The sequence below is a fragment of the Streptomyces yokosukanensis genome (genome assembly GCF_001514035.1).
GTDB lineage: Bacteria > Actinomycetota > Actinomycetes > Streptomycetales > Streptomycetaceae > Streptomyces > Streptomyces yokosukanensis.
This window is the reverse complement of record NZ_KQ948226.1, coordinates 56,301-112,623: the sequence shown is the minus strand read 5'-3', so window position 1 is coordinate 112,623 and position 56,323 is coordinate 56,301. Positions and strand designations below refer to the sequence as shown.

At 72.7% G+C, this 56,323-nt stretch carries 50 protein-coding genes (2 of these 50 only partly in view); 26 read left to right on the top strand and 24 right to left on the bottom strand.

Annotated features, from left to right (window positions below; genetic code table 11):
• The 6 genes from AQI95_RS37145 to AQI95_RS37120 form a co-directional block, all read left to right on the top strand.
• Positions 1-921, top strand: partial view of an ABC transporter permease gene (locus AQI95_RS37145; protein ID WP_067134671.1) — the 3' portion only. It extends 150 nt beyond the left edge of the window; 921 of the gene's 1,071 nt are visible here — the last part of the coding sequence; its start codon lies off the left edge, out of view; the stop codon is at positions 919-921.
• A complete protein-coding gene (locus tag AQI95_RS37140; RefSeq protein ID WP_067134670.1) occupies positions 914-1,876 on the top strand; it encodes an ABC transporter permease in 963 nt (320 codons plus the stop codon). Before AQI95_RS37145 ends, AQI95_RS37140 begins: the two co-directional genes overlap by 8 nt.
• Positions 1,877-1,959: 83 nt before the next feature.
• Positions 1,960-3,039, top strand: a complete 1,080-nt coding sequence (gene rhaS, locus AQI95_RS37135) for a rhamnose ABC transporter substrate-binding protein (RefSeq protein WP_067134667.1) — start codon at positions 1,960-1,962, stop codon at positions 3,037-3,039.
• 98 nt (positions 3,040-3,137) lie between these two features.
• The gene (locus AQI95_RS37130; RefSeq protein ID WP_067134665.1) at positions 3,138-4,163 is read left to right on the top strand and encodes a LacI family DNA-binding transcriptional regulator; all 1,026 of its coding nucleotides are present in this window, start codon (positions 3,138-3,140) and stop codon (positions 4,161-4,163) included.
• A 110-nt stretch (positions 4,164-4,273) separates the two neighbouring features.
• Positions 4,274-5,575, top strand: coding sequence for an alpha/beta fold hydrolase (locus tag AQI95_RS37125; protein WP_067134663.1), 1,302 nt, complete (start codon positions 4,274-4,276; stop codon positions 5,573-5,575).
• Positions 5,576-5,661: 86 nt separating this feature from the next.
• Positions 5,662-6,528: a pentapeptide repeat-containing protein gene (locus AQI95_RS37120; RefSeq protein ID WP_067134661.1), complete on the top strand. Its 867-nt coding sequence runs from the start codon at positions 5,662-5,664 to the stop codon at positions 6,526-6,528.
• A gap of 41 nt (positions 6,529-6,569) precedes the next feature.
• Here the strand turns inward: AQI95_RS37120 and AQI95_RS37115 are convergent, their stop codons facing one another.
• Positions 6,570-8,126 (bottom strand): cytochrome P450, encoded by a 1,557-nt coding sequence (locus AQI95_RS37115; RefSeq protein WP_067134659.1) that lies wholly within the window; start codon positions 8,124-8,126, stop codon positions 6,570-6,572.
• A 122-nt stretch (positions 8,127-8,248) separates the two neighbouring features.
• On the opposite strand from AQI95_RS37115, the gene AQI95_RS37110 reads away from it, so the two are divergent.
• Together AQI95_RS37110 and AQI95_RS37105 are read left to right on the top strand one after the other, a co-directional pair.
• A complete protein-coding gene (locus tag AQI95_RS37110) occupies positions 8,249-8,854 on the top strand; it encodes a TetR/AcrR family transcriptional regulator (RefSeq protein ID WP_067134657.1) in 606 nt (201 codons plus the stop codon).
• Positions 8,855-8,935: 81 nt separating this feature from the next.
• Positions 8,936-9,661 (top strand): DUF2470 domain-containing protein, encoded by a 726-nt coding sequence (locus tag AQI95_RS37105; RefSeq protein ID WP_067134652.1) that lies wholly within the window; start codon positions 8,936-8,938, stop codon positions 9,659-9,661.
• Here AQI95_RS37105 and AQI95_RS37100 read toward each other — a convergent pair.
• The 5 genes from AQI95_RS37100 to AQI95_RS37080 form a co-directional block, all read right to left on the bottom strand.
• Positions 9,629-10,828, bottom strand: coding sequence for a lactonase family protein (locus AQI95_RS37100; RefSeq protein ID WP_208614362.1), 1,200 nt, complete (start codon positions 10,826-10,828; stop codon positions 9,629-9,631). The genes AQI95_RS37105 and AQI95_RS37100 overlap by 33 nt on opposite strands.
• A 106-nt stretch (positions 10,829-10,934) precedes the next feature.
• A complete protein-coding gene (locus AQI95_RS37095) occupies positions 10,935-11,984 on the bottom strand; it encodes a hypothetical protein (RefSeq protein WP_067134650.1) in 1,050 nt (349 codons plus the stop codon).
• A gap of 64 nt (positions 11,985-12,048) precedes the next feature.
• Positions 12,049-13,302, bottom strand: a complete 1,254-nt coding sequence (locus tag AQI95_RS37090) for an aromatic acid exporter family protein (RefSeq protein ID WP_208614361.1) — start codon at positions 13,300-13,302, stop codon at positions 12,049-12,051.
• A 110-nt stretch (positions 13,303-13,412) separates the two neighbouring features.
• Positions 13,413-13,907 (bottom strand): FBP domain-containing protein, encoded by a 495-nt coding sequence (locus AQI95_RS37085; RefSeq protein WP_067134648.1) that lies wholly within the window; start codon positions 13,905-13,907, stop codon positions 13,413-13,415.
• A gap of 124 nt (positions 13,908-14,031) precedes the next feature.
• Positions 14,032-14,673 (bottom strand): PAS domain-containing protein, encoded by a 642-nt coding sequence (locus tag AQI95_RS37080; RefSeq protein ID WP_067134747.1) that lies wholly within the window; start codon positions 14,671-14,673, stop codon positions 14,032-14,034.
• Positions 14,674-14,918: 245 nt separating this feature from the next.
• Between AQI95_RS37080 and AQI95_RS37075 the strand changes: the two genes are divergently transcribed.
• The 3 genes from AQI95_RS37075 to AQI95_RS37065 all read left to right on the top strand — a co-directional run bounded on the left by AQI95_RS37075 (position 14,919) and on the right by AQI95_RS37065 (position 20,559).
• Complete coding sequence (locus AQI95_RS37075) at positions 14,919-18,107, top strand: cytochrome P450 (protein ID WP_067134646.1); 3,189 nt, start codon at positions 14,919-14,921, stop codon at positions 18,105-18,107.
• Positions 18,108-18,257: 150 nt separating this feature from the next.
• A complete protein-coding gene (locus AQI95_RS37070; RefSeq protein ID WP_067134644.1) occupies positions 18,258-19,547 on the top strand; it encodes an ROK family transcriptional regulator in 1,290 nt (429 codons plus the stop codon).
• A gap of 148 nt (positions 19,548-19,695) precedes the next feature.
• On the top strand, positions 19,696-20,559 hold the full coding sequence (locus AQI95_RS37065; protein WP_067134642.1) for an alpha/beta fold hydrolase: 864 nt from the start codon (positions 19,696-19,698) through the stop codon (positions 20,557-20,559).
• A gap of 249 nt (positions 20,560-20,808) precedes the next feature.
• On the opposite strand, the gene AQI95_RS37060 is transcribed toward AQI95_RS37065, so the two are convergent.
• Positions 20,809-21,855, bottom strand: a complete 1,047-nt coding sequence (locus AQI95_RS37060) for a PHP domain-containing protein (protein WP_067134641.1) — start codon at positions 21,853-21,855, stop codon at positions 20,809-20,811.
• An 82-nt stretch (positions 21,856-21,937) separates the two neighbouring features.
• Here AQI95_RS37060 and AQI95_RS37055 point away from each other — a divergent pair, with 82 nt between their 5' ends.
• Positions 21,938-22,183: a hypothetical protein gene (locus AQI95_RS37055; RefSeq protein WP_067134640.1), complete on the top strand. Its 246-nt coding sequence runs from the start codon at positions 21,938-21,940 to the stop codon at positions 22,181-22,183.
• A gap of 42 nt (positions 22,184-22,225) precedes the next feature.
• On the opposite strand, the gene AQI95_RS37050 is transcribed toward AQI95_RS37055, so the two are convergent.
• On the bottom strand, positions 22,226-23,461 hold the full coding sequence (locus AQI95_RS37050; RefSeq protein ID WP_067134639.1) for a ricin-type beta-trefoil lectin domain protein: 1,236 nt from the start codon (positions 23,459-23,461) through the stop codon (positions 22,226-22,228).
• A 161-nt stretch (positions 23,462-23,622) separates the two neighbouring features.
• Positions 23,623-24,450, bottom strand: coding sequence for a helix-turn-helix transcriptional regulator (locus AQI95_RS37045; RefSeq protein WP_067134637.1), 828 nt, complete (start codon positions 24,448-24,450; stop codon positions 23,623-23,625).
• A 74-nt stretch (positions 24,451-24,524) separates the two neighbouring features.
• On the opposite strand from AQI95_RS37045, the gene AQI95_RS37040 reads away from it, so the two are divergent.
• Together AQI95_RS37040 and AQI95_RS37035 are read left to right on the top strand one after the other, a co-directional pair.
• The gene (locus AQI95_RS37040) at positions 24,525-25,238 is read left to right on the top strand and encodes an SDR family oxidoreductase (protein ID WP_067134635.1); all 714 of its coding nucleotides are present in this window, start codon (positions 24,525-24,527) and stop codon (positions 25,236-25,238) included.
• Positions 25,239-25,297: 59 nt separating this feature from the next.
• Complete coding sequence (locus AQI95_RS37035) at positions 25,298-26,245, top strand: ribose-phosphate diphosphokinase (RefSeq protein ID WP_067134634.1); 948 nt, start codon at positions 25,298-25,300, stop codon at positions 26,243-26,245.
• Positions 26,246-26,305: 60 nt separating this feature from the next.
• On the opposite strand, the gene AQI95_RS37030 is transcribed toward AQI95_RS37035, so the two are convergent.
• Positions 26,306-26,686, bottom strand: coding sequence for an anti-sigma factor antagonist (locus AQI95_RS37030; RefSeq protein WP_067134633.1), 381 nt, complete (start codon positions 26,684-26,686; stop codon positions 26,306-26,308).
• A gap of 143 nt (positions 26,687-26,829) precedes the next feature.
• The gene (locus tag AQI95_RS37025; RefSeq protein WP_208614360.1) at positions 26,830-27,780 is read right to left on the bottom strand and encodes an NADP-dependent oxidoreductase; all 951 of its coding nucleotides are present in this window, start codon (positions 27,778-27,780) and stop codon (positions 26,830-26,832) included.
• Positions 27,781-27,851: 71 nt separating this feature from the next.
• Here AQI95_RS37025 and AQI95_RS37020 point away from each other — a divergent pair, with 71 nt between their 5' ends.
• Entirely contained in the window at positions 27,852-28,820 is a 969-nt protein-coding gene (locus AQI95_RS37020) for a GlxA family transcriptional regulator (protein WP_067134631.1), read from the top strand.
• A 42-nt stretch (positions 28,821-28,862) separates the two neighbouring features.
• Here AQI95_RS37020 and AQI95_RS37015 read toward each other — a convergent pair whose 3' ends face one another.
• On the bottom strand, positions 28,863-30,488 hold the full coding sequence (locus AQI95_RS37015) for an amidohydrolase (protein WP_067134629.1): 1,626 nt from the start codon (positions 30,486-30,488) through the stop codon (positions 28,863-28,865).
• Between the two features lie 18 nt (positions 30,489-30,506).
• Positions 30,507-32,009 (bottom strand): APC family permease, encoded by a 1,503-nt coding sequence (locus AQI95_RS37010; RefSeq protein ID WP_067134627.1) that lies wholly within the window; start codon positions 32,007-32,009, stop codon positions 30,507-30,509.
• Between the two features lie 141 nt (positions 32,010-32,150).
• On the opposite strand from AQI95_RS37010, the gene AQI95_RS37005 reads away from it, so the two are divergent.
• Both AQI95_RS37005 and AQI95_RS37000 read left to right on the top strand, forming a co-directional pair.
• Positions 32,151-32,870 carry a TetR family transcriptional regulator gene (locus AQI95_RS37005; protein WP_067134625.1) on the top strand — a complete coding sequence of 240 codons (720 nt, stop codon included), beginning with the start codon at positions 32,151-32,153 and terminating at the stop codon, positions 32,868-32,870.
• Between the two features lie 43 nt (positions 32,871-32,913).
• Positions 32,914-33,378 (top strand): pyridoxamine 5'-phosphate oxidase family protein, encoded by a 465-nt coding sequence (locus AQI95_RS37000; protein ID WP_067134623.1) that lies wholly within the window; start codon positions 32,914-32,916, stop codon positions 33,376-33,378.
• Positions 33,379-33,709: 331 nt separating this feature from the next.
• Here AQI95_RS37000 and AQI95_RS36995 read toward each other — a convergent pair whose 3' ends face one another.
• A complete protein-coding gene (locus tag AQI95_RS36995; protein WP_067134621.1) occupies positions 33,710-34,159 on the bottom strand; it encodes a nitroreductase family deazaflavin-dependent oxidoreductase in 450 nt (149 codons plus the stop codon).
• 340 nt (positions 34,160-34,499) lie between these two features.
• Between AQI95_RS36995 and AQI95_RS36990 the strand changes: the two genes are divergently transcribed.
• Both AQI95_RS36990 and AQI95_RS36985 read left to right on the top strand, forming a co-directional pair.
• Complete coding sequence (locus tag AQI95_RS36990) at positions 34,500-35,729, top strand: cytochrome P450 (RefSeq protein WP_067134616.1); 1,230 nt, start codon at positions 34,500-34,502, stop codon at positions 35,727-35,729.
• A gap of 12 nt (positions 35,730-35,741) precedes the next feature.
• Positions 35,742-35,942: a ferredoxin gene (locus tag AQI95_RS36985; RefSeq protein WP_067134614.1), complete on the top strand. Its 201-nt coding sequence runs from the start codon at positions 35,742-35,744 to the stop codon at positions 35,940-35,942.
• On the opposite strand, the gene AQI95_RS36980 is transcribed toward AQI95_RS36985, so the two are convergent.
• Complete coding sequence (locus AQI95_RS36980) at positions 35,917-36,504, bottom strand: TetR/AcrR family transcriptional regulator (protein ID WP_067134746.1); 588 nt, start codon at positions 36,502-36,504, stop codon at positions 35,917-35,919. The two genes, AQI95_RS36985 and AQI95_RS36980, sit on opposite strands and share 26 nt — an antisense overlap.
• A gap of 132 nt (positions 36,505-36,636) precedes the next feature.
• Between AQI95_RS36980 and AQI95_RS36975 the strand changes: the two genes are divergently transcribed.
• Positions 36,637-37,095, top strand: a complete 459-nt coding sequence (locus AQI95_RS36975) for a nuclear transport factor 2 family protein (RefSeq protein WP_067134612.1) — start codon at positions 36,637-36,639, stop codon at positions 37,093-37,095.
• Between the two features lie 26 nt (positions 37,096-37,121).
• Positions 37,122-37,646: a flavoprotein gene (locus AQI95_RS36970; protein WP_067134610.1), complete on the top strand. Its 525-nt coding sequence runs from the start codon at positions 37,122-37,124 to the stop codon at positions 37,644-37,646.
• Here AQI95_RS36970 and AQI95_RS36965 read toward each other — a convergent pair.
• A complete protein-coding gene (locus tag AQI95_RS36965; RefSeq protein ID WP_067134608.1) occupies positions 37,643-38,494 on the bottom strand; it encodes a hypothetical protein in 852 nt (283 codons plus the stop codon). The two genes, AQI95_RS36970 and AQI95_RS36965, sit on opposite strands and share 4 nt — an antisense overlap.
• Before the next feature lie 237 nt (positions 38,495-38,731).
• Positions 38,732-39,556, bottom strand: a complete 825-nt coding sequence (locus tag AQI95_RS36960) for an endo alpha-1,4 polygalactosaminidase (RefSeq protein ID WP_425264948.1) — start codon at positions 39,554-39,556, stop codon at positions 38,732-38,734.
• A 199-nt stretch (positions 39,557-39,755) separates the two neighbouring features.
• On the opposite strand from AQI95_RS36960, the gene AQI95_RS36955 reads away from it, so the two are divergent.
• A complete protein-coding gene (locus tag AQI95_RS36955) occupies positions 39,756-40,724 on the top strand; it encodes an aldo/keto reductase (RefSeq protein WP_067134604.1) in 969 nt (322 codons plus the stop codon).
• Here AQI95_RS36955 and AQI95_RS36950 read toward each other — a convergent pair.
• Positions 40,711-41,532 carry a phytanoyl-CoA dioxygenase family protein gene (locus AQI95_RS36950; RefSeq protein ID WP_067134602.1) on the bottom strand — a complete coding sequence of 274 codons (822 nt, stop codon included), beginning with the start codon at positions 41,530-41,532 and terminating at the stop codon, positions 40,711-40,713. The two genes, AQI95_RS36955 and AQI95_RS36950, sit on opposite strands and share 14 nt — an antisense overlap.
• 72 nt (positions 41,533-41,604) lie before the next feature.
• Here AQI95_RS36950 and AQI95_RS36945 point away from each other — a divergent pair, with 72 nt between their 5' ends.
• Both AQI95_RS36945 and AQI95_RS36940 read left to right on the top strand, forming a co-directional pair.
• Positions 41,605-42,591, top strand: coding sequence for a helix-turn-helix domain-containing protein (locus AQI95_RS36945; protein ID WP_079071777.1), 987 nt, complete (start codon positions 41,605-41,607; stop codon positions 42,589-42,591).
• A 217-nt stretch (positions 42,592-42,808) separates the two neighbouring features.
• Positions 42,809-44,662 carry a ricin-type beta-trefoil lectin domain protein gene (locus tag AQI95_RS36940; RefSeq protein WP_067134601.1) on the top strand — a complete coding sequence of 618 codons (1,854 nt, stop codon included), beginning with the start codon at positions 42,809-42,811 and terminating at the stop codon, positions 44,660-44,662.
• Between the two features lies 1 nt (position 44,663).
• Here the strand turns inward: AQI95_RS36940 and AQI95_RS36935 are convergent, their stop codons facing one another.
• From AQI95_RS36935 to AQI95_RS36915, 5 genes are all read right to left on the bottom strand, one after another.
• Positions 44,664-45,152, bottom strand: a complete 489-nt coding sequence (locus AQI95_RS36935) for a universal stress protein (RefSeq protein WP_067134600.1) — start codon at positions 45,150-45,152, stop codon at positions 44,664-44,666.
• 31 nt (positions 45,153-45,183) lie between these two features.
• On the bottom strand, positions 45,184-46,389 hold the full coding sequence (locus AQI95_RS36930) for an SLC13 family permease (RefSeq protein WP_425264947.1): 1,206 nt from the start codon (positions 46,387-46,389) through the stop codon (positions 45,184-45,186).
• Positions 46,390-46,500: 111 nt separating this feature from the next.
• Positions 46,501-47,745, bottom strand: a complete 1,245-nt coding sequence (locus AQI95_RS36925; protein WP_208614358.1) for a polysaccharide deacetylase family protein — start codon at positions 47,743-47,745, stop codon at positions 46,501-46,503.
• Positions 47,746-47,943: 198 nt separating this feature from the next.
• Positions 47,944-48,651: a DUF4232 domain-containing protein gene (locus tag AQI95_RS36920; RefSeq protein ID WP_067134594.1), complete on the bottom strand. Its 708-nt coding sequence runs from the start codon at positions 48,649-48,651 to the stop codon at positions 47,944-47,946.
• A gap of 152 nt (positions 48,652-48,803) precedes the next feature.
• Positions 48,804-50,195 carry a serine/threonine-protein kinase gene (locus AQI95_RS36915; protein WP_067134592.1) on the bottom strand — a complete coding sequence of 464 codons (1,392 nt, stop codon included), beginning with the start codon at positions 50,193-50,195 and terminating at the stop codon, positions 48,804-48,806.
• A gap of 46 nt (positions 50,196-50,241) precedes the next feature.
• Between AQI95_RS36915 and AQI95_RS36910 the strand changes: the two genes are divergently transcribed.
• The gene (locus AQI95_RS36910; RefSeq protein ID WP_067134590.1) at positions 50,242-50,790 is read left to right on the top strand and encodes an RNA polymerase sigma factor; all 549 of its coding nucleotides are present in this window, start codon (positions 50,242-50,244) and stop codon (positions 50,788-50,790) included.
• A 19-nt stretch (positions 50,791-50,809) separates the two neighbouring features.
• On the opposite strand, the gene AQI95_RS36905 is transcribed toward AQI95_RS36910, so the two are convergent.
• On the bottom strand, positions 50,810-53,191 hold the full coding sequence (locus AQI95_RS36905) for a SpoIIE family protein phosphatase (RefSeq protein WP_067134588.1): 2,382 nt from the start codon (positions 53,189-53,191) through the stop codon (positions 50,810-50,812).
• Positions 53,192-53,456: 265 nt separating this feature from the next.
• Here AQI95_RS36905 and AQI95_RS36900 point away from each other — a divergent pair, with 265 nt between their 5' ends.
• A protein-coding gene (locus tag AQI95_RS36900) for a glycoside hydrolase family 2 TIM barrel-domain containing protein (RefSeq protein ID WP_067134586.1) crosses the window boundary here: on the top strand, positions 53,457-56,323 show its 5' portion. 229 nt of this gene lie beyond the right edge of the window; only the first 2,867 of its 3,096 coding nucleotides appear in the window; it begins with the start codon at positions 53,457-53,459; its stop codon lies beyond the right edge, outside the window.

Genomic DNA, 56,323 nt, shown 5'->3' with positions numbered 1-56,323 from the left:
CAGTTCCTGTCCGAGCAGGGCGTCAAGGACCTGCTGCTCAACGCGACCATCCTGGTGCTGGTCGCCACCGGTCAGTCCCTCGTCGTCATCACCCGCAACGTCGACCTGTCCGTCGGCTCCACCCTCGGCATCAGCGCCTTCGCCGCAGGCACCTTCCTCCAGGGCGGCGGGAACGCCCTCGTGGCCGTCCTCCTCGCCGTGCTGCTCGGCACCGGTCTCGGGCTGCTCAACGGACTGCTGGTCAGCCTCGGCCAGGTACCCGCGCTGGTCGTCACGCTCGGCACCCTCTACATCATCCGGGGCGTCGACTCCATCTGGGTCGGCTCCCGGCAGATCACCGCGGCCGACCTGCCCGGCGGCTTCGTCGGCTTCGGCTCCGGCGGCCTGTCCGTGCTCCCCTGGCCCGCCCTGATCGCGCTCGCCGTGCTCGTCGCCACCGCCTCCTGCCTCGGACACTTCGGCAGCGGACGGGAGTTGTACGCCCTCGGCTCCAACCCCGAGGCGGCACGGCTCGCCGGCATCCCCGTGCGGCGGCGCATCCTGGCCGCCTACACCTTCTGCGGCGCGCTCGCCGGACTGGCCGGAGCGATGTATCTGGCCCGGTTCGGCAACGTCGACTCCGGCACCGGCAACGGCTACGAACTCACCGTCGTCAGCGCGGTCGTGGTCGGCGGGGTCGTCTTCACCGGCGGCTCGGGAAGCGTGTACGGCGCCGCTCTCGGCGCTCTGCTGCTCACCTCGATCAACAGCGTGCTGCCCGCGCTCGGTGTCAGCTCCGTGTGGGTGCTCGCCGTCAACGGCGTCCTGCTGCTGCTCGCCATCGCCGTCGACCGGATCGTGGCGCTGCGGGTCGCGGCCGCCCTGAAGAAGAAGTCGGACCGCAGGAGGACCGCCGTGACGAAGGAGAACGCCGATGCCTGATTCGCTGACCCGCGCCGTCCGCTGGGACACGGTCGTCGGCGCCCTCCTCCTCGCACTGCTGCTGTCGTTCGGATGCGTGGACGGCTTCGGCAACGCCCTCAATCTGTCCTTCCTCCTCGGCAACACGCTCCCGATCGCGCTGATCGCCCTGCCGATGACCCTGCTGGTGGTCGCCGGCGAGATCGATCTGTCGGTGGCGTCGACGGCCGGGCTGTCCGGGGCGGTGCTGGGCCGGCTCTGGAACGAGGGCCTGGCCATCGAGACGATCATCCCGCTGTGCCTGCTGCTGGGCCTCGCCTGCGGACTGCTCAACGGGCTGCTCGTCACCCGCCTCGGCCTGCCGTCCCTCGCCGTCACCATCGGCACCCTCGCCGCCTACCGGGGCATCGCGCAGATCGTCCTCGGCTCCGACGCGGTCACCGACTTCCCCGCCCGGTACCTGGACTTCGCGTCCGGCCGCGTCGGCGGCTCCTTCCTGCCGCAGGCCTTCCTGCCCTTCCTGGCGCTGCTCGCCCTCGCCGTCGTCGTCCTGCACGCCACCCCGTTCGGCCGGTCGCTGTTCGCGGTCGGGGCGAGCGAGGAGGCGGCGCGGTTCGCGGGGATCCGGGTGAAGCGGACGAAGCTGGCGCTCTTCGCGTGCAGCGGGTTCATGTCGGCGCTCACCGGTGTCTTCTGGGCGCTGCACTACGCCAGCGCGCGGTACGACAACGCCACCGGGCTCGAACTCTCCGTCGTGGCAGCCGTGTTGCTCGGCGGGATCGATTTCGACGGCGGCCGGGGGACGTTGGGCGGTGCGCTCGCCGGCGTGTTCCTCCTGGGCGCGCTGCAGAACGTGATGAGTCTGGTGAACGTCTCCGCGCAGTCCCAGACCGTCGTCACCGGTGTGCTGCTCGTCGTCTCCGTGCTCGGGCCGCGGGCGGCGCGACAGATCGGGGGCGTGCGGCGGTCCGTCTGAACGCCGCGGCCGTGCATGGCAGGCCGCGCAGTTCCCCGCGCCCCTCGGTGGCGCGTCCATCGTCCCTCGTAGAGAAGGCCTCCATGCTCACGTCACCCCTCCGGCGCACCTGCGCCGCCCTGGCCGCCGGTACCTCCCTCGCCCTCTTCCTCACCGCCTGCGGCGGCACCACCAAGAACGACGTCAAGGCCGACAACTCCGCCGCCGCCTCCGCCGGAAAGGCCGATCCGCATGCGGCCACCAAGAAGGGGCTCACCGTCGGTTTCCTGCCCAAGCAGGTCAACAACCCCTACTTCACGACCGCCGACAAGGGCGGGCGCAAGGCGCTCGCCGAACTGGGCTCGACGTACAAGGAGGTGGGTCCTTCCAGCGCCACCGACACCTCCGGGCAGGTCAGTTACGTCAACACGCTCACCCAGCAGCAGGTGGACGGCATGGCCGTCTCCGCCCAGGACCCCGGCGCCCTGTGCACCGCGCTCAAGCAGGCCATGAGCAACGGCATCAAGGTCGTCACCTACGACTCCGACACCGACCCCGGCTGCCGCAACGCCTTCGTCTCGCAGGCGTCCGCCGAGGATCTGGGCCGTACCGAGGTGCAGTTGCTCGCGCGGCAGATCGGCTACAAGGGCGACATCGCGATCCTGTCGGCCGCGCAGACCGCGACGAACCAGAACACCTGGATCGGCTACATGAAGGACGAGCTGAAGGATCCCAAGTACAAGGACGTCAGGCTCGTCAAGATCGCCTACGGCAACGACGACGCCCAGCAGTCCTTCCAGCAGACGCAGGGCCTGCTGCAGGAGCACCCGGACCTGAAGGGGATCATCTCCCCGACCACGGTCGGCATCAAGGCCGCGGCCCAGTACCTGTCCGGCTCCACGTACAAGGGCAAGGTCGCGCTCACCGGCCTCGGCACACCCGACGACATGCGCAAGTACGTCAAGAACGGCACTGTGCAGGCCTTCGAGCTGTGGGACCCGGCGAAGCTCGGCGACCTGGCCGCCCGGACCGTGGTCGCGCTGGCCTCGGGGCAGATCTCCGGCAAGGAGGGCGAGACGTTCAGGGCCGGCGGGACCACGTACACCATCGGCAGGGGCGGCGTGATCAACCTGGGCAGGCCGACCGTGTTCGACGCGAAGAACATCGACGGGTTCGACTTCTAGCAGCACATGGCCGACTTCGCCCTGCCGGCACGACGGTAATGTGAAGGTCAATCCGAAATCCGCCCCGCCGCCCCTCGTCCCCTGGAGGTCTTCGCCCGATGGCCCAGTCGGTGGGTATCAAGGACGTCGCCCGCGCCGCCGGAGTCTCGGTGGGCACGGTGTCGAACGTCATCAACCGTCCGGACACCGTCGCCGGCGAGACCCGGGCCCGGGTGCAGTCCGCGATCGACCGGCTCGGCTATGTCCGCAGCGAGTCCGCGCGCCAGCTGCGCGCGGGCCGCAGCCGGATCATGGGGCTGCTCGTGCTCGACATGGGCAACCCGTTCTTCGTGGACGTGGCGCGGGGCGCGGAGCGGGCGGCCCGTGCGGCGGGGCTCGGCGTGATGGTGTGCAACAGCGCGCAGAACGCCGCCGAGGAAGCCGACTACCTCTCCCTGTTCGCCGAGCAGCGGGTGCGGGGTGTGCTGCTCACCCCGGCCGACGCCACCGGCCGCAACATCGAGGCCTTCCGTCGGCACGCCATCCCGTTCGTGCTCGTCGACCGGGTCTCCGAGGGCACCACCGAGTGTTCGGTGTCCGTGGACGACGAGGCCGGCGGTGCGCTCGCGGTCCGTCATCTGGTGGACGCCGGGCACCGCTCCATCGCCTACGTCAGCGGACCGCCCGGGCTCAACCAGGTCCGGGACCGCCGTACCGGAGCGCTGCACGCCCTGGCCGAAGCGGGACTCGGCCAAGAGGCGCTGCGGGAACTGCCCACCGAACGCCTCGACGTGGCCGCGGGCCGGGACGCGGGCGCCCGGCTGCTGGGCCTCGCCGACCGCCCGACCGCCGTGTTCTGCGCCAACGACCTGCTCGCCCTCGGAGTGCTGCAGGCCATGTACGCGGCCGGCGTCCGCGTGCCGGACGACCTGGCGATCGTCGGCTACGACGACATCGAGTTCGCGGCGGCGGCCGCCGTACCGCTGACCTCCGTACGGCAGCCCGCCGTCACCATGGGCGCCCTCGCCGCCGAACTGCTGCTGGAGGAGACCGAGCAGGAAGAGGGCGAGCGCAGGCATGAGCACCGCCGGGTCGTGCTCCAGCCGGAGCTGGTGGTGCGCCGCTCCAGCCTCGTCGTCCGCTGATCCCGGAACTGACCGGTGGTTCAGTGAAATTCCATGATCCCCGGGGGGTCGGCGCGGCCGCTCATGTGCTGAACTGGGACCCGTCCGTCCCGTCCGTCCCAGGAGACCCGTTGAGCCTCAGCTACCGCCAGCCCGGCGTCATCCTCACCGACCGCCGCTTCACCGTGCCCCTCGACCACGCCGATCCGGACGGCGAGGCCATCGAGCTGTACGCCCGCGAGGCGGTCGCGAGCGACAAGGCCGGGCAGGAGCTGCCGTGGCTGCTGTATCTCCAGGGCGGTCCCGGCTTCGGGGCGAATCGTTTCGTCGGACGTCAGGCCTGGCTCGACCGGGCGCTGAAGGACTATCGCGTCCTGCTGCTCGACCAGCGCGGCACCGGCAGCTCCACCCCCGCCACCCGGCAGACGCTCCCGCTGCGCGGCGGACCCGCCGAACAGGCCGAGTACCTCACCCGGTTCCGTGCCGACTCCATCGTCCGCGACTGCGAGGCGGTCCGCCGCGAGGTCACCGGCGGCGCCCCGTGGACCGTGCTCGGCCAGAGCTTCGGCGGCTTCTGCACGGTGTCGTACCTCTCCCTCGCCCCCGAGGGCCTGGCCACCGCCGTCATCACCGGAGGCCTGCCCTCCCTGCACGCCCACGCCGACGACGTGTACCGCGCGGCCTTCCCGCGCATCGAACGCAAGGTCACCGCGCACTACGCCCGCTACCCGCAGGACGTGGAACGGGCCCGCCGTATCGCCGACCACCTCCTCAGCCACGACGTGGTGCTCCCGAACGGCTACCGGTTCACTGTCGAGGCGTTCCAGTCCCTCGGCCTGATGCTCGGCGCGAGCGAGGGGAGCCACCGTCTGCACCACCTCCTGGAGGACGCCTTCGTCCGCACACCGGGCGGCCCCGAGCTGTCCGACGCCTTCCAGGAGCAGGCCCAGTCCCTGCTGTCGTACGCCGGCCACCCCCTGTACGCGCTGGTCCACGAGTCGATCTACGGCCAGGACGTCCGGCCCACCGCCTGGGCCGCCGAGCGGGTCCGCGCCGAGTTCCCGCAGTTCGACGCGGCGAAGGCGCTGGTGGGCGACGCCCCGGTGCTGTTCACCGGGGAGACCGTCCACCCCTGGATGTTCGAGGCCGACCCCGCGCTGCGCCCGCTGCGCGAGACCGCCGCGCTGCTCGCCGCCCGCACCGACTGGCGGCCCCTGTACGACCCTTCCCGCCTCGCCGCCAACGAGGTTCCGGTGGCCGCCGCGATCTACCACGACGACATGTACGTGGACGCCGCGCACTCCCTGGAGACCGCCCGCGCCGTCCGCGGTCTGCGCACCTGGGTCACCGACGAGTTCGAGCACGACGGCCTGCGCGCGGGCGCACCACGCGTCCTGGACCGGCTGCTGGCCCTGACCCGCGACGAGGTGTGAGGCACGGGACTCGCGACCGGCCGCACCGTGCTGACCTGCGCGATCCCGCACGATCCGATGTGAGGGGGCGCAGTAGGCTGTCCCTTGTGTCAGATCAGATAGGGAGCGCTTCGGAGCTGCGCGGGGACTGTGCGCGCTGCTTCGGACTGTGCTGTGTCGCCCTGCCCTTCGCTGCGTCCGCCGACTTCGCGCTCGACAAGCCCGCCGGGAAGCCGTGCCCGAACCTTCGGCAGGACCACCGCTGCGGCATCCACGCCGACCTGCGCGAGAAGGGCTTCACCGGCTGTACGGTCTACGACTGCTTCGGCGCCGGGCAGAAGGTCTCGCAGCTCACCTTCGGCGGGCAGGACTGGCGTACCGGGTCCAAGGAGCACGCGCGCCGGATGCTCGACGTGTTCCCGGTCGTACGGCAGCTGCACGAGCTGCTGTGGTACCTGAACGAAGCGCTCGCTCTGCCCGCCGCCGGCTCCCTCCGTCCCGACCTGCGGCGGGCGCTGGAGGAGACCGAGCGGCTCACCCGGCAGAGCCCCGGGGAACTCGCCGCGCTGGACGTGGCCGCGCACCGGCAGCAGGTCAATGTGCTGTTGCTGCGGACCAGTGAGCTGGCCCGTGCAGGTGCAGGCGGCGGAAAGCCGGCGAAGGGCGGCAGGAAGGCCGGGAGCAAGGGCAAGGACCGGCGGGGCGCCGATCTCATCGGTGCCCGGCTGCGCGGCGCCGATCTGCGCGGGGCCAGTCTGCGCGGTGCGTATCTCATCGCCGCCGACCTCACCGGCGCCGATCTGCGCGACGCGGACATGATCGGCGCCGATCTGCGCGACGCCGACCTGACCGACGCGGATCTCACCGGTGCCTTCTTCCTCACCCAGCCCCAGCTCAACGCGGCCCGCGGCACCACCGCCACGAAGCTCCCGAGGACGGTGACACATCCGCCGCACTGGTCCACGGCCGGCTGACTCGATGCCATCGGCCGCACCGGCCCGGCGTGCCCTCCTGCTCAGCGCGTCGACCGGTGCGCCGGGCAGGACTCGGGAGCGTGGTCGGTCTTCGCCGGTGTCCGGTCCGCCTCCGCGGTCTGCTCCTGTTCCCGCACCGGCGCCGGCCACCGGCGCAGTCGTAGCCGCAGCCCCTCCGGCATCACCGTCAGCCGTTCGGTGACGGTCAGCCGGTAGCCGGGGTCGCCCGACAGCTCGTAGCGGCGCAGGAGCAGGCCGAGGACCAACGTAGCCTCGTGCAGGGCGAACTGGCGGCCGATGCAGGCCCGCGCACCGGTGCCGAACGGCTTGAAGGTGTGCGGCGGCCGGGAGCGTACGGCCTGCGCGTCGAAGCGGTCCGGGTCGAACCGCTCCGCGTCCTCGCCCCACACCTCGGGGTCGCGGTGCAGCATCGGTGTCAGCACCAGCGCCCACGCGCCGCGCAGCATCGGATGGTCGTCGGCGAGGACGGTGTCGTGCCGGGCCTCGCGGGCGAAGGCCGGGGCGGTCGGCCACAGGCGCAGGGACTCGTCCAGCACCCTGCGCACATAGCGCAGCTTGGCGATCTGGTCGTATCCGGGCTGTGCGGTGTCGCCCCAGACCCGGTCCACCTCCGCGCGGGCCCGGGCGGCGATCTCGGGGTGCCGGGCGAGGTAGTACAGGGCGAAGGAGAGGGCGCCCGAGGTCGTCTCGTGACCCGCGACCAGGAACGTGATCACCTGCCTGCGGACGTTCTCCGCCGACAGCTTCTGGCCCGTCTCCGGGTGGGCCGTCTCCAGCATCCGGTCCAGCAGGTCCCCGTCCCCGCGACCGGACCGGCGCCGCTGTACGACCAGGTCGTCGACCGTGCGGTTGAGGTGAGCCATGTCGGCCGCGTTGCGCCGGGCGGCGGCGCGCAGCACCAGCGGGGCCAGCGGCGCGGGCACGCTGTTCAGGCGCTGGGCGTAGCTGAGCGTGCCGATCATCGCGGTGACGAAGGGGTGCGGCCGCTCCCGCTCGAAGGAGCCGAAGTCGTGCCCGAACCCGGTCCGGGCGATCGTCTCCAGCGTCAGCTTGGTCATGTCCCCGGGCACGTCCACCGTGTGCCCGGCCGCCGCCTCGCGGTCCCAGTGATCGATCAGCCGCCCGGCGACCGCGAGCATCATGCCGTGGTAGCCCTCCATGGCCTCCCGGCTGAAGCCGGGCGCCAGGACGTCGTGCGCCAGCTGCCAGTTGGGCTCGTGGTTGTAGGCGGTGAACAGGCCGTCTCCGGCGATCGGCCGCAGATTGGCCACGCCCAGTCCCACGTGCTTGGCGAACCGGGACTCGTCGGCCAGGTCCGCGGCCTGCGCCGCACCCCACACGAACACGAACTCCTTGCCGAAGGCCCGCCGCCGGAAGATCGGCCCCAGCTCGCGCCCGAACCGCATGGAGTCCTGGAGCGGTTTGCGCCGGTCGACGCCGAGCACATCGCCGAGCAGGGGCAGCCGGCGCGGCGGGTGGGGGATGCGGTGCAGCTCGGGCCATCCCTCTTCGGCGCTCCGGAATCCCTTCGGCCGGCCGGGATCGGTCGTCTGCGTCCTCTGCGTCGTCTCCGCCATGGCGCCGATCTCCCTTGATCCAGCGGCTGAGTGGGTCTGCGATGCGCACGTGTTGTACGTGGGTTCAATAGCCGGTTTCAGTCTGGGCCGCTTGTTGAACCCACGTCAAGTAAAGTGACGCCATGCCCGCGAACCAGGGGGAACGCGCCCGGCGCAGACTCAGCACCGAGGAACGCCGTGAGCAGCTGCTGTCGGTCGGGGCGAAGCTGTTCTCGGAGAGTCCCTACGACGAGGTGTGGATAGAGCAGGTCGCCGAGATCGCCGGGGTCTCCCGTGGGCTGCTGTACCACTACTTCCCGACCAAGCGGGACTTCTTCGCGGCGGTCGTCGAGCGGCAGAGCGAGCGGATGCTGCGCATGACGGCTGCGGTGCCCGGCCTGCCGGTGCGTGAGCAGCTCACCGCCGGCCTCGACGCCTACCTCGGCTACGTCCAGGCCCATGCCCACGGCTTCCGTGCCTTCCACCGCGCCGACGCGGCCGGCGACCAGGCCGTACGCCGGGTCTATCAGCGGGCGCTGGCCGCCCAGGAGCAGCAGATCCTCGCCGCGCTCGCCGCCGACCCCGAATTCGTGCCCGCCTTCGAGAACGCCCCGCAGGTGCGGCTGGCCGTGCGCGGCTGGCTCGCCTTCACCACGGCCGTGTGCCTGGAGTGGCTGCGCGACGGCGAGTTGACCCGTGAGCAGGTGCGCGAGCTGTGCGCGCGGGCGCTGTTGGGTGTCATCGGCTGACCCCCGCCATCGGCGGGGTGTGGTTGGCGCGCGCCCCGATCTCCGATAGGTTAGGCAAGGCTTACCTAAGGAGGTCTGGGGATGGGTGACACACAGGACTGGACGGCCGCACCCGGCGCGGCGGAACGGGCACGGTCGGTGCTGGCCGTCGCCTGGTCGTGCGCGGTGACCGCGGACGGCGCCCGCGAGGAGTACGTCGGCGCGCACACGGTGACCGACGACGGCGCCGTACGGCTGGCGGTGCCCGACGACAGCGCCTTGTTCGCGGCGTCCGTGTGCGCCCCGCGCCAAGAGCCCTCCGCCGTACTGGAGTTCGCCGACGTGGCCCCCGTGCCGGTGCGCGGCCGGATCCGGGCCCGGCTGCACCTCGCCGGCTGGTTCGCCCCGGACCGCGGCACCCTCCTGTTCCGGCCCACGAGGGTGGTGCTGCGGGAGTCCTGCGGAGCCGTGGTCGTCGACCTCGACGAGTTCGCCGCCGCGCGGCCCGACCCCCTCGCCGGCGCCGAGGCCCGGCTGCTCACCCATCTCGCCGACGCCCACCCGGACGCCGTCGAGCGGCTCACCCGACTCGTGCGGCCGGAGAGCCTGCACGCCGCGACGCGCGTACTGCCCCTCGCCGTGGACCGGCACGGACTCACCCTGCGCATCGAGCGCACCCGCGCCCACGGCGACGTACGGCTGCCCTTCCACGCGCCCGCCGACGACGTCACCCAGCTCACCGAGCGCATGCACGCCCTGCTGGCGCAGGCCAGTGCCGCCGCCTGCCCCCGTGCGCTACAGCGGCAGCGCGCAGACGGCGACGGGTGAGGCGAACGGCTCGCCGGCCGACGCGAGTTCACCGCTCGCCCGGTCCACGTGGAAGACGGTGACCGTGCCCGAGCGCTGGTTCGCCGCGAACAGCAGCCCGCCGTCCGGGGAGAGGGCGATCTGCCGCGGGAAGTCCCCGCCCACCGGCACCGTGCCGAGCAGCCGCAACCGGGCGCCGTCGGCCTCGATCGCGTACCGGGCGATGCTGTTGTGGCCCCGGTTGGCCAGGAAGGCGTACCCCCCGTCCGCCGTGACCGCGAACTGCGCCGGATAGTTGGTGCCACCGCCCGAGCCCGTGGACTGCGGCTCGCCGATCGTCAGCCGGCCGGAGGCGGGATCGTAGGCGCATACGGCGACCGTGTCGTCCACCTCGTTGGCCAGATAGGCGTGCCGGCCGCCCGGATGGAAGGTCAGATGGCGTGGCCCCGCCCCGGGCCGGGTGTGCGCCTGCGCCACCTCCGTCAGCGTGCCCTCCGCCCGGTCGAGGCGGTAGCTGTAGACGGTGTCGGTGCCGAGGTCGACCGCGAGGACGTGGTCGCCGTCCGGGCCGGTGATGAACTGGTGCGCGTGCGGCCCGTCCTGGCCCGGACCCGGTGGCGGGGTGCTGTGCGTGACCAGGTCGGTGCGCTCGCCGAGGGCGCCCGAGGCGTCGATCGGATGCACCGCGACACTGCCCGAGACGTAGTTGGCGCTCAGCAGCCAGCGCCCGCCGGGATGCACCGACAGATGACAGGGGCCCGCGCCGCCCGTGCCACGGGTGCCGAGGATCCGCCGGTCGGCGAGGCGTACGGCCGTCACAGCGCCGTCCTGGCGTTCGTCGACCGCGTACAGCGTGCGGCCGTCCGGGTGGACGGCGAGATACGACGGGTCGGGCACTTCGGCGAGCGTCCCGGAGCCGGTGATCCGGCCGGTCCGGGGGTCGTAGGAGGCCGCGGCGATGCCGGTGCCGCCGCCGTCGACCGAGGTGTAGGTGCCGATGTGGAGCGGCCGGGGGCCGGACTCCCGAGGGGGCGGTGCGGCGGCCCGCGGCGCGTCGGCCGGGGATGCGGGATCGGCCGGCGGGGCCGCCGGGGACGGCACCGCCACCACGGCCGCCGCGCCCGCCACGGCTCCCACGAACCGGCGGCGGCTCCAGCGCCGGTCCACCGCCTCCGCTTTCGTGTCCATGCCACACCTCAGGTCGTCGGTCGCCCCGATCGTGACAGCCACCTTGACCCCTGCCGACGGTCAAGGGCAAGTACGGCAACCGGTGTTGCACTCCATGCAACGCGCATCACCACTCGCCGTCCTCGACCGGCTTGCCCGGTGCGTCCTTCAGCGGGGTCACCTGGCCCGCGGACGGCGGCTGCCAAGGGTCCGGGTCGTCCCCGAGCCACTCGCCGACCGGCGCGACCGCCTCCAACGTGTCCGTGGGGGCCAGATCCCGGGCGTCGGCGTCGTAGTAGTCGAACCAGGGCAGTCCCGCGGCCGTGTACGCCGCCCGGTCCACCGGCGACGGCGGGGGTGCCTCACCGGTGATGTGCCGCCACTGCGGCGGCGTGACCAGATGCACGAACACGCGCCCGGCGGGCTGCTCGGACCAGTCCGTCAGCGGCCGGTCGTCCCGGTGGACCTCCTGGCGCATGCTGCCACCGACCCCGAGCCCCATCGCGGCACCGCCGAACCGCGGCGTCCCCGCCGCGCCGGGCGCGCCCGGCGCGGCCGCTGCCATCGGCTCCGGCGCGCCGTACCCGCCCGCGGGCCCGGCCGCGAGGGCCCTGCGTCGGGCCTCCGCCCGCTCCTGCTCGCGGCGCCGCCACTCGGTGCGCAGGGGCTCCGTCAGCGGGAACGACTGCAGCTGCACCCCGCCCCACACCTCCTCGCCGGTGACCTGCCCCTCCACCGTCGCGCCGAGACCCAGCGGGACCGCGACGAACTGGCGGACCGTGCCCTTGCCGGAGTTGATGCCGTCCAGCCAGGGCTGGCGGGGGAGTACCGCGTAGTTCTGCGGATCGCGGGAGAGGCGGTCGCTCCAGGGCCGGCCGGACACCGCGCACACCTTGCCGACCCCGACCTGCAGCGCGGCCGGCTCCGTCGTCCCGGAGAAGCTCAGCCACATCGCCTCGCGCAGATACACGGGCAGCATCACGCCGCCGCGCGCCCGCCACTCCCGCGGAACGCTGTCCGCGTGGTCCGCCACCCGGCGGACCGGGAACTCGCCCAGCCCCGGCGGCAGCGGATGCGTGCCCGTCTCCGGCAGCCGCAGCGTACGGATGAACCGCACCGCCACCCCGCCCGGCAACCACAGTGTGTTCCCGTCGATCCGCACCCCGGAACCGGTCATCCGGCAGCCCCCTCACATCGGTCGTCACACCGGGAACGCCCACCGTCCGTGGAGGCGTTCATCCTCACCGAAAACGCTCACCGAACCCCGTACGGTTCCGCCACAGCTCCTCCTGCACCCCGAGCCGCTCGCGCAGCCGGGTCATCCGGGGCAGCTTCGCCCGCTGCTCGCGCGAGACCCGGTCCAGCTCCTCCAGCAGGCGGTGGGTGCGGTGCTCGGTGTTCAGCTCGTCGATGATCCGGGTCGTCTCGGTCAGCACGGCGCCGAGCAGCTGCCAGTTGGCCCAGTCCTCGGCGATCTCCTCCCGCAGCAGCTCGGCCAGCCGGTCCCGGGTGCCGGCCGCCGTGTGCAGCTCGGCGGACAGCCGGGCCTCCGCCGACTCCGCGTTCTCGCTCAGATGCGTGGTGACCAGGACCGCGAAGCTGACCACCGCGTCGCCGATCTCCGACAGCAGCTGCTCCACGGTCGACCCGACCCGGGGCGGGAACAGGCTCTCGGACCCGCGTGCCTTCGCCAGGTCCGTGACGGACCGGGCCAGCACCCGCAGGACCACCGTGCAGATCTCCAGCGTGTCCAGACCGGTGCGCAGCACCACCCGGTGCAGCAGCCCCTCCTTGACCCGCGGATTGAGCCGCAGGCTGTCCTCGGCCTGCCGCAGCGACGCGTCCACATGGGCGATGTGCTGGTCCAGTCGGCGTGCCTCGTGCAGCCGCTCGGCCGCCCGCTCCCACGGGATCCGGCCGGCGGCCTCCTCGCCCATGCGCAGCATCAACTGCCGCACCCGGCGTGCCAGGTCCTCGATCGAGCGGCCGGCCTCGTCCACCCACACCGGCGGCGGGAGCAGCAGATTGCAGGCCGTCCCGACGACCGCGCCGATGAGCGTCTCCACGATGCGCGCCCAGGCGGTGAACCCGACGGTGGTGACCCCGAGGACCAGCATGGCGCTGATCGCCACCTCGGCCACGTACTCGTCGACCCGCACCAGGTGCCCGACGGCCAGCGAGGCCACGATCAGCAGGGCGAGGCTCCACCAGGTCAGCCCCACCAGCACGCTGAAGGCGATGGCGACCAGCACGCCGGCCACGACCGAGTTCACCCGTCGGATGCCGTTGGTGAGGGTGGCGTAGAAGGTCACCTGGACGACCAGCAGCGCGGTCAGGGGCGCGGTGAGCGGAGCCGGCTCGGGGCTCAGCCGGAGGGCGACGACATAGGCGATCGTCGCCGCCGTCGCCGACCGCAGCGTCTGGACCACCACCGGCTCCCGGCGGCGCTTCAGCAGGCGCGGCAGTCCCTCGGTCCACGTGTGTACCTCGTGCATCCCTTGGCCTGTTCCCGTTCCTCGGGCGCGTCGAACGTGCCCCGTTCAGGACCGGGGCTGTCCGCAAGCGCACGCACGGGAGGCCAGGGGTACGGCTCGGCGGCGAGACCTCAGTCGTACAGCCGGTCGAGGAACGCGGACAGATTGCCCCTCGTACGGGCGATCTGCTCCTCCAGCGTCAGGCTCTCCTCGAGGCGGGCGCCGGAGTCCGGCACCTTCCTGCCCCGCACATACAGCGAACACGCCAGGTCGGTGCACATGTACTGGCCCACCGAGTTGCCCTCGCGGCCCGCCGCCCCCGCCTTCCGTGCCGCCATCAGGGTCACTCCGCCACCGGGATGCGTGGTCAGGCAGAGCGAGCACATGCTGCGGTGCAGAAATCCGCGCTGCGCGGCCTGGAAGCGCAGGGTCACGCCCACGAGCCGGTCGTCGCGTTCGGTGACCAGATAGCTGCGGTCGGGTGCGCCCGGATCCCGCCAGCCCAGGAAGTCCAGGTCGTCCCACGGGCGTTCGTCGAGGTCCCGCGGGACCGTCAGTCGCTTGGCCTCCCCCTTGGAGCAGTTGATGAACGAGGTGCGGACGTCCTGCTCGGTGAGCGCTCTCATGGGGGACCCTTCCGGATTCGGTGCCGTATGCCGTGTACCTAGGGTGTCTAGGTTCACGGCTAGCGTATGTAGTCGCCAAGGGGTGAGCCAACGGATTTTCCGTAGGGTGTTCTCCCGGCGGCTCTCACTCCGACCCGGTCGTCCTCGGCTCCGGTGGCCACACCCCCGGGGCGAGGACCCCCAAGGCGTAGGCGCGGGCAACCAGTTCGGTGCGGGTGGCCGCGTTCCAGCGGGCCGACAGGCGTCGTAGGTGATAGGTCACGCCGTCGCTGCTGAGGCCCAGCTCGCGGGCTGCCCCGGCCGTGGTGGCGCCGCCCGCCAGCAGGGCCAGCACCCGGCCCTCGACCGGCGTGACCCGCACCGGCTCCGGCTCGGCAGGAGCGGACTCCCCGAGCACCCGCAACATCACCAGCAGGGTCGGTGTCTCGTCCACGCTGTCGCTGACCGGGTCCGCCGTCAGCTCCCCGAACCGCTCGGCCCCACCGGGTGCCCGCCAGCGCACCGACACCTGGTAGCGGGAGCGGTGCCGCAGCCGCAGCGCCTGCGCGATCCGCTCCACCTGAGTGGTCTCCTGCGGGCGGAACAACTCCAGCACGTCCTGGCCCCGCAGCCGCCCCGGTGTCGTACCGCACTCCGCGGCCATCGCGGGGTTGGCCAGCATCACCAGGCCGTACACATCGCACACCGCGACCGGCACCGACACCCGGTCGAAGAGCGTCAGGGCCCGGTTGCGCCACACGACCCCGTCGGTCTGCCCCGCGTCCACGGCCACCTCCCGAAGCGTCGAGCCACCCTCTCATCCAAGACGGAGACCCAGGTCAGCGGCAAACCACAGGACCCCGGGAACGCGGCGGTGAAGCCGTGCCCGTGACCGCGCAAGCCCCCGTGCCGAGTTTTGACTGCACGATCGTGTAGTGCACCGGCGCGAATGCACCCGTCGGCTCGCCCACCCTGGAACGCAGTACTCGGTTACCGCGAGTACCCCGTACCGCGAAAGGCAGTTGCCGCGCCATGTCTTCCACCGCAGTGCACCCCGATCCGGCCGGAACCCTCCCCGGCGTCCCCGTCGTCGACATCACCGCCACCGGACCCGGCGCCACCCCGATCCAGCAGGTCATGGAGCTGATGCGCACCCATGGCCCGGTGCTCGTGCGCCGGCTGCACGGCAGGGACGCGCTGTTCGTCGCCGACGCCGACCTGGTCGCGGACCTCGCCGACGAGGAACGGTTCGCCAAGCACATCGGGCCCGCCCTGGAGAACGTGCGGGAATTCGCCGCCGACGGCCTGTTCACGGCGTACAACAACGAGCCCAACTGGGCCAAGGCGCACGACATCCTGATGCCCGCCTTCGCGCTCGGCTCGATGCGCACCTACCACCCCGTGATGCTCAAGGTGGCCCGCCGGCTCATCGACTCCTGGGACCTCGCGGCCCGGGACGGGCAGGCCGTGAACGTGCCCGACGACATGACCCGCATGACCCTCGACACCATCGGGCTCGCCGGGTTCGACTACGACTTCGGCTCCTTCGAGCGCGAGGAGCCGCACCCCTTCGTGGAGTCCATGGTCCGCTGCCTGGAGTGGAGCATGAACCGCCTGGCCCGCACCCCCGGCCAGGACCACTCCGCCGCCGACGCGGCCTTCCGGGCCGACGCCGACCACCTCGCGCAGGTCGTGGACGACGTCATCGCCTCCCGCGCCGGCACCGACCAGAGCGGCGCCGAGGACCTGCTCGGGCTGATGCTCAGCGCCCCGCACCCCGCCGACGGCACCACCCTGGACACCGCCAACATCCGCAACCAGGTCATCACCTTCCTGATCGCCGGCCACGAGACGACCTCCGGGGCGATGTCCTTCGCCCTCTACCACCTCGCGAAGAACCCGGCCGTGCTCCGGCTGGTGCAGCGCGAGGCCGACGCGCTGTGGGGCGACGCCGCCGACCCGGATCCCTCGTACGACGACATCGGCCGGCTCACCTACACCCGCCAGGTCCTCAACGAGGCGCTCCGGCTGTGGCCGACGGCCGCCGCCTTCAGCCGGCACGCCCGCGAGGACACCCTGCTCGGCGGGCGGATCCCGCTCGCCGCCGGACAGGCCGTCACCGTGCTCGCCCCGATGCTGCACCGGCAGCCCGTCTGGGGCGACAACCCGGAGCACTTCGACCCCGAGCGGTTCACCGCCGAGGCGGAGGCGGCCCGCCCGGTGCACGCCTTCAAGCCCTTCGGCACCGGAGAACGCGCCTGCATCGGACGGCAGTTCGCGCTGCACGAGGCCACCATGCTGCTCGCCATGCTGGTCCACCGCTACCGGCTGCACGACCACACCGACTACCGGCTCCACGTCAAGGAGACCCTCACCCTCAAGCCCGAGGGCTTCACCCTCACCCTCACGCCGCGCACCCCCGCCGACCGCGTCCACGCCCCGTTGCCCGGCACCGCACGCCCGCACAAGGACGGCACCCCGGCGCCGGAGACCCTGCCGGCCCGGGTCCGCCCCGGCACGAGCGTCCTCTTCCTGCACGGCAGCAACTACGGCACCTGCCGCGCCTTCGCCGCCCAACTCGCCGACGAGGCCGCCGCCGTGGGCTGCGCCACCGAGGTCGCCGCCCTGGACGCGTACACCGACGCACTGCCCACCGACCGGCCCGTCGTGATCACCGCCGCCTCCTACAACGGCCGCCCCACCGACGACGCCACCGCCTTCACCGCCTGGCTCGACGGCACCCCCGACCTGAGCGGCGTGACCTACGCCGTCCTCGGTGTCGGCGACCGCAACTGGGCCGCCACCTACCAGCAGGTGCCCACCCGCGTCGACGCCCGCCTCGCCGAACTGGGCGCCACCCGGCTGACCGACCGGGCCGCCGCCGACGCCTCCGGCGATCTCACCGGCACCGTCCGGGAGTTCACGGCCCGGCTGCGCACCGCGCTGCTGACGGCGCACGGAGACCCCGACGCCCTGCCCGTCAGCTCCGCCGAACCCGTCCACGCCTACGAGGTGCGCACGCTCGGCGGCGGCCCGCTGGACGCCCTCGCCGCCCGGCACGAACTGGTCCCGATGACCGTGACCGAGGCGTACGACCTGACCGCGCAGGGACACCCGCGCACCAAGCGGTTCCTGCGCATCGCACTGCCCGAGGGCGTCACCTACCGCACCGCGGACCACCTGACCGTACTGCCGGCCAACGCCCCGGACCTGGTGGACCGCGCCGTCGCCGCGTTCGGCCTCGACCCCGACGCCGTCCTGGACATCCGTGCCACCCGCCCGCGAGCCGAGCGCGGGGGAGGCCTCGCCGTGGATCGCCCGCTGTCCGTACGGCACCTCCTCACCCACCATGTCGAGTTGCAGGAGCACCCGACGGCCCGGCAGTTGAGCCTGCTCGCCGAGGCCAACCCGTGCCCGCCGGAGCGTGCCGCCCTCGCCGCCCTCACCGGTGACGATCCGCGCACCCTGGTGGAACTGGCCGAGGACCACCCCGCGCTGCGCGGCGCGCTCGGCTGGCCGCTGTTGCTCGACCTGCTGACCCCGCTCAGGCCCCGCCACTACTCGATCTCCTCCTCCCCGGCGGCCGACCCGGGCCACGTCGACCTCATGGTCTCCGTCCTGGACGCCCCGGCGCGCTCCGGCCGTGGCCGCTACCGGGGCACCGGCTCCGGCCACCTCGCCGCGCTGAAGCCCGGCGACACCGTCCACGCCCGCGTCCAGCCCTGCCGCGAGGTCTTCCGGATCGACGGCTCGGCACCGGTCGTGATGGTCGCCGCCGGCACCGGGCTCGCCCCGTTCCGCGGTGCCGTCGCCGACCGGGTCGCGGCCCGCGCCGCGGGCACCCGGCTCCTGCCCGCCGTGCTGTACTTCGGCTGCGACGCCCCGGACGCGGACTTCCTGCACGCCGGGGAACTGCGGACCGCCGAGGCCGACGGCGCGGTGGCGCTGCGCCCGGCCTTCAGCGCCGCCCCCGAGAACGGCGCCTGCTTCGTGCAGCACCGCATCGCCGCCGAGGGCGACGAGATCTGGACGCTGCTGGACTCCGGTGCCCGGGTGTACGTCTGCGGCGACGGCGCCCGGATGGCGCCCGGCGTCCGGGAGGCGTTCCGCACGCTGTACCGGGAGCGCACCCAGGGCTGCGACGAGGCCGCGGCCGAGAACTGGCTCGACACGCTCGTGGCGGACGGGCGGTACGTGGAGGACGTGTACGCGGCGGGCTGACCCGGCCCGGCCACCGCCCCGCGCGCCGGCGCGCGGGGCGGGTTCGGCTCCGCTTAGCTCAGATCGTGAACTAAGGGGTGGAGGAATATCGCGTTCCGCCCGTCCGAAGGGGTATGTTGCAGGTCGGGCAGGGTTCGTGAAGGGAGCCGCATGGCGGGGCGCAACGGGCGCACGGTACGCGACCTCAGGCGGGGCAATCGCACGGCCGTGCTGCAGAAGCTGTATTTCGACGGCCCCCTCAGCCGGTTCGAGCTGGGCCCGGCCACCGGCCTCAGCTCCGGCTCGGTCAGCAACGTGGTCGCCGATCTGATCGCGGACGGCCTGGTCGAGGAGGCCGGCAGCGTCGACTCCGACGGCGGCCGGCCCCGTACGCTGCTGCGCGTCGCCCCGGAGAGCGGACAGCTGATCGGTGTCGACGTCGGCGAGACCCGGGTCCGGGTCGAGCTGTTCGATCTCGCCCTGACCGAACTCGCCCGCACCGAACGCCCGCTGACTCCGCAGGGCTACGACGTCGAGGTGATCGCCGGTCACATCCGCGACGGCATCGCGCAGGTCCTCGAGGCCGAGCAGGCCGCGCCCGAGCGGCTGCTCGGTGTCGGGGTCGGCGTCCCGGGCATCGTCGAGCACACCCCGGACCACGGCGCCGTCGTCCATGGGCAGACCATCGGCTGGGACGCCGTCCCGCTGGAGCGGCTGCTCCGCTCGGCCTCCCGACTTCCGGACGAGATCCCGTACTTCATCGACAACGGCGCCAAGACCCTGGGCCAGGCCGAGATGTGGTTCGGCGCGGGACGAGGCGCCCGCAACGCCGTGGTCGTGCTCTTCGGCTCCGGCGTCGGCGCCTGCGTGGTCACCCCGGAGGTGGAGCACGGCCGGGCCGTCGAATGGGGCCATCTGACGGTACGGGTGCGCGGCCGCCGCTGCCGCTGCGGCGCCCCCGGCTGCCTGGAGGCCTACGCAGGCGCCGAGTCGCTGCTGGCCCGCTGGCGCGAGGCGGGCGGACGGCCGCCCGAGGGCACCGACGAGGAGACCGCGCTCACCGCCATGCTCGCCGCCGCCTACCCGCCCGAGGGCGCCGAGCCCGACCCGCTCGCGCTGGCCGTCCTGGAGGAGACCGCCGAGTACCTCGGCGCGGGCCTGTCCGACCTGATCAACCTCTTCCAGCCCGAGCGGATCCTCATCGGCGGGTGGGCCGGGCTCCAGCTGGGCACCCGCTTCCTGCCCGCCGTACGCCACCACGCGACCACGTACGCGCTGCGTCATCCGGCCGACAAGGTCACCATCGACCTCGGCCGGCTCGGCCCGGACGCGGTCACCGTCGGCGCCGCGATCCTGCCGCTGGCCGACTTCTTCGCCAGCGGCGGCCGCCGCCCCGAACCCGTCACCGAGGACCGCCTGCCCGCCTGGCGGGCGGCGCTGCGGCAGCGGGCGCCGCGCTGAGCGGACCGGGCGCCGGCACGGGGCGGGCCGCGCACCCGGCCATGACATGACAGGTAATCGACCCCCGCGCGGGATCCGGGCAACATCGAGGACGTCAGCGCGACCGAGCAGCGTCGCACCTGGTCCGAAGAGCCCGAGGAGACATCCCATGCCGTACTACGAGAGCCCTGTCGACGGCACCCGTCTGCACTACACGGACCACGGCCCCGCGGACGGTCCCGTCGCCGTCTTCATCGCCAGCGCCTACCTGTGCAGCGAGATGTGGGAGTACCAGACGCTGCCGCTCGCGGAGGCCGGATTCCGCTGCGTGGCGCTGGACCGGCGCGGCCACGGACGCTCCGAGGACACCTGGAACGGCTACGACCTCGACACCCTCGCCGACGACGTCCACGCTCTGCTCGACCACCTCGACCTGCGCGGGGTCACCCTCGTGGGGCACTCCGTCGGCACTGCCGAGGTGATCCGCTGCCTGACCCGGCACGGCGGCGCACGCGTGGCCCGCGCCGCCCTCGTCGCCGGGGTCAGCCCCGGCCTGGTCCGCTCGCCGAACCTGCCGGAGGGCATCGACCCGGCGCTCGTGCGCACCGACGAGGAGGCCTTCCGGCGCGACCGGGCCGGATGGTTCACCCACTTCGCGGACGACTTCTTCGCCGTTCAGCAGCCCGGCAACGACGTCTCGCCGGCCTACGTCAGCTACATGATCGACCGCTGCCTGGTCGCCACACCCCGCGCCGCGACCGCCGTCCGGGCCGTCGTCGCCGGCCTGGACCTCACCGCCGAGCTGCCCGACCTGGACCTCCCGGTGCTGGTCGTGCACGGCACCCACGACACCTCCGCGCCCCTGGCGCTGACCGGTGAGCGCCTGGCCCGGCTCATTCCGGGCAGCACCATGAAGGTGTACGAGAACGGCGGTCACGGCCTGTTCGCCACGCACGCGGCACGGCTCACGGCCGACCTGCGGGAGTTCCTGGAGGCCGGCGCGGTGCGGAGCACCGAGTCGGCCGCGGCGTGACACAGGTCACGGAACGGTGTGGAACACCCAGGTGTGGTTGCCCGTTGAACCAACCGTGGGTGTGGAGGGGACAAGGTCCCCGGGCCTCACCTTTCGCCTGCAGGGACGATCGTCCGGCTGAAGCCCTGTGGAGCATCTCGCCGAGAGGCGACCGCCCTCCGCGCCCACCACCCGACCGCCCCGGTCGTGATTCCCCCGTCACGGCCGGGGCTTTCCCGTGCCTCGCGCCGCATCCGCGGACGTCCTGCGTCACGCGCGTGTCGCCGGTGCCGGAATCCGGCCCTCTCGGGTCCAGGCCAGCAGCTCCTGTGCGGACCAGGTGGTCACCACGCGCTCGGCGGGCACCCCGCACTCCTCGGCCCGGGCGCAGCCGAGGATCTGCCAGTCCAGCTGGCCGGGCGCGTGCGCGTCGGTGTCCACCGAGAACAGCACCCCCGCCGCCACGGCCCTGCGCAGCAGCCGGCGGGGTGGGTCCAGCCGCTCGGGACGGCTGTTGATCTCCACCGCCGTACCGGACTCGGCGCAGGCGGCGAACACCGCGTCCGCGTCGAACTCCGACTCCGGCCGCCCCCGGCCCGTCACCAGGCGCCCGGTGCAGTGCCCCAGGACGTCCGCGTGCGGATCGCGCACGGCGGCCACCATCCGCCGGGTCATCGAGCGGGCGTCCATCCGCAGCTTGGAGTGCACGGACACCACGACCACGTCCAGCCGGTCCAGCAACTCGGGCTCCTGGTCGAGCGAGCCGTCCTCCAGGATGTCGCACTCGATGCCCGTGAGCAGCCGGAACGGCGCCCACCGCGCATTCAGCCCGGCCACCGCCTCCAGCTGCTCCCGCAGCCGCTGCGGCGACAGGCCGTGGGCCACGGTCAGCCGTGGGGAGTGGTCGGTGAGGGCGGTCCACTCATGGCCGAGCGCGGCCGCCGCCCGCCCCATCTCCTCGATCGGGCTCCCTCCGTCGGACCAGTCCGAATGGGTGTGGCAGTCCCCGCGGATCCGGGCCCGCAGCCCGGCACCGGCGCCGTCGGCGGGCGCGATCCCGGTCCCGGTCTCCTCCTCCAGCCCGCGCAGATAGCCGGGCACCTCCCCGGCCAGCGCCTCTCGCACCACCTGCGCGGTCTTCGGCCCGATGCCCCGCAGCGTCTCCAGGGTCCCGGCCGCCGCCCGCTCGGCGACCTCGGTCCCGGGCAGCGCGGCCAGCGTCCGGGACGCCGTGCGGAAGGCCTTCACCCGATAGGTGGGCGCGAGCGACCGTTCCAGCAGGAAGGCGATCCGGTCGAGGGCGGCGACGGGATCCATGCCATCCAGGTTGCCCCATGCGTCCCGGGGCCGACAACGCTCCGGATCACCCCGGAGCCGGATGCGTTCTACGCTCTATTGCATGACCGAACAAGCAGTGCCCCACATCTCCCATCCGCGGGTCCTGGTGCTCGGAGTGTGCAAGGGCAAACCGGGCGAGCCGCCCTTCCGGATCATGGAGATCGACGGTCAGGTGATCGGTGCGGCCAAGAACGTCACCGACGTACTGGAGACCGCCGCCTCGTTCGGGATCACCATCCACGACATGGACGACCCGGATCTGGTCCGCTGGGTCGGCGGGGACAAGTACACCTGGACGCTGCACTGAGCCACTCGGCCACCGAGTCCGGCGCACCGGACCCGGCCCGGCTCAGCCGACCGTCCACTTCTGGTTCGCGCCGCCGGAGCAGCTCCAGATCTGCAGGCGGGTGCCGTTGGCCGAGTTGTTCCCGGTCGCGTCGAGGCACTTGTTCGCCTGCGTGTTGACGATGTCGTGCGCCCCCGTGACGGACCACTTCTGGTTCGGGCCGCCGGTGCAGTCCCACAACTGGACGGTCGAGCCGTCGGCCGTGCCGTTGTCCGTGACGTCCAGGCACTTGCCGAGCGCCCTGATCGTGCCGTCCGAGCCGACCGTCCAGTTCTGCGCGGCCGTACCGTTGCAGTCGTAGAGCTGCACCGGTGTGCCGTTCGCGGAGTTCGCGCCGGCCGCGTCCACGCATTTGCCGGCCAGGCCGCGTATCGGTACCCCGGCCGCGTTGTCGCTCGTCGTCACCGACACCGAGTCCACCACCAGCGTCTGCGGGAACTGGGTGCTGCCGTCGGGGTCGCCGGGCCAGTAGCCGCCGACGGCCAGGTTCAGGATCAGGAAGAACGGCTTGTTGTCGAAGACCCATGTCTTCCCGCCCAGGTCGGCGGGTGTGCGCCGCTCGTAGACGTTGCCGTCCACGGACCAGGTGATCGAGCCGGGCGCCCAGTCGACGGCGAAGGTGTGGAAGGCGTCCGCGAAGGCCTGTCCGTTCGGCAGCGAGTAGGCGGCGCCGATGCCGCCGGAGCCGGAGTAGCCGGGCCCGTGGATGGTGCCGTGCACGGTCGAGGGCTCGAAGCCGACGTTCTCCATCACATCGATCTCGCCCGAGTCCGGCCAGTTCACGGGTGTGCCGAGCATCCAGAACGCCGGCCACATGCCCTGCCCGCGCGGGATCTTCATCCGCGCCTCGACATGCCCGTACTGGGCGTTGAACTTGCCGGCCGTGTTCAGCCGGGCCGACGTGTACTGGCAGCTGCCGTACCAGCACTGGTAGCCGGCCGGGTTCTCCTTGCGAGCCGTGATCACCAGGTGGCCCTGGCCGTCCAGGGCCGCGTTGTTCGTCCCCGAGGTGTAGTACTCCCGCTCGTGGTTGTTGACGTTGTCCCCGGTCTCCTGCGTCCACTTCGAGGAGTCGACCGCGGAGCCCGCGGGCCCGTCGAAGGTGTCGGAGAAGGTGGTGACGGTCGCCGCCGCCGGGGCGGTGTTCTGGGCTCGCGCCGGGCCGACGGCGGCGGAGCCGACCAGCGCGGCGGACAGGGCGGTGAGCAGACATCTGCGCAGCAGGCGTGGGGAGACCATGACTCTCCGTTCGGTGTGGGGGGTGTGATGCCTCTTGATTTAAGGAGTGAGAAAAGAGGGCGTCAATACTCTGGTACGGACCTGTTGCCGACGAAGCGTCAGACGGTCAGTCGATCCGGACCGGGATGCCGCACGAGCGACGGGTTCCCGCGCCGAGTCGCTCAGGACCCGTGGGAGACGGGGCCCGCGACGGCCAGGGAGTCCAGGGCGCGGGCCGAGGGGGAGCCGGGGTCGGCCGTGACGAGGACGACTTCCTGGTCGTCCTCGGGCACCAGCAGGATGTCGCAGTTCAGCCGCAGCCTGCCCAGCTCCGGATGGTCCAGGGTCTTGGTGCGGTGGCCCGGCGCGTGCACCGGGTGGGTCCGCCAGATCTCCCGGAACTCCTCGCTCCCGGCCCGCAACTCCTGGATCAGCTGGGCGAGTCGGGCATCCTGCGGATAGCGCTCGGCGGCCCGGCGCAGCCGCGCCACCGCGATGTGCCCGAACTCCGGGGCGCCGGACGTCTCGTACGTCCGCCCCTCGCCGAGGAAGCGCCGCCGCGCCAGGTTCGTGGTGTGCCGCGTCAGATCCGCACCGAACAAGGTCCGGGCGGCCGGTGTCCAGGCGACGAGGCCGTAGCCGGCGTCGGTGACGATCGCCGCCGTCCCGGGCAGCCGCTGCAGCATCCGTGCCACGTGCGGGCGTACCCGCCGCACCGGCTGGGCGGCGGGCGGCGCGGCCGAGCCGGCCAGCCCGAACAGATGACTGCGCTCGGCCGGGGAGAGCCGCAGCGCCCCGGCGAGCGCGTCCAGGACCCGGGGGGAGGGGCGGGGGCCGCGGGCCTGTTCGAGCCGGACGTAGTAGTCGACCGAGATGTGCGCCAGCTCCGCCACCTCCTCCCGGCGCAGCCCGGGTGTCCGGCGCGGCGCGCCGTCCGGCAGACCGACGTCCCGGGGGCCGATCCCCGCCCGGCGTTCGCGCAGGAAGCGGGCCAGTTCCTGTCTCGCCATACCGCCGCCTCCTCGCCCTGCCTGGTACAGATGATCCCTGGCAGGACGGCGCCGGCCGGGGAACCGTGGCTGCCATGAACGATCGCACAGCACTCGTCACCGGTGCCAACAAGGGCATCGGCCACCACATCGCCCGTCTGCTCGCCGCCGAGGGGTTCATCGTGTACGTCGGCTCCCGCGACGCCGGCCGCGGCCAGGAGGCGGCGGCGGAGATCGGCTCCGGCGCCCGCCCCCTGGTCCTCGACGTCACGGACGAGGACGGCGTCGCGCGCGCCGCGGCGCGGATCGACCGCCTGGACGTGCTGGTGAACAACGCCGGCATCGCCGTCACCCTCGATTCGCCCACCGAGTCCACACCGGCGGAGTTCCGGCGGACGTACGAGACGAACGTCCTCGGTGTCGTCGCCGTCACCAACGCCTTCCTGCCCGCGCTGCGCCGCTCGGCCCGGCCCCGCATCGTCAACGTCTCCAGCGGCACCGCCTCCCTGGCCTGGAGCACCGGCCCCAACCCCCAGTTCACCCCGGGCAGTGGCTCCGCCGCCGCCTACCGCTCCTCCAAGGCCGCGCTGAACGCGCTCACCGTCCTGTACGCCCAGACGCTCGGCGAGCCCTTCAAGGTCAACGCGCTCGCCCCCGGCGCGCGGGCCACCGATCTCAACCCCCGGGCCAGGGTCCGGGGCGGCGACCCGGAAGAGGGCGCGCGCGGCGCCGTGGGTCTGGCGCTGCTGCCGGACGACGGGCCGAGTGGCGGGTTCTTCTCCTGGGACGGGACGCCGGTGCCCTGGTGACCGGTGTGCCGCCAGTAGCATGACGGCCCGGCCCGTGACGAACAGGCGAGGAGCGGATCGTGCGAGACATCGCCGTCTTCAGCGGCAGCGCCCATCTCGATCTGGCCCGCGAGGTCTGCGCCCACCTCGGCGTGCCGCTCAGTCCGACCCGGATCAGCCGCTTCGCCAACGACTGCCTGGGCGTGCAACTGCAGGCGAACTGCCGGGAACGGGACGTCTTCCTGATCCAGCCGCTGGTCCGGCCGGTGCAGGAGCACCTGGTGGAGCTGCTGCTGATGTGCGACGCGGCCCGGGGCGCCTCCGCCGCGCGGATCACCGTCGTCATGCCGCACTACTCCTACGCCCGCTCCGACAAGAAGGACGCCCCGCGCATCTCCATCGGCGGCCGGCTGGTCGCCGACCTGCTCGTGGCGGCGGGCGCGAGCCGGGTGCTGGCCATGACCCTCCACTCCCCGCAGGTGCACGGCTTCTTCTCGGTGCCGGTGGACCACCTGAACGCGCTGCGCGAACTCGCCGCGCACTTTCGCCGGTACGACCTGACGCACACCACGGTCGTCTCGCCGGACCTCGGCAACGCCAAGGAGGCCGCCGCCTTCGCCCGGCTCATCGGCACGCAGGTGGCGGCCGGTGCCAAGCAGCGGTTCGCGGACGACCGGGTGAGCATCAGCTCCGTCATCGGCAACGTCGCCGACCGGGACGTCATCGTCCTGGACGACGAGATCGCCAAGGGCAGCACGGTGCTGGAACTCCTCGACCGCTTGCGTGAGTCGGGCGTGCGCTCGGTCAGGGTGGCGTGCACCCACGGACTGTTCGCCGCCGGCGCGCTGAAGCGGCTGAGCGAGCAGCCGGACGTGCTGGAGATCGTCTGCACCAACACCGTGCCGGTCCCCGTGGACGGCGAGCGCACCGACAAGCTGCGGGTGCTCTCCATCGCCCCGGCGCTCGCCGAGGCGGTACGGCGCATTCACAACGGTGAGTCCGTGAGCGCCCTGTTCGAGCAGTCGTAGAGCGCCCGGATCGGCCGCCGGCCCGACGCGCGTCGGGCGACGCTCGCCGGGCGCCTCGCCTCACAGCGAACCGGACGCGGCCCCGGACCGGGCCAGGGCCGCGTCCAGGGTGGCGTGGGCGGGCAGCAGCCGGGACAGCCCCGTGACCCGGAAGACGCGCAGCGTCAGCGGGTGCGTGCACACCAGGTGCAGCTGCCCGCCGCCGCCCAGCACCCGGGTGCGGGCCCGGTACAGCAGCCGCAGCCCCGAGCAGTCGAAGAACTCCACGGGCCGCAGGTCGATGACGACCCGTGCGCCGGGCCGGCCGGTGACCCGGTCCAGCGACGGGCTGATCTCCGTCGCCGAGACCAGGTCGATCTCGCCCCGCAACTCCAGCACCGTGTGCGCCCGGTGCTCGTACACACGGAGGTGACGGGTGAGCGGTGCAGGCTCGTCTCGCACGACGGCTTCACCTCCCACCCGCGCCCGGACGTCGGTCTCCCGATCGTCAAGTTACCCTCGATGGAAGGAATTTGAGCATGTTCGATTGACATATGTCTTCGAGTTTGGGGCTTGTCGACCGGTAACCGTGCCTGATCGACCGGTCAGTCGACCAGAAGGACCAGCTTCCCCGTCGTCCGTCCGGTGTCGCCCGCTTCGTGTGCTTTCGCCGCGTCGGCCAGCGCGAACGTCCCGGCGATCGTCGCCCTCAGCTTCCCCGCGTCCGCCAGCCGGGCGATCGACTCCATCCCGGCCCGGTCGGCGTCCACCAGCATGCGCACGGCCCGTACGCCGAGCCGTTCGGCCTCCTCGTGGAACTCCCGCGAGCCCACCGGCAGGATCGACACCACGACACCGCCCGGCCGCAGCACCTTCAGCGACTCGACGGACGTCTCCCCGCCGAGCGTGTCCAGGACCACGTCGACGTCCCGCACCACCTCGGTGACATCGGTCGTCCGGTAGTCGATCGGCTCGTCCACACCGATCTCCCGCAGGAAGTCGTGCTTGCCCGCGCTCGCCGTGCCGATCACATGGGCGCCGCGCGCCTTGGCGATCTGCACCGCCACGTGCCCGACGCCGCCGGCCGCCGCGTGGATCAGCACCCGCTGCCCGGGCCGCAGGTCCGCGTGCTCGGTCAGCGCCTGCCAGGCGGTCAGGGACACCAGGGGCAGTGCGCCCGCCTGGGTGTGGTCGATCGAGGCCGGCTTGTGCGTCAGGGCACGGACCGGGGCGATCACGTACTCGGCGTGCGAGCCGTGGCCGTAGGGGTAGGGCAGCATGCCGAAGACCTCGTCGCCGGGCCGGAAGCCGACCACGCCGATCCCGGTCTCGGCGACCTCGCCGGAGACGTCCCAGCCGAGGACGAACGGCGACGTGCCCAGAAAGCCCCCGGTGGCCCGGTGCTTCCAGTCGGTGGGGTTGACCCCGGCCGCCCGCACCCGGACCAGCACCTGGTTGGGGCCCGGCTTCGGCCGTTCCACCTGTACTTCCCTCAGAACCTCGGGACCGCCGAGGACGTCCTGGCTGATGGCTCGCATGGTGTTCACATCGCTCATGGTCACCCAGCCTGCCGGGCGTCGCGCGCCCGGGAAATGGCATGAATGCCAAGGTTCGATAGGATCGTGCCATGCCCGATGTCCAGATCCGCACCCGGCGCCCCGAGCGGGTGGTCGTCCTGGCGCTCGACGGCGTCTACCCCTTCGAGCTGGGCATCCCCAGCCGGATCCTCGGCGCCGCCGACGGCCACTACGAGATCCTCACCTGCACGGTCGACGGCCGCCCGGTGCGCACCTGCGCCGACTTCACGATCGGTGTCGCGCACGGCCCGGAGATCCTCGACACGGCGGACACGGTGGTGGTCACCTCGATGCCGCCCGCGTACATCCCCGCCGAGCTGCCGGGCGAGGTCGCTTCGGCCCTCGCCCGGATCCGCCCGGACGCCAGGATCGTGTCGATCTGCACGGCCGCGTTCGTGCTCGCCGAGGCCGGCCTGCTCGACGGCCGCCGCGCGACCACCCACTGGCAGGTGGCCGAGCAGTTCCGCCGCCGCTTCCCCCGGGTGGACGTCGACCCGGAGGTCCTCTTCGTCGCCGACGGCCGCATCCTCACCTCGGCCGGAGCCGCCTCCGGCGTCGACATCTGCCTGCACATCGTCCGCACCGACCACGGCAGCGAACTGGCCAACTCCGTCGCCCGCCGCTGCGTCGTCCCACCGTTCCGGGACGGCGGCCAGGCCCAGTACATCGAGCAGCCGGTCCCCGAGAGCGGCGCGGCCAGCACGGCCGCGACCCGTGTCTGGGCCCTGGAGCGCCTGGACGAGCCGCTCACCCTCACCGACCTCGCCGGCCACGCCCGGATGAGCCTGCGCACCTTCGCCCGCCGCTTCAGCGACGAGGTCGGTCAGAGCCCCGGCCGCTGGTTGACCCAGCAGCGCGTCGCCCGCGCCCGGCACCTGCTGGAGTCCAGCGATCTGCCGGTGGACCGGATCGCCGGCGAGGTCGGCTTCGCCACCGGCGCCTCGCTGCGCCAGCATCTGCACGCCACGATCGGGGTGTCTCCCCAGGCGTACCGACGGACGTTCCAGCAGACCCGCTGAAACGCCGCGTCGGCCGCGACCGATCGGCTGCGACCGGGGGAGTCACTCGGCGCCGTACACCCGCTCACCCCCCACATAGGTGAGCGCCACGGCCGTGTTCGCGATCTCCTCCGGCGGTCCGGCGAACGGATCGCGGTCCAGCACCACCAGATCGGCGAGTGCCCCGGCGGCCACCCGGCCGCTGTCGTCCAGATGGTTCACGTACGCCGACCCGGCCGTGTACGCCCGCAGCGCGTCCGCGAGGCCGAGCCGCTCCTTCGGCAGGAACACCGCCGCGGTGCCGCCCGGTTCGACCCGGTTGACCGCGACATGGACGCCCTGCAGCGGATCGGGGCTGCTCACCGGCCAGTCGCTGCCCGCCGCGAGCCGCGCCCCCGAGCGCAGCAGCGCGCCGAACGGGTACTGCCAGGCGGCCCGTTCGGCGCCGAGGAACGGGATCGTCAGCTCGTCCATCTGCGGCTCGTGCGCGGCCCACAGCGGCTGGATGTTGGCCGTGGCGCCGAGCCGGGCGAAGCGCGGAACGTCGTCCGGGTGCACGACCTGCAGGTGCGCCAGGTGCGGCCGGGTGTCGCTCGGCCCGTTCGCGGCGCGGGCCGCCTCGACCGCGTCCAGCGCGTCGCGTACGGCCCGGTCGCCCAGCGCGTGGAAGTGGCACTGGAAGCCGAGGGCGTCCAACTCGGTGACGTACTCGGGCAGTCGGGCCCGGTCGATGAAGCTCTTGCCGCGGTTGGCGGTGGCGCACCCGCACCGGTCCAGATAGGGGTCGAGCAGTGCGGCCGTGTGGTTCTCGGCGACCCCGTCCAGCATCAGCTTCACCGTGCCCGCCCGGAACCGTCCGTGACTGAACGCGGCCCGCTTCTCGACGAGTTCGGGGATCTGCTCGGCCCCGCGCTCCCGGTCCCACCACAGCGCGCCCCGCACCCGCGCGGTCAGCGAGCCGTCAAGTGCCGCCGTGCGATACGCGTCGGCCGGGTCGTCCATGCCGAGGAAGTCGCCGACCAGGGCGTCCTGCCAGGCGGTGATGCCGAGCGCGTGCAGATGCCGCTGGGCGTGCAGCAGGGCGGCCAGCCGGTCGGCCGGGGTGGCCGGCGGGGTGAGCCGGCCGACCAGCCGCATCGCACCCTCCTGCAGCGTGCCGCTCGGCTCCCCGGAGGCGTCCCGCTCGATCCGCCCGTCGGCCGGGTCGGGTGTGTCCCGGTCGATGCCGGCCAGTCGAAGCGCCCGGCTGTTGACCCAGGCCCCGTGATGGTCCCGGTTCGGCAGATACACCGGACGGTCCGGCACCACCGCGTCGAGCAGCTCCTTGGTGGGCGTACCGCCGGCGAACGCCTCCATCGACCAGCCGCCGCCGAGGATCCACTCCCGCTCCGGGTGGGCGTCGGCGTACGCCCGTACGGCGGCGACGCTCTCCTCGGCCGTCACCCGGCCGGACAGATCGCACTGGGCCAGTTCCAGCCCCGCCGGCACGGGATGGACGTGCGCGTCCTGGAAGCCGGGCAGCAGCAGCCGCCCCGCGAGATCGACCACCTCCGTGCCCGGCCCGGCCAGGGCGCGCAGCTCGTCGCCGCCGACAGCGGTGACACGGTCCCCGGTGACGGCGACGGCGCTCGCGGTGCGGCCCTCGGGGGTGAGGACGGGGCCGCCGGTGAACAGCAGATCAGCGTGCATGATGTCTTTCCTGGTCGGTCAGTTGGAGGTGGTGAGCAACTCGGGCGAATCGGCGTCGGTGCCCGTGCCGGTGCGGAAGTACGGCGATCTGCGCACCCACTTGGCCCAGGCGGCGACCGCGAACCCGGAGGCGATCATCGCGAGCGGCATGAGCAGCAGGAACCAGCCGTTGTCCGCCCGGAGTTCCAGATGGTCGGCGGAGTCGTAGAAGGACCAGCCGAGGTAGCCGCCGAGCCCCAGCAGGGCCAGCGCGCTGAGTGTGGGCAGCACCACCGCCCGCACGCCCTGCCGCCAGTCCTCGCGCAGCAGGGCGCGAAAGCGCACGGCGGCCGCCAGCGCGGTGAGCGCGTAGGACAGGGCGACGACGATGCCGACGGCGTTCACGACCGCGTCGATCATGTCGGCGAGCCGCGGGATCACCAGCGCGCCCGCGGCCACCGCGATGGCCAGCGCCCCGATCAGCAGCGTCCCGGCCGCCGGCGTTCCGTACCGGGTACTGATCCTGGACCACACCGGTCCGAGAGTACGGTCCCGGCTCATCGCGAACATGCCGCGCGCCGTCGGGATGACCCCGGCCTGCAGCGAGGCCGTCGCCGAGAACATCAGGGCGACCAGCGGCAGCGCTGCCAGCGGCTGGTCGGCCAGCCGGTCCCCGTAGTACGCGAGCCCCTGCGCGCCGTGTCCCGCCAACTCCTGCTGGGACAGCACTCGTTGGAAGGCCAGTGAGCCGAGCAGGAACAGCCCGAGCATGGTGACCAGGGTGATGGTCCCGGCCCGGGAGGCGTCCCGGGGGTTGCGCACCTCCTCGTTGACGGTGAACGCGGCATCGAAACCCCAGTAGCAGAACACCGACAGCAGCAGGCCCTGCGCCAGCGCGGTCGCCGAGGGGATCGCGAACGGGTCGAACCAGGAGAGGCTGAAGGAGTGCGGTCCGGTGACGACGCCGTAGCCGCAGAACCCGAGCAGCACGACGTACTCGAAGGCCAGCAGCCCGGTCTGCAGCCGGGCCGCCGTACGCACTCCGGTCACGGCGGTCAGGGTGACCGCGACCAGGACGACGATCCCCACCGCCGTCGTCTGCGCGGTCGAGTCCGGATCGAGGCCGAGCGAGCCGATCCGATGCAGGCCCGCCTCCCCGGCCAGCTGCAGCAGCGCCGACCCGGTGACCGCCGTGGTGTACGCGAGGAAGGCCACGCTCGCCACGAAGTTCACCCAGCCGACCATGAAGCCGAGCCAGGGGCTGAGCGAACGGCCAACCCACACATAGCCGTTGCCCGCGTTCGGCTCCACGCGGTTCAGCCGCGAGTAGGCCCCGGCGATGCCGAGGACGGGCAGGAACGCCAGCAGCATGATGGCCGGCAGATGCGGGCCGACCACCCCCGCGGTCACCCCCAGCCCGATGCCGATGCTGGTGGTGGCGGCCGTGCTGGAGGCGGCGACGGCGACGCCGTCCACCACGCCCAGGGACTTGCGCAGCTCGGGCTGCGCGGGGGGATCCACTCCGAAAGGTCTGTCGCTCATGCCGGCTCTCCGCTCGCGCCGCGGGGGCCCCGGTCGGCCCCGATGACCGGACATGAAACTGCCGGGGTACTTAACAGGTCAACGGTGTTGTCGTAAGGTGCCGGGCACGGACCGGGCAGTGGTACGAACCAGGGAGGCCCCATGACCGACCGTGTCGTCCCGGCCGCCGCCCGGCAGCGGCGGCGTCCCACCAAGCAGGGCGTCGTGCTGTCCGAGGAGCTGATCGTCGCCACCGCCCTGCGGCTGATCGAGGAGCACGGCGCCGAAGCGCTCTCGGTGCGCCGCCTCGGCCGGGCGCTCGGTGCCGACCCCAGCTCCCTGTACCGGTACTTCCGGCACACGGACGATCTGATGCTGGCCATCGCCGACGAGCTGATCGGCCGCAACCTGCGCGTCTGGCGGACGACCGGCGACTGGGTGGCCGACCTGCGCGAACTCGGCCTGCGGATGCACGCCGGCGCGCTCGCGCACCCCCGGGCGGCGATGCTCAGTGCCCACCGCGTCACCGGGCGCGTCCATGAGATCCAGGCCGTGGAGAGCATGCTCGGCGTCCTGCGCGGGGCCGGGTTCCCGGATCCGGAGGCGGTGCGGATCTACCACGCGTTCGTCGACCAGGCTCTGGCCTTCGGAGCCCTGGACTCCGCGTGCACCGCCCTGCCGAGGTCCGCGCGCGAGGCCGAGGCGCAGGTGTGGCGCAGCACGTACGGCCGGCTGCCGGCCGGCACCCACCCGCACATCGCGGCCACCGCCCCCCACCTCGTCGCCACCATGCGCTCCAGCTCCTACCCGGCCGCCCTCGACCTGCTCCTGGCGGCCGCCAGGACACGCCTCGACCACCTGCGTGCGGGGATCGTGGAGTGACGGCCACACTGGACGGGATCCGTATCCCGAGGAGGCCTGCGCCATGACCCCACCGCCCGCCCGCAGCACCGCGGAGCGCCAGAAGGACACCCTCCACCGGCTGGAGCACGACGTCGACGTCTGGGTCGCCACCGCCGGCCCCGACGGCGGTGCTCCCTATCTCGTGCCGCTGTCCTTCGTGTGGGACGGCGCCACGCTGCTGATCGCCACCCCGGCCGAAAGCCCCACCGGCCGCAACCTCGTGGCCACCGGCCGGACCCGCCTCGGCCTCGGTCCCACGCGGGACGTCGTCCTGATCGAGGGCACCGTCCAGGCGGTGAGCCCGGAGGACCTCCCCGAGGAGGACGCCGAGGTCTTCGCCGGCCAGACCGGCTTCGACCCCCGCCGACTCGCCACCCGGTACCTGTATTTCAGAGTCCTCCCTCAGCGCGTCCAGGCCTGGCGCGAGGAGAACGAGCTGACCGGCCGGGAACTGATGCGCGACGGCACGTGGCTGCCCACCGGCTGACAACGGCCGTGCTGCCACGGGTTCGCGGGGCCGCGCTCCCGTGCGGCCACGGCCGCGTGGGTGTGCGTTCGGGGCCGACGGTCGACGTGCCGAAACAGCCGGATGTCCGCTTCCCTACGGGTGGAGCCGACCGGAAACCGCTGTCGGGCCGACTGGCCGGCGAGTGTTTCCGGCCGCCGGGAGACGCCTGGGACGGCGGTCGGCGGGCAGCGAAGAGCCCCGCCGCGACGGGGGAACGCGGCGGGGCCTGACGCACGGGTGCCCGCCTCGGGACGGGTTCACACCCGGCCGGCCCGGATTTCTCCGAAAGCCGGCCGGTCCTCGGCGTGAATCAGCTCTCGGCGAGGGGTTCCAGCACGAAGACCGGGATCTGTCGCGAGGTCTTCTCCTGGTACTCGGCGTACGGCGGATACGCGGCGACGGCCCGTTCCCACCACCGGGCCTTCTCCTCGCCGGTGACCTCACGGGCCCTCATGTCCTGTTTGAGCGGCCCGTCCTGCAGCTCGACATGCGGATCGGAGGTCACGTTGAAGTACCACACCGGGTGCTTGGGCGCGCCGCCCTGCGAGGCGACCACCGCGTACGACCCCTCGTGCTCCACCCGCATCAACGGCGTCTTGCGGATCTTTCCGCTCCGCGCGCCCCGCGTGGTCAGCACGACGACCGGCATCCCGGTGTCCAGGAGCGTCGTGCCCTTCGTCCCGCCGGAGTTCTCGTACAGTTCGACCTGCTCGCGCACCCACTGCGCAGGGCTGGGCTCGTACTCGCCCTCAAGTGGCATGGGATCGGTCCCCTTCGTCGGTCCAACACGTGTCCGTCACCGGCATTCAACACCGGAGACTCCACGGATCATCCGTACCCACAACCGGTTGGGTCGACCGGGTGACTCCTGCGTGGTCGTCGTGCGCGGTTCGGTGGCCCGTGTCCGTACCCCTTCGTCGCACAGGGAGCCGACCCGCCCGCGCACGCCGCGCTCCGGCCGGAATTCGTCCCTCCGGACGTACTTCTTCGGCCGGATCGCGAGGTTCACCCAACTGGCCGAACTTGGGGTCGCCCCATAGGTGCCTGAGGCATCTAATGAAGATCGGCACGATGCACTTCTTCGTCTGCGAGGTCTTCCCATGACGGATCTGACGGACATCACCGGCCCGGCGGACCAGGCCGATCCCGTCGCCTTCCCGCAGGACCGCACCTGCCCCTACCACCCGCCCACCGGATACCAGCCCCTGCGCGACGGGCGTCCCCTGTCCCGCGTCACCCTGTTCGACGGCCGCGAGGTCTGGGTCGTCACCGCACACGCCACCGCCCGCGCCCTGCTCTCCGATCCCCGGCTTTCCAGCAACCGCCTCCACCCCGACTTCCCCGTGCCCACCGAACGCTTCGCCGGTGTCCGCGACCGTCAAGTGGCCCTGCTCGGGCAGGACGATCCCGAACACCACCGGCAGCGGCGGATGATGATCCCGTCGTTCACCGTCAAACGCGCGACCGAGCTGCGCCCCTGGATCCAGCGGACCGTGGACGCGCTGCTGGACGCGATGATCGCCCAGGGGCCGCCCGCCGAGCTGGTCTCCGCCTTCGCGCTGCCCGTGCCGTCGATGGTGATCTGCGGCCTGCTCGGAGTGCCGTACGCCGACCACGAGTTCTTCGAGGAGCAGACCCGTCGGCTGCTGCGCGGCCGCACGGCAGCCGAGGCCCGCGGCGCCCGCGACCGCCTGGAGGAGTACCTCGGAGGGCTGATCGACGACAAGGCGCGACAGGGCGACCCGGGCGACGGCATCCTCGACGAGCTGGTCCGCAACCAACTGCGCGACGGCACCCTGGACCGCGCCGAAATCGTGTCGCTGGCCATCATCCTGCTGGTCGCGGGCCATGAGACGACCGCCAACATGATCTCCCTCGGCACCTACACCCTGCTCCGGCACCCCGACCGGCTGGCCGAGCTGCGCGCCGACCCGACGCTGCTGCCCGCCGCCGTCGAGGAGCTGATGCGGATGCTGTCCATCGCGGAGGGCATGCAGCGGGTGGCGCTGGAGGACATCGAGATCGCCGGCGCCACGATCCGGGCCGGCGAGGGCGTGCTCTTCTCGACCTCCGTGATCAACCGCGATCCGGACCGGTACGAGGAACCCGACACCCTGGACTTCCACCGCTCCGCCCGCCACCACGTGGCGTTCGGCTTCGGGATCCACCAGTGCCTCGGGCAGAACCTGGCCCGTGCGGAGCTGGAGATCGCCCTGGGCAGCCTGCTGGCCCGGCTGCCGGGGCTGCGCCTCGCCGTTCCGGCCGACGAGGTGCGCTTCAAACCCGGCGACACGATCCAGGGGATGCTGGAACTCCCCGTGACCTGGTAAGAGGCTCTGCTCATGCACATCGACATCGACAAGGACGTCTGTATCGGCGCGGGCCAGTGCGCCCTGGCCGCGCCGGGCGTCTTCACCCAGGACGACGACGGCTTCAGTGCCCTGCTGCCCGGACGCGAGGACGGCGCGGGCGACCCGATGGTCCGGGAGGCGGCCCGCGCCTGCCCGGTGAGCGCGATCAGGCTGTCGGGGCCGGCCGGCTGAGCCCACCGCGGCCGGCGGCCGCCATCAGTGTCCGCGCCGCCTCGCGGGCCTCGGCCGCCGGCCGGGTGCTCCCGGTGATCCCCGCCGTCACCATGGCTCCCTCGGCGAGCAGGAACAGGGGCCCGGCGAGCGAGGCGGGCAGGCGGGCGTCGTCCACGAGCGCGGCGAGACAGTCCCGGAACGCCTCCTTGTGGGCGCGCACCTGCTCGGTCACCAGGGCCGAGGTGGCCCCCAGTTCGCCATGGGCGTTGATCCAGGCGCAGCCGCGGAAGCCGGCCTCGCCGAACCACTCCTCCAGCCAGTCGAACACGGCCGGGATCCGCTCCCGCGCATCCCGCTGCCGCGCCACGTGCGCGGCGAGACGCCCGCGCCAGCGCTCGTCCCGCCGCGCCAGATAGGCCGCGACCAGCTGCTCCTTGGCGGGGAAGAGCTGGTACAGACGCTTGAGCGAGACGCCCGAGGCGCCGCGCAGTTCGTCCATGCCCACGCACTGGACACCACGGGCGTAGAACAGCTCCTCTGCGGCGTCGAGCGCCCGGTCCCGGGCGGCGGCGCTGTCCATCGGCGACACCATCACTCCTCGATGCGTTCCTTGGCGGATGCGTTCCTTGACGAGAGAACGAGCGTTCTCCTACCGTAGCAGCCGCGTGGAGAACGCTCGTTCTCCGCTGTCGCACGAATCCAGGAGGAGACCATGGCCGACCGCCCGCCCCTGCCGCCGTTCACCCGCGAGAGCGCCGCACAGAAGGTCCAGGCGGCCGAGGACGCCTGGAACACCCGAGACCCCCGCAGGGTGGCGCTCGCCTACTCCGAGGACTCGGTCTGGCGCAACCGCGACACCTTCGTCACCGGCCGCGCCGAGATCGTCGCGTTCCTCACCGGCAAGTGGCAGCGCGAGCTGGAGTACGCCCTGCGCAAGGACCTGTGGGCCTTCGACGGCAACCGCATCGCCGTCCGCTTCCAGTACGAGTCCCGGGACACCGAAGGCCAGTGGTGGCGCTCCTACGGCAACGAGCTGTGGGAGTTCGACGAGCACGGCCTGATGACCCGGCGGGAGGCCTGCATCAACGACGTGCCCATCGAGGAGAAGCAGCGCCGCATCCACGGGCCACGCCCGGAGGCCGAGCGAGGGGCGACCTTCCCTCTTCGGTAGGGATTCCGCTTCAGTAGGGTGCCCGGATGACCGAACAGGCCCAGAAGCCCTTCCTCTACGTCGTCGTGTGCGCGGCCGGGATCGCCGCGGACGTCGGCAGGCTGATCAGTGCCGCCCAGGAACGGCACTGGGACGTCGGCGTCATCGCCACACCGGTCGCCATGGGCGGCTTCTTCGACACCGCGGCCGTGGAGGCGCGGACGGGACGCCCCGTCCGCTCGGCCTGGCGGACACCGGCCGACCCCCGCCCCTTCCCGCCGCCGGACGCCGTCGTGGTGGCGCCCGCCACCTTCAACACCGTCAACAAGTGGGCGGCCGGCATCGCCGACACCCTCGCCCTCGGGACCCTGTGCGAGGCGGCGGGTCTGGACGTGCCGATCGCCGTCCTGCCCTGTGTCGCCGGTGCGCTGGCCGCCCATCCCGCCTACCGGGACAGCCTGGAGCGGCTGCGCGGGATGGGCGTCCGCTTCGGCGACGCGTACACCGGCGAGGACCGACCGGACGGCGGCCGGCCGGACTTCGCGTGGGAGCGGGCGCTCGATCTCCTCTAGCTGCAGGTGAGCGTGGGACCCGCCAGCATGTTCCCGGTGAACATGTCCTGCCCCTTGGGCACCCAGTAGCCGAGCTTGGAGACCACCGTGGAACACTTCGACCCCACGGTGTAGTCGATCTTGAGCTTCTCCGGGTGGCCGGGCTGCAGTTCGGTCACCGTGCAGTCCAGGGAGTGCGCCAGCCGGGCCTTCGCCGGGTACCGGCCCACCAGCGGGTTGACGCAGCGCTTGTCGTCCGTGGCGATCCGCAGACCGGTGCCCTCCTCGCCGATCATCCCCAGCCGCGCGTTGCCGTCGCCGTCCTCGCTGTCCCGGCGGATCGTGTAGGTCACGGTGGTCGTGGCATCGCGGCGCAGCACGGTCCGGTCCACGGTGACGGCGTGCGTGACCTTCGCCTTCGGCGCGGTCAGCGACACGGTGGCCTGCACCGTGCCCTTCAGGTCCAGGCCCGCGGGCGTCGACCGTACATGCACGGTGGCGCTGAGGTCGTAGGTGCCCGGACCCGGGTACAGGCCCGAGCCGGGCAGCGCACCGGTGCCCAGGGTCTTGCCGGACTTGCGGGCCGTCCAGGTGCCCTCGGTGCGACAGGCGTAACGGACCCGGGTGCGGCCGATCCGGCAGGTGGCCGGGGCCGTGATGCTGAATCTCGGGGAGCCGGTGTCCGCGCACAGGCTGACATCGGCCCGCTCACCGTGCGCACCGTGCAGTGTGCCGGCGAGTGCGCACAGCGTGGCCGGAGTCTCCGGCGCCGGCGCGGCAGCGGGTTGTCCCCAGGCGGGGGTGACGAAGGCCAGCGGCAGCAGTGCTGCTCCGGCCAGGGTTCTCAGGGTGGTGGGGCGAGACGGCACCGCGTATCCTCCGGGCGGCCGAGACCGGCCGGACGCCGGTCGTCTGCGCCGAGGATGAGTCGACAGTACGACGATCCGCCGTTCCCACGCCGGTTGGTCACCTGAGGGCAGCAATGCCCAACGCCCGGACGGCAGCGCCCCGACGGGGTGCGAGGCGCCGGCGATACGGGCGGGCGAGAGCGATCAGGCCGACGCGTCGGCCGCCCGGCGGCACCGGGGGCGCGCACGGCCCGGCGCTCAGCGCACGGCGCGGACGTACCCCTTGTCGCCCGGCGTGGACACGTCCCGGTCCCGGCGGACGATGCTCAGCCGGTCGCCCCAGTGGGCGAGCGCCGAGCGCAGACCGGACGCGGTGTACTCGATGTCCACGACCCGGTCGTCGAACGCCTTCGCGTAGACCCCGCACTCGTCGTACTGCCCGCACTCCTCCGTCACCGCGAAGTCCAGCCCGGCCCGCTCGCGTACGCCGGCCAGGTCGGCGGTGTTCTTCTGCGCGATGGCCAGGTGCCGGGCGTGCGCGTGCCGGGACAGCAGGGTCATGAACGCGGTCGCGTCGGCCGCGGTGAGCAGATGGCGGGAGCGGGTGTAGCTGTCGTAGTTGTCCGGCTCGACGGCGTCGAAGCCCTTCTTCGCGCAGCCGTCGATCCATTCGCCGACGTGCCGCGCCACCCGCTCCCGCTTGGCCGGGGTGCCGATGTCCAGCAGGGCCTCGTTCCAGTCCTCGTCGATGACGGCCTTGCCGTGCGCGTCGCGCAGCAGCAGATCGGCCGGCCAGGAGGAACGCTCCTCGGGCTGGGCCTGGAAGGCGTTGACGTAGCAGATGTTGTACAGGCCGGGCGCGGGGGAGTCGGAGCGGTCGCGGCTGACGATCCGCACGCCCTTCGGCGGGGGGTAGGCGCCGCCGATCTGGTAGTCGAAGCCGGCGCCGCGCGGGGGCAGCCGCACCGCGGTGGGCTGCGACGCGCCGGTCCCCTTGCTGTTCCTGCCACCGAGGTCGTCGGAGCCGCCGGAGCCGCCCGAGTCGCAGCCGGCCAGCGCCGAAAGAGTGATGGTCAGGGCCACTGCCAGGGCGCCTGCGGTCCTTCGGGAACCCGCGGCGCGGAGAACACCCTTGGGGGGCAAGTCCGCTCCATCCTGCCCACGCCGGGCGGCGCGGCACGTGTCAGGATCAAACCGTCCAAGCTCTTCGGCCGTCAAGTCGGTGCCGGGCCAGGTCGTAGGCTCGTCGGTGACCATCGTCCCGAAGGCAGGAGCAGCAACGATGCAGTACGTGAAGCTCGGTTCGACGGGCCTGGACGTGTCGCGGATCTGTCTGGGCTGCATGACCTACGGCCTGCCCGACCGCGGCGTCCACGAGTGGACCCTCGACGAGGAGGCGTCCCGGCCGCTCATCCGGCAGGCGCTGGAGGCGGGCATCAACTTCTTCGACACCGCCAACATCTACTCGGACGGCACCAGCGAGGAGATCGTCGGCAAGGCGCTGCGCGACTTCGCCGACCGCGACGAGATCGTGCTGGCCACCAAGCTGAACGGCCGGATGCGGCCGGGACCCAACGGGGCCGGGCTGTCCCGCAAGGCCGTCATGACCGAGATCGACCACAGCCTGCGCCGCCTCGGCACCGACTACGTCGACCTCTACCAGATCCACCGCTACGACCGCACGACCCCCGTCGAGGAGACGATGGAGGCGCTGCACGACCTGGTCAAGGCGGGCAAGGTCCGCTACATCGGGGCGAGTTCGATGTACGCGTGGGAGTTCTCCAAGCTGCAGCACACGGCCGAGCGGCACGGCTGGACCAAGTTCGTGTCCATGCAGAACCACTACAACCTCCTCTACCGCGAGGAGGAGCGGGAGATGCTGCCGCTCTGCGCGGACCAGGGCGTGGGCGCGCTGCCCTGGAGCCCGCTCGCCCGGGGCCGGCTCACCCGCGACTGGGGCACGGTCACCGAGCGCAGTGCCAACGACAACTTCGGCGGCCGTCTGTACCTGGAGGGCGACCGCTCGATCGTCGAAGCCGTCACCCGCATCGCAAGCGACCGGGGCGTGCCCCGCGCCCAGGTGGCCCTCGCCTGGCTGCTGCACAAGGGCACGGTGGCGGCACCGATCGTGGGCGCCGCCAAACCGCACCACATCGAGGACGCGGTGGCCGCGGTCGAACTGGAACTGACCGAGAAGGAGATCGAGGAACTGGAGCAGCCCTACACTCCCCGTGCGGTCAGCGGTCACTAGTAGCGCTTCCGTGCGGTACGAACTCCGTGCCGCACGGCCCCGCCCCCTCGCTGTGCGCCAGGGGCACCCGCTCACCGGACATGCCGAGCGTGCGGTAGTACGCCCCGATCCGCTCGGCCGAACGGCCCACGTAGTGCCCGATGAACGAGCGCCGGAAGCGGTCGGCGGAGCGGTTGGGGCCGGAGCCGTGCACCAGGCTGCCGTTGAAGAACAGCACGTCGCCCGGTGCCAGATCCACCGGCACCGGCACGAGCCCGGGCGGCGGCGGGACGTACTCGCGGGCGAACGACAGCCCCTCGTCGGCGCGTTCGGGGCAGAACAGGTCCATCCGGTGGGTGCCCGGTACGACCTCCAGACCGCCGTTGTCCCGGTCGATCGGCTCGCAGGCCAGCCACGCCGCCACACAGGTGCCCGGTTCGACCCGCAGATAGAAGTTGTCCTGGTGCAGCGCCTGCCCGCGCGCACCCGGCGGCTTGAAGTAGAACATGCTCTGCGCGGCCAGCACCTCCTCGCCGAACAGCACTTCCAGCACCGCCCGCAGTCGGACGTCCAGCAGGAACTCCCGGGCGACGGCGTTGAACTCGTGCGGCTGCATCACCCGGGGGCAGCGGCGCAGCGGGTCGGGGTCGGCCGGGCGCGGCGCGAAGTGCCCCGGCACCGGGCCGGCCGCGAGCAGCGCGGCGAACTCGGCGCACAGCCGCTCGGTCTCGGCCGGGCCGAACAGCCCCCGTACGACGGTGAATCCGTCCTCCTCGAACCCCTGCCGCAGTGCCTCGGGCAGGATGGCGTCAATGTCCCTGGCCGTCATGTTCCGCTCCCGCGCTCGTCGGATCCGCTGCTCACGCACCTGCCACGCTAGGCGGACCCGACCGACGGGAGGATGCCTGTGCGTGCTGACGACCTGCCCGTGACGGCTGCCGCCGACCCGTCCCCGCCGCCCGGACTGGTGGTGACCGGCCGTTACGACCAGCGGCCGGGCTACGGAGTGAACCGGCCCCGGGGCGCGGACAGCTGGCTGTTCACCTTCACTCTGGGCGGATGCGGCCTGCTCCGTCAGGGCGGTGCCCGGGCCCGGGCCGGCGCCGGGGAACTGGTGGTGCTCGCCCCGGGCACCGCCCACCGCTACACCGTCGCGCCCGGCGCCGAGCGCTGGCGGTTCTGGTGGACGCACTGCCAGGCCCGCCCGTCCTGGACCCCCTGGCTCGCCCCCCACGCCGTGTCCGACGGCCTGTACGCCGTGCCGTCCGTGCCGGATGCCCTGCGCGGACGGATCGACGCGGCGTTCGCCCGGATGCTCGCCGATGCCCGCGGACCGGCAAAGGGCGCCCCACGGGCGCCGGACCCGGTGGTCGTGGCGCAGGGCGGCCTGGCGCGGGAACTGGCCCTGTGCGCACTGGAGGAGGTGGTCCTGCTCGCCGCGGGCGGCGCCCGGACACCGTCGGCCGCACCGGACCGGACACGGGTGCCGGCGCCGGATGCCGACGCCCGGGTGCGCCGTGCCGAGGAGCTGATCGCCGCCGACCCCGGTGCCGCGCACACGGTCCGCTCGCTCGCCGAGAGCGTCGCGCTGTCCCCGTCCCGGTTCGCGCACCTGTTCACCCTGTGCACCGGCCGGTCCCCGATGCGCGCCCTGCGCGATGCCCGGCTGCGGCACGCGGCCCGGCTGCTGGAGGCCACCGACCTGACGGTGGAGCGGGTCGCCGCGGCCTCCGGATTCGGCAGCCCTTTCCACTTCGGCCGGGTCTTCCGGGAACGCTACGGAGTGCCGCCCGGCGCCTACCGGGCGGGCGAACGGCGGTCATGGGAAGAAATGGATTCACCTGAATCCGAGTCAATAGCGAAGCCGTCCGCACATGATTGTCGATAATCGAGATTTCTCTTGTTCAGACGTGTGCGGCTGTGCAAAAGTGTGCGCTGTCGGCGCGCAGGAAAATCGCATTTCCCGCTGGGTGCGCCAGGCCGCTCCCCGTACACCCCCCACGCTTCAAAAGAGCCTCCTCAGGTGGACGTTCGAGCAGCCCCACCGCTCTTCCATACTGTTTGGTATGGACTAATTCCGTTATCACGTCTGGAGGAATGCAGCCGTGAATGAGGCAGGCCTGTCGGACGAACAGCTGAGTGCCGAGCTGAAGAAGTGGACGGGAGGAACGCCGGCACTCCATCCCGTCGGTGAACTCCTCGACCGGCACTGGGAAGCGGCCTTCGCCTACGCCCGGTTGTGCACGGACGGGACACGCGCCGCCGGCATGCTCACCACCGCCGCCTTCACCCGGCTCTTCGGCCAATCGCTGCGGCAGGCCGGTCCGACCGCCGCCTGGCGGCCCCAAGTGCTGGTCGCCGTACGCCGTATCGCCGCCGAGTGGGACACCGACGGGCGCCGGGACCTCCTCCACCCCCGGCTGCGGTCCGGCGACGCCGGTGAGCGTGCCGCCGCCCGGCTGCTGCCCCCGCCCGGCCGGCGCCAGCTCTCCCGCGCCTTCCAGCGGGTGCCCCAGACCAGCCGTGCCGTGCTGTGGCACACCGAGGTCGAGGCCGAACCGCTCGCCGTACCCGCCGCCCTGCTCGGCCTGGACGAGGGGGACGCACGTGTCGAGCTGAGCCGGGCCAGGGAACGGCTGCGCGAGGAGTGCCTGCAGGTCCACCGGGAACTCGCCCCCGAGGCCGAGTGCCGACGCTATCTGCGCATGCTCGACGTCACGTTCCGGCGCGGCGGCGCCGACATCGACCCGGATCTGCGCGGGCACCTGGCCGGTTGCGGCCACTGCAGCCGGACCGCGGACCAACTCGCCGCGTTCGGCGCGGGACTCGGGCTCGCGCTCGCCGAGGCCGTCCTCGGCTGGGGCGCCCGCGCCTACCTGGAGTCCCGGGCGAGCCGCGCCGAGCCGTCGGCGGAACCGGCACCGCACGCCCCGACCGCCGCACCCCCGCCCGGCGAGGCCGCGCCCACCGCCGAGACGCCGTACCGGCGCGGCTCCGGCCTGTTCACGCGCCGGACCCGCTCCGCCGGAGCGAACGGCGCGGACCCCGCCGAGACCGTCGCACCCGGCCGCTCGCCCCGCCGGGCCGCCCGCGCCCGCCGAACTGCCCGGCGCCGCCATCTCGCCCTGGCCGTCGCCACGGTGAGCACGCTCGTCGTGGTGCCACTGGTGCTGTGGTCGGCGCTCGGCTCGGGCGACGGCGCGGCCCCGGCAGGCCGCGGCGCGTCCTCGCCGACGCCGGGCAAGGGCACCAGGAGCGCCTCCTGGGCCGGTGCGGGCAAGGCCGCCCAGGGCGCCGTGCGCGGCCGGCTGCACCATCTCGCCTCCGGACTGTGCATCGACGTCGTCGGGAAGAAGGCCGTCGAGGGCGCCGAGACCGAACTCGCGCCCTGCTCCGCGACACCGAGCCAGCAGTGGACGTACGAGACCGACGGACGCCTGCGCAGTTCCGCCGCGCCCGACCTGTGCCTGGACTCCCACCTCGGCTACTCGGTCCGCCTCGCCCCCTGCTCGGCCACCGGAACGGCCGCGAGGGACATCCGCTACGACTTCACCCTCCAGGGCGCCCTGATACCCCGCTGGAACCAGGACCTGGCCCTCACTCCGGCCGCCACCGACGGTTCCGGCGCCCTGGTCCTGAAGAACCGGACCACCGGCGACACCCAGCGCTGGACCGTCGACACCGCCAAGCCCGAGCTGCAGATGCAGAACGTCAACTGGGGCAGCGACAGCACCCCGTCACCGACCACCGGCGCCCACCGGACGCCCCCCGAGGCGCGGGCCACCCCCAGGAAGGCCCGGACCACCCCCGCACCGTCCCCGACACCCACGCACACGGCGCCCGCCCCGACGCCCACGCCGTCCGCCACGTCCGACCCCTGCTCCGCGTACCCGCACTACTGCGCGGACGGCGGCGGCTACGACGGTGGCGGGTACGGCGGCGGGCGCCACCGCCGCTGAGTCAGGGGTGGTGCGGCGGTGGCGGGATCGTGCCGAGTCCCGGCGCCGCCTCCGGCCACACCAGCAGGACCGGGCAGGGCGCATGGTCGACGGCGAACCGGGCCGCCGGGCCGAGGCTCTTCGGCCCGAGCCGCGACCGGTCACCGTCCCGGGCCAGCACCAGCAGATCGGCGCCCTCGGCGGCGGCCACCACCTCCCGCTCGACCCGGCCCGACCGCTCCTCGCGCACACAGGGCCGGCCCAGGCGCTCCGCGGCCGCGGCCAGCAGCTCGGCCGCCGAACTCCCGCCGAGCCTCTCGACAAGGTCACCGGGATCGCGCTCCACGGCCCCGCGCCCGAGGAGCCCCGCGAACGCGCCGTGCGCCAGCCCCGGCACCTGCTCCCCGCCGACATGCAGCAGGACCACCTCCGCGCCGTCCGGCGCGTGGCCGCGCACCGCGTCCACACAGGCGGGCCAGGTGCCCTCGACGAGCCAGGCGATCACCCGCATCCGGTCGGCCTCCCTCGGTGCCCGCGGACCCTCACAGAACCTGCAGAGATCCCCACAGTGCCACCACCGCGACGCCGAGGGAGGACGGCACGGCGAGCAGACCCAGCCGGGTGAACTCCCGCAGATCCACGCCGTGCTCGTGCTGGTGCACGATTCGCCGCCACAGCAGCGTCGCCAGCGATCCGGCGTAGGTCAGGTTGGGGCCGATGTTCACGCCGAGCAGCACCGCCAGTACCGCGCCCGGCCCGGCCGGCGCGGTCAGGGGCAGCAGGACCAGTACCGCGGGCAGGTTGTTGATCAGGTTCGCCAGGACGGCGGCCAGGGCGGCGATCCCGAGCAGCGCCGGCAGCCCGGTGCCTTCCGGCACCACGTGCCCGAGCACGTCCGCGAGCCCGTTGTCGACGACCGCCCGCACCACGATGCCCAGCGCCAGTACGAACGCGAGGAAGGCGGGGGCCGCCGCGCGCACGACGGTCGGCGCGGTCGCCCTGCCCCGCACCAGCGCCCGTCCCGCCAGCACCAGCGCGCCCGCCGCCGCGACCCAGGCCGGCTGCACACCGAACGCCGACGCCACCACGAACCCCGCCAGCGTGCAGGCGACGGTGACCAGCGCGAACGACGGCAGCCCGGGCGCCTCGCCGGGATCCGCGCCCACCGGGGCCGCCGCCGCGAGGTCGTGGACGAAGAACCGGCGGAAGACCACGTACTCGGCGCCGATCGCCACCAGCCACGGCAGCGCCATCAGCGCTGCGAACCGGGTGAAGCTCAGCCCGCTCGCCGCGAACGCGAGCAGGTTCGTCAGGTTGGACACCGGCAGCAGCAGCGACGCGGTGTTCGACAGATGCGTACAGGCGTAGACATGGGGTTTCGGCCGTACGCCGGTGCGCGCCGCCGTGGCGAAGACCACCGGTGTGAGCAGCACGATCGTGGCGTCCAGGCTGAGCACGGCGGTGATGGCGGACGCCAGCGCGAAGACCGCCGTCAGCAGCCGTACCGGCCGGCCCGCCGCCCAGCGGGCCATCCATGCCCCGCAGGCCTGGAACAGCCCCTCCACATCGCAGAAGTGGGCGAGGACCAGCACCGCCGCCAGGAACCCGACCACCGGTCCGAGCCGCTCCGCCTCGGCCCGGGCGTGGTCGAGCGAGATCGCCCCGGTGGCGATCGCGAGCCCGGCAACGGGCACGGCCAGGACCGCCTCCGGCAGGCCGGAGGGCCGTACGACCGCGAAGGCGAGCACGGCGACGAGCAGCAGGGCGGACAGCGCTTCGGCGAGCGGGGCGTTCAGGGCGGGTCCCTCCGGAACGGATCATTCGGTGCCCGCCCATGAAAACAGACCGTCAGGAACCGTTCAGGACGTCCGGCTGCCCGCCGCGCCCAGGAACTCCGCCCAGCCGCCCACAGGGGCCTGGCCGGGCACCAGCGTGCGCAGCTTGCGCAGCACCGCCGGGTCCTGCGCCTCCAGCCAGGCCACGAGCTGCTTGAACGACACGAAGCGCACGTCGTCGCCGTAGGCGGCCATCTTCCCGATGGCCTCCTCGACGGCGTCCATGTAGATGCCGCCGTTCCAGCGCTCGAAGTGGTTGCCGATGAAGAAGGGGGCGCGATTGGACTCGTACGCCCGCCGGAAACCGGCGACATAGGCGTCACGGGCCTGGGAGCGCCAGGCGCCGTACTGGGCGCGGTCGCCGTTCGGATTGCCTGCGGACTGGTTGAACATCATGTTGTAGTCCATCGACAGCACCTGGAAGTTGTGTCCGGGGAACGGCACGGACTGCAGCGGGAAGTCCCATATCTTGCCGCCCTGCACCTTGTTCGGCCAGATCTGCAGTCCGCCGGGGGAGCTGGCGTCGTACTTCCAGCCGAGGGCCGCGGCCGTGGGCAGCAGGTTGGACTGGCCCTCCAGGCAGGGGGTGCGGCCGCCGATCAGCTCCTTCTCGTAGTCGAAGGGAAGCGGCTCCAGGTCGGTGAAGCCGGTGTTGGTCTTCCACTGCTTCACAAAGCTCTTGGCCTGGTCTATCTCACTGCGCCACTCGGCCGGGGACCAGTTGCGCACGCCGTCCGCGCCGCAGAAGTGCCCGTTGAAGTGGGTGCCTATCTCGTGGCCCTCCAGCCAGGCCGAACGGACCTGCTGGAGGGTGGCGTGGATGTGCCGGTCGGCGAGGTAGCCGATGGCGGAGGCGCCGACCGGGTGCTGCGGCGGGTGGTACAGGTGCTTCTTGGACTCGGGCAGGGCGTAGATGTCGCTGAGGAAGAACGTCATCTTGGCGCCGTGGTCGGCGGCCACCCTGCGGAACCGGGAGAACAGACCGTTGCTCAGCTCGCCCGCGCCGTCCCAGGAGAACACCACGAACTGCGGGGGCTTCTGTCCCGGCTTCAGCCGGTCCGGAGTCGGCTGGTGGGGCTGGGCTCCGGTGTCGGCGGTGGAACCGTCGCCTATCGGCTTGGCCGGCCGGGCCTGGGCGGTGCCCTTGCCGTCCGCCGGGTCGGAGCCGCCGACCGAGAGGCCGGTACCGGAGGAGCACGCGGCCAGCGTGCCCAGGGCGCCCGCGGCCGCACCCGCCGTCAGCACTCGCCTGCGTGAGATCCCGCTCATCTTGTCCCCGATTTCCTCGTCGTCGCGTTCAACACGGCCCTGCGGCCTGTTCGGTTCGACGGGTTCGATGACGGGGGTCGGCGGAAAGATCGGGGCCCGGGGTGCCTGTTGCCGTCCTGTGACAGTTGTGGCGCGGTCATGACGAACCCCGCTGCCCGGGGAGCGGGACAGCGGGGTTCGCGGGGGTGTCGGGGCCGGTCAGGGAGCGGTGCCGGGGCTGAGCGCGGAGAGGAAGACGGACGAGGAGTTCCCGGAGACGGGCACCGTTCCGCCCGACCACGCGACCTTCAGCGCGTCCCGCTCGTTCGGCGGTGTGACCAGCAGCGCGGCCGGGGTGGCCGTCTCGGCTCCGCTGACGCCGGGGTTGGAGTAGGTCAGCCCGGCCCAGGCGCTCTGTCCGGGCTTGAGGGTGATCGTCGTCGGGGAGCCCGACTCGCGCCGGGGGTCGGGTCCGAGCTGGCTGCCGGAGCCGTTCACGAACGCCGCGCCCGGATAGCCGTGCAGGGTGCAGGTCCGGCCGGACTTGTTGGTGAGGACGACCGGGAAGTTCTCCTGGCCGGCGCCCGGGTCGTTGCGGCCCACCGAGGCGCTCAGCTCGGAGGTGTGGCAGCGGGAGCTGTCCGGGACCGGGGCCGTACCGCCACCCCCACCGCCGCCGCCGGCCGTGGGGGTCGGCTTCGAGGCGGGGGAGGAGGCGGATGCGCCGGCGGGCGTCGAGGCCGGGGCGGATGTGGTGGACGCCGGGCTCTTCGTGGAGTCCGTCGCCGGGGCGGCCGTGCCCGAGGCCGTGACCGGCGGGTTGCTGTGCACGTCGTGGCTGTTGCCACAGGCGGTCAGGAGGCCCAGCACGGCGACCGTGCCCACGAGCAGGGCCCCGTGCCGCGCGGACCGGGGGGTGTACACCATGTCGCTCAACACTCCTGGTTGTTCATGGCACGCGGCGGACCGCGCGCCTACGGCACCGAGTGCGCCGTCATCACACTCCGATGCGCGCAGCCCCGGAAAAGTTCGGCACACGCTGGATTCTCTTCCCCGTCGCGACCACGGGCAGGCGCCCGTCAGGTCACGCTCAGCGAACGGAGTATGTCTTCGGTCGCATCCTTGTCGCCCCGCTCGCGCACCTGTACGTACACCTGGGGCTGCTCCGCTCCGCCGGCCGGGTCCAGCGCGGACTCCGTGACGGAGCCGCCGTCCGGGCAGCCGCTCCAGGCCCGTACCAGACCGTGCCAGTCGGCGTCGCTGAAACTGCGGCTGCCGGAGAAGCGGCAGCCGGAGTGGGCGAGGGCCTTGACCCTCGCCGTGACGTCGCCGTGCTCGCTCACCCCCACGAACACGCCGTTCACCGCCGCCCGCAGATCGGGCCACCGGGTCAGGTCGTCGGCGACCACCAGCCCCGGTTCGTGCCCCTTGGCGAGCCCCAGGGCGCCCGGGTCCCAGCCGGAGTCGCGCAGCTCATGGCTCCAGCCCGCCGGAACCTTGACGACCACCCGACCCGTCGAGTCCGTCACCCGCGCCTGGTCCGTGGAGCCGCCGCGGTGCAGCACCATGGTCACTCCGGCCGCGGCCGCCGCCGCGGCGAGCAGCGCGGCCAGGGACAGCGTCACCGTGTTCAGCCGGCCGCGCACACCGTCCAGCCGCCGAGTCGGCCGCAGCGCCGGCGGCCCCGCCGCCAGCCGGTCCAGCTCGTCCGCGAACGCCTGCGCGCCGGGCCAGCGCCGCGCCCGGTCCGGCTCCAGCGCGCGCAGCAGGGCCCGTGCCACCTCCTCGCCGAGCCCCGGCCGCAGCCGTCCGGGCGGTACGACCCGGCCCGGCGGGCCCGGCACGCTCCCGGTGACCAGCTCGTAACCGACCGCGCCCAGGCTGTAGACGTCGGCCCGCTCGTCGATGCCCTCGCCGGGCTCGGCCTGCTCCGGCGGCTGGTAGCCCGCCGAGCCCGCGGCCAGCGTGAGCACCGACGCCTGCGCGAGGCTCTTGGCGAGGCCCAGGTCGGCGAGCAGCACCCGCCGGGTGCCGTCGGGGGCGGTGTGCAGCAGTACGTTGGTCGGCTTGATGTCGCGGTGCACGATGCCCGCCTCGTGCAGCGCGGCGGCGGCCCGGGCGGCCTCGGCCGTCAGGGCGAGCGCCTGGCCCACCGGCAGCGCCCCGCCCTCCAGCACATCGGCGAGGGTGCCGCCGTCGGCGTACTCCATCACGAAGTACGGCCTGCCGTCGGGCAGTTCACCGATGTCGTAGACCTGCACCACACGGTTGGAACCGGCCCGGCGCAGCAGCCGGGCCTCGGACAGGAAGCGGTCCCTGATGTCGAGCCGGTGCGCCCAGTTCTCGGCGAGGACCTTCACCGCGACCGGGGCCTGCAGCTCGTCGTCGTGGGCGAGCCATACGGTGGCGAAGGCGCCGCTGCCCAGCGGACGTTCGAGGCGGTAGCGGCCGATCCGCTCCAGGGAGTGCATACGACTATCATGCCTGGCCTGAGATCGACTTGAAGGGGGACCCTTCGTGCAGGACCAGGTGCCGGTGGAAGACCTCGCCCGGTGGGCCGCCACCGGCGACAGCGCGGCTGTGGACCGGCTGCTGCATGAGATCCGGCCGGAGGTGTTGCGCCGGTGCGGACGCTTCCTGCCGTGCCGGGAGGACGCCGAGGAGGCCGCACAGGACGTGCTGCTCCAGGTGGCCCGGCACATCTCCGGCTTCGAGGGCCGCAGCCGCTTCGGCACCTGGCTGTACACGGTGGTCGCCAACTGCTGCAGGCAGAAGTACCGCGAGCTGAAGCGGCGGGCCGCGGAGCAGCCGGCCGCAATCGAGCCCTCGTACGCCGTGGACCCGCGCACCACCAGCGTCATCGCCGGCTCCCGGGTCGATCTGCTGGAGGCGCTGGACCGGCTGGAGCGCACACATCCGCATCTGGTCGCACCGCTGGTCTACCGGGACATCTGCCAGCTGGACTACGCCGAGGTCGCCGAGCGTGTCGGCATCCCGCTCGGCACCCTCAAATCGCGCCTGCACGAGGCCCGCAAGCAGGTGCGGCCCTGGCTGGCGGGCGGCTGACCGGCGCGGCCGTGAGCCGCTACCGGTCCTCCTCGTACAGCGGCAGTTCCGCCCAGATCGTCTTGCCCTCCGGGGTGTGCCGGCTGCCCCAGCGCTGGGTGAGCTGGGCGACCAGCAGCAGGCCCCGGCCGCCCTCGTCGTACGTCTTGGCCCGGCGCAGATGCGGGGCGGTGGAGCTGGTGTCGGACACCTCGCAGATCAGCGTGGCCGCGTCGTGGATCAGCCGCAGCCGGATGGGGTGGGAACCGTAGCGGATGGCGTTGGTGACCAGCTCGCTGACGACCAGTTCCGTCGTGAACGCGACCTCGCCCAGCCCCCAGGTGTCCAACTGCTCGACGGCCTTCTTGCGGAACGGGGCGACCAGGGCCGGATCGGCCGGGATGTCCCAGGTGGTGACCCGGGAGGCGGGCAGGCTCCGGGTGCGGGCCAGCAGCAGCGCCACGTCGTCGGCGGCGCCGCCCGGCGGCAGCAGGGTGTGCAGGACGCGGTCGCAGGTCTCGTCCAGGGAGTCCGGGTGGGCGCCGAGAGCCTCGTACAGCAGCTGCCGGCTCGTCTCCGGTTCCCGCTCCCGGGACCACACCAGCCCGTCCGTGTACAGCGCGAGAACGGTCCCCTCGGGCAGTTCCACCTCGGTGGACTCGAAGGGCAGCCCGCCCAGACCGAGCGGGGGACCCGCGGGCGCGTCCAGTGCCTGCGGCGGCTCGCCCGGCCGCAGCACCACGGGCGGCGGATGCCCGGCGCGGGCCACGGTGCAGCGCCTGGACACCGGGTCGTAGACGGCGTACACGCAGGTCGCGCCGACCTCGCCGGGGCTGGAGCCGCCACCGGACTCCTCCGACAGCCGGACCACCAGGTCGTCCAGATGGGTGAGCAGTTCGTCCGGGGCCAGGTCGATGTCGGCGAGGGTGCGTACGGCGGTGCGCAGCCGGCCCATGGTGGCCGAGGCCTCGACGCCGTGCCCGACCACGTCCCCGACGACCATCGCGACCCGCATCCCGGACAGCGGGATCACATCGAACCAGTCGCCGCCCACCCCGGCCCGCGCGGCCGGCAGATAGCGGGAGGAGGCCTCCAGGGCGGCCGTGCGCGGCAGGGTGCGGGGCAGCAGGCTGCGCTGGAGGGCGAGCGCGGTCTCCCGCTCCCGGGAGTAGCGGCGGGCGTTGTCGATGCAGACGGCGGCCCGGGTGGTGATCTCCTCGGCGAGCAGCCGGTCGTCGCTGGTGAACGGGTCGGGGCGGCGGTGGCGGGTGAAGAGCGCCACGCCGAGGGTGAGTCCACGGGCCTGGACGGGCACCGACATCGAGGAGTGGATGCCGAATCTGCGCACCCGCTCGCCCCGGGGGGTGCTCCAGTCCAGCCAGGGCAGCATGTCCCCGCCGGCGACCGAGGCGATGATCGTGTGGCCCGCGGTCAGCGAGTCCGCCTGGGGGGAGCCCGCCGGGTACTCCTCGGTCTGCCCCGGGTCCAGCACCGCCTCCGGCACCGCGTCGAGGACCGACCGGTGGGCGGCCCGGCGCAGGGTGACCGGCGCCGTCAGACGAGCCGGGGGCTCGCCGCCGTAGTCCTGCGGGTCCAGCAGGTCGATGGTGACGAAGTCGGCGAGCGCGGGCACGCACACCTCCGCCAGCTCCTGGGCCGTACGGATGACGTCGAGGGTGCTGCCGATGCGCACGCTCGCCTCGTTGACCAGCTGCAGCCGCTGCCGGGCCCGGTAGTTGTCGGTGATGTCGTGCGCGGCCAGACAGACACCGCGCACCCGGCCCCGTGCGTCCCTGACCGGGGCCATCCGGGCGAGCCAGGCGTGGGCGCGGTCCTCGCCGCCGGTGCGCATGAAGGTCTGCACGTCCAGGGGGCGGCCGGTGGTCAGCACCCGGAGCAGGCCCTGCTCCAGCTCCTCGCTCTCCGGTCTGCCGCCGATCTCCGCGAGCCGCAGGCCGCGCAGGCGCTCCTGCGGCAGGCCGATGACCTCGGCCATCGCCTCGTTCATCCGGCGCAGCCGCAGCGCGTCGTCGTAGACGGCGACCGCGCACGGTGACTGGACCAGGCCCGCCTCGGCGAGCGGGTCGTGCTCGGCGGACGGCTGCGCGTCGGCCAGTGGGGTGACCAGCAGCCAGCCGCCACCGTGTCCGTCGTGCGGCGGGCGGCGGTGGGCGAGCAGCCAGACCGGGACGGTACGGCCGTCCAGGTGGCGCAATCCGACCGTGCCCTCCCAGCGGGTGCCCGTGGGCAGGTCCGGGGTGTCGGCCCCGGCCAGGAGCCGGGTGGCGGGGCGGCCCAGGACGGCCTGTGCCGGGTGGCCGAGCAGGCGGCGTGCGCCTTCGTTCCACTCGACCAGAGTTCCGTCGTCGTCGATGACAGCCCGAGCCGTCGCCGCGTCGTCGAACGGATAGACCCGGCTCATCGTCGCCGCTCCCAAGCGCACACTCACAGTGAACAGGTGGCACCTCTCGTGCTCCAGCGTAGTGCCTCCCGGACTTCCGTGAACCGCAACCTGTGCCCACCTGGCCGGTGGGTCGAACACGGCCCGGGGGGAGACCCGGTCGATCCGTGGCCGGGGGAGGACGTGTTGTTCCGGACCCTTGACGATTCCATGTGGCAGTCCGTCAGAATCTGTTTGTTCGCGATCAGTTGTGAGTACTTCTGGGCTCTGATGAGGGGGAGTCGCCATGACGGTCACGCGCCGATCGGTTCTGGTCGCCGCCACCGCAACGCCTGCGGCCGGAGCGTTGCTGAGCGGCCCGACGGCCCCGGCCGCCCACGCCGCCGAGCCCGCCGACAGCGCCGGACGCCGGATCGTGCCGCTGCGGGACGGCTGGCGCTTCGCCCTGGCCGACCTGGACGGCGCCACCGACTCCAGCGGCGCCTACGAACGGGCGGCCGACCGCGGCTATGACGACTCCGCCTGGCGCGAGATCGCCGTCCCGCACGACTGGAGCATCGAGCAGACGCCCACCACCGACCACGGCACCACCAGCGGCACCGGCTTCCTGCCGGGCGGCCTCGGCTGGTACCGGCTCGCCTTCACCCTCCCGCCCGAGTGCGCGGGCAAGCGCGTCTCGGTGGAGTTCGACGGCGTCTACATGGACTCGTACGTCTACTGCAACGGCACGGAGGCCGGCCACCACCCCTACGGCTACACCGGCTTCGCCCTCGACCTCACCGATCTCGTGCACACCGACGGCAGCACCGCCAACGTGCTCGCGGTCAAGGTGCGAAACCGGCTGCCGAGCAGCCGCTGGTACTCCGGCAGCGGCATCTACCGCGACGCCCGGCTCGTCATCACCGAACCGGTGCACGTGGCCCGCTGGGGCACCTGGGTCACCACCCCCGAGGTCTCGGCCGACAGCGCCCTGGTCCGGGTGGCGACGACCGTGCTGAACGAGTCCGGCACCGGCACGGACGTACGGATCCTGTCCCGGATCACCGGCCCCGACGGCCGTACGGTCGCCCGTGCGACCACCACGGCCGCCGTCCTCGACCAGGCCACCGAGACCCATGAACTGACCGTCGGCACACCCCTGTTGTGGGACGTCGCGACCCCGGAGCACCGCTACACCCTGCACACCGAACTGCGCGTCGCGGGCCGCACCACGGACACGTATCGGACCCCCTTCGGCATCCGCAGCCACCGCTTCGACCCCGACGAGGGCTTCTCCCTCAACGGCACCCACACCAAGATCAAGGGCGTCGACCTCCACCACGACCAGGGCGCCCTCGGCGCCGCCATCAGCATCGACGCGGTCCGCAGACAGATGCGGATCATGAAGTCGATGGGCGTCAACGCCCTGCGCACCTCCCACAACCCGCCCTCGCCGCAGATGATCCAGGCCTGCGAGGAACTGGGCATCGTGATGATGGTCGAGGCCTTCGACTGCTGGCGCACGGGCAAGACCGCCTACGACTACGGCCGCTTCTTCGACGAGTGGTGCGAGAAGGACGCCACCGAGATGGTGCTGGCCGCCCGGAACTCACCGGCCGTCGTGCTGTGGTCCATCGGCAACGAGATCCCGGACTCCACCTCGACCGCCGGGCTCGCCATGGCGGACCGGATCATCGGTGCGATCAAGGCCGCCGACGCCACCCGCCCGGTGGTCATCGGCTCGAACAAGTACCACGGTGTGCCTGCCGCCGGCTCCCCGGCCGACCGCATGCTCGCCAAGCTCGACGGCCTCGGTCTGAACTACAACACGGCCAAGTCGGTCGACGCCCTGCACGCCGCGTACCCGCATCTGTTCCTCTTCGAGTCCGAGTCCTCCTCCGAGACCTCGACCCGGGGCGCGTACCAGGAGCCGGAGCACCTCAACACCGGGGAGAACCACACCCCCGGCAGACGCGCGACCTCCTCCTACGACAACAACCTCGCCTCCTGGACGATGAGCGGCGAGTACGGGCACAAGAAGGACCGGGACCGGAAGTGGTTCGCGGGGCAGTTCCTGTGGTCCGGCATCGACTACATCGGCGAGCCCACCCCGTACGACGTCTTCCCGGTCAAGGCGTCCTTCTTCGGCGCGGTCGACACGGCCGGCTTCCCGAAGGACATGTACCACCTGTTCAAGAGCCAGTGGACGACCGAGCCCATGGTCCATCTGCTGCCGATGAGCTGGAACCACGACGAGGGCGACACGATCGAGGTCCGGGCGTACGCGAACGTGCCCTCGGTCGAGCTGTTCCTCGACGGAAAGTCGCTCGGGGTCAGGGAGTTCGACGTCAAGAAGACCACCGACGGGCGCTCCTACCTGGAGACGACCGAGGCCACCGGCGACGACAAGACCTTCACCGGCGGTCCCTACCCGGGCAGCTACACGAGCCCGGGCGGCAGCGCGGGCAAGCTCCATCTGACCTGGAAGGTGCCGTTCCGGCCGGGCGAGCTGAAGGCGGTGGCCCGGCGGGACGGGAAGGTGGTCGCCACCGACGTGCTGCGCACGGCCGGCGCCGCGCACGCCGTACGCCTGACGGCCGACCGCACGTCGCTCGCCGCAGACGGCCGTTCCCTGGTCTTCGTCACCGCGGAGATCGTCGACGCGCACGGCGTGGTGGTGCCCGATGCCGAGCACCTGATCGCCTTCGACGTCCGCGGCGGCTCCCTGGCCGGCGTCGACAACGGCCGCGAGGAGAGCGCCGAGCGCTACCGGGCGAGCACCCGCACCGCGTTCCACGGCAAGGCCCTCGCCATCGTCCGCTCCGGTACGCGGTCGGGCGCCCTGAAGGTCACCGCACGGGCGGACGGCCTGCGCACCGGCACGGCGGCCGTACGCACCACCGCGGCGCGCGAGAGCGCCCGCACCCCGGCGGACGAACTCCAGCCGGACCACCCGCAGCCGGTGAACTACCCGTACGCGGACGCCAGTTACTCCGGACGCCCGGACACCCTCCCCGCCGCGATGCTGGACGGCGACCCGGCCACCGGCTGGTCCAACGCCTTCGCCAAGTCGGCCACCGCGCTGCTGCCCGCGTTCGACGGGGCACGCGCGAAGGACTGGGTGTCGGTCGACGCCGGGCGTGAGCGGACCTTCGACCGCGTCGAGGCGTCCTT

Coding starts and splice junctions, on each gene's coding strand:
- AQI95_RS37140 (WP_067134670.1), top strand. CDS start 914: ATGCCTGATTCGCTGACCCGCGCCGTCCGCTGGGACACGGTCGTCGGC.
- rhaS (WP_067134667.1), top strand. CDS start 1,960: ATGCTCACGTCACCCCTCCGGCGCACCTGCGCCGCCCTGGCCGCCGGT.
- AQI95_RS37130 (WP_067134665.1), top strand. CDS start 3,138: ATGGCCCAGTCGGTGGGTATCAAGGACGTCGCCCGCGCCGCCGGAGTC.
- AQI95_RS37115 (WP_067134659.1), bottom strand. CDS start 8,126: ATGGCGGAGACGACGCAGAGGACGCAGACGACCGATCCCGGCCGGCCG.
- AQI95_RS37110 (WP_067134657.1), top strand. CDS start 8,249: ATGCCCGCGAACCAGGGGGAACGCGCCCGGCGCAGACTCAGCACCGAG.
- AQI95_RS37105 (WP_067134652.1), top strand. CDS start 8,936: ATGGGTGACACACAGGACTGGACGGCCGCACCCGGCGCGGCGGAACGG.
- AQI95_RS37100 (WP_208614362.1), bottom strand. CDS start 10,828: ATGGACACGAAAGCGGAGGCGGTGGACCGGCGCTGGAGCCGCCGCCGG.
- AQI95_RS37095 (WP_067134650.1), bottom strand. CDS start 11,984: ATGACCGGTTCCGGGGTGCGGATCGACGGGAACACACTGTGGTTGCCG.
- AQI95_RS37090 (WP_208614361.1), bottom strand. CDS start 13,302: ATGCACGAGGTACACACGTGGACCGAGGGACTGCCGCGCCTGCTGAAG.
- AQI95_RS37085 (WP_067134648.1), bottom strand. CDS start 13,907: ATGAGAGCGCTCACCGAGCAGGACGTCCGCACCTCGTTCATCAACTGC.
- AQI95_RS37075 (WP_067134646.1), top strand. CDS start 14,919: ATGTCTTCCACCGCAGTGCACCCCGATCCGGCCGGAACCCTCCCCGGC.
- AQI95_RS37070 (WP_067134644.1), top strand. CDS start 18,258: ATGGCGGGGCGCAACGGGCGCACGGTACGCGACCTCAGGCGGGGCAAT.
- AQI95_RS37065 (WP_067134642.1), top strand. CDS start 19,696: ATGCCGTACTACGAGAGCCCTGTCGACGGCACCCGTCTGCACTACACG.
- AQI95_RS37060 (WP_067134641.1), bottom strand. CDS start 21,855: ATGGATCCCGTCGCCGCCCTCGACCGGATCGCCTTCCTGCTGGAACGG.
- AQI95_RS37055 (WP_067134640.1), top strand. CDS start 21,938: ATGACCGAACAAGCAGTGCCCCACATCTCCCATCCGCGGGTCCTGGTG.
- AQI95_RS37050 (WP_067134639.1), bottom strand. CDS start 23,461: ATGGTCTCCCCACGCCTGCTGCGCAGATGTCTGCTCACCGCCCTGTCC.
- AQI95_RS37045 (WP_067134637.1), bottom strand. CDS start 24,450: ATGGCGAGACAGGAACTGGCCCGCTTCCTGCGCGAACGCCGGGCGGGG.
- AQI95_RS37040 (WP_067134635.1), top strand. CDS start 24,525: ATGAACGATCGCACAGCACTCGTCACCGGTGCCAACAAGGGCATCGGC.
- AQI95_RS37025 (WP_208614360.1), bottom strand. CDS start 27,780: ATGAGCGATGTGAACACCATGCGAGCCATCAGCCAGGACGTCCTCGGC.
- AQI95_RS37020 (WP_067134631.1), top strand. CDS start 27,852: ATGCCCGATGTCCAGATCCGCACCCGGCGCCCCGAGCGGGTGGTCGTC.
- AQI95_RS37015 (WP_067134629.1), bottom strand. CDS start 30,488: ATGCACGCTGATCTGCTGTTCACCGGCGGCCCCGTCCTCACCCCCGAG.
- AQI95_RS37010 (WP_067134627.1), bottom strand. CDS start 32,009: ATGAGCGACAGACCTTTCGGAGTGGATCCCCCCGCGCAGCCCGAGCTG.
- AQI95_RS37005 (WP_067134625.1), top strand. CDS start 32,151: ATGACCGACCGTGTCGTCCCGGCCGCCGCCCGGCAGCGGCGGCGTCCC.
- AQI95_RS37000 (WP_067134623.1), top strand. CDS start 32,914: ATGACCCCACCGCCCGCCCGCAGCACCGCGGAGCGCCAGAAGGACACC.
- AQI95_RS36995 (WP_067134621.1), bottom strand. CDS start 34,159: ATGCCACTTGAGGGCGAGTACGAGCCCAGCCCTGCGCAGTGGGTGCGC.
- AQI95_RS36990 (WP_067134616.1), top strand. CDS start 34,500: ATGACGGATCTGACGGACATCACCGGCCCGGCGGACCAGGCCGATCCC.
- AQI95_RS36985 (WP_067134614.1), top strand. CDS start 35,742: ATGCACATCGACATCGACAAGGACGTCTGTATCGGCGCGGGCCAGTGC.
- AQI95_RS36980 (WP_067134746.1), bottom strand. CDS start 36,504: ATGGACAGCGCCGCCGCCCGGGACCGGGCGCTCGACGCCGCAGAGGAG.
- AQI95_RS36975 (WP_067134612.1), top strand. CDS start 36,637: ATGGCCGACCGCCCGCCCCTGCCGCCGTTCACCCGCGAGAGCGCCGCA.
- AQI95_RS36970 (WP_067134610.1), top strand. CDS start 37,122: ATGACCGAACAGGCCCAGAAGCCCTTCCTCTACGTCGTCGTGTGCGCG.
- AQI95_RS36955 (WP_067134604.1), top strand. CDS start 39,756: ATGCAGTACGTGAAGCTCGGTTCGACGGGCCTGGACGTGTCGCGGATC.
- AQI95_RS36950 (WP_067134602.1), bottom strand. CDS start 41,532: ATGACGGCCAGGGACATTGACGCCATCCTGCCCGAGGCACTGCGGCAG.
- AQI95_RS36945 (WP_079071777.1), top strand. CDS start 41,605: ATGCCTGTGCGTGCTGACGACCTGCCCGTGACGGCTGCCGCCGACCCG.
- AQI95_RS36935 (WP_067134600.1), bottom strand. CDS start 45,152: ATGCGGGTGATCGCCTGGCTCGTCGAGGGCACCTGGCCCGCCTGTGTG.
- AQI95_RS36925 (WP_208614358.1), bottom strand. CDS start 47,745: ATGAGCGGGATCTCACGCAGGCGAGTGCTGACGGCGGGTGCGGCCGCG.
- AQI95_RS36920 (WP_067134594.1), bottom strand. CDS start 48,651: ATGGTGTACACCCCCCGGTCCGCGCGGCACGGGGCCCTGCTCGTGGGC.
- AQI95_RS36915 (WP_067134592.1), bottom strand. CDS start 50,195: ATGCACTCCCTGGAGCGGATCGGCCGCTACCGCCTCGAACGTCCGCTG.
- AQI95_RS36905 (WP_067134588.1), bottom strand. CDS start 53,191: ATGAGCCGGGTCTATCCGTTCGACGACGCGGCGACGGCTCGGGCTGTC.